This is a genomic window from Putridiphycobacter roseus, assembly GCF_003234935.1.
Classification (GTDB): Bacteria; Bacteroidota; Bacteroidia; order Flavobacteriales_D; family Crocinitomicaceae; genus Putridiphycobacter; species Putridiphycobacter roseus.
The window spans coordinates 115,343-155,930 of sequence record NZ_QKSB01000008.1; the positions used below are offsets into that span (position 1 = coordinate 115,343).

32 protein-coding genes (1 of these 32 only partly in view) are annotated in these 40,588 nt (G+C 34.1%); 13 read left to right on the plus strand and 19 right to left on the minus strand.

Annotation, left to right across the window (positions count from 1 at the left end):
• The 6 genes from DNU06_RS13095 to DNU06_RS13120 form a co-directional block, all read right to left on the minus strand.
• Positions 1 to 324, minus strand: partial view of a lipopolysaccharide biosynthesis protein gene (locus DNU06_RS13095; RefSeq protein WP_111063937.1) — the start only. The gene continues 942 nt to the left of window position 1, outside the view; only the first 324 of its 1,266 coding nucleotides appear in the window; its start codon is at positions 322 to 324; the stop codon falls past the left edge of the window.
• Complete coding sequence (locus DNU06_RS13100) at positions 317 to 1,684, minus strand: hypothetical protein (protein ID WP_146239244.1); 1,368 nt, start codon at positions 1,682 to 1,684, stop codon at positions 317 to 319. Before DNU06_RS13100 ends, DNU06_RS13095 begins: the two co-directional genes overlap by 8 nt.
• On the minus strand, positions 1,671 to 2,789 hold the full coding sequence (locus DNU06_RS13105) for a hypothetical protein (RefSeq protein WP_233503031.1): 1,119 nt from the start codon (positions 2,787 to 2,789) through the stop codon (positions 1,671 to 1,673). Before DNU06_RS13105 ends, DNU06_RS13100 begins: the two co-directional genes overlap by 14 nt.
• Positions 2,790 to 2,915: 126 nt before the next feature.
• Positions 2,916 to 4,457, minus strand: a complete 1,542-nt coding sequence (gene rny / locus DNU06_RS13110; RefSeq protein ID WP_111063972.1) for a ribonuclease Y — start codon at positions 4,455 to 4,457, stop codon at positions 2,916 to 2,918.
• Between the two features lie 61 nt (positions 4,458 to 4,518).
• Entirely contained in the window at positions 4,519 to 4,803 is a 285-nt protein-coding gene (locus DNU06_RS13115) for a cell division protein ZapA (protein ID WP_111063940.1), read from the minus strand.
• Between the two features lie 3 nt (positions 4,804 to 4,806).
• Positions 4,807 to 5,112: a hypothetical protein gene (locus DNU06_RS13120; protein ID WP_111063941.1), complete on the minus strand. Its 306-nt coding sequence runs from the start codon at positions 5,110 to 5,112 to the stop codon at positions 4,807 to 4,809.
• Positions 5,113 to 5,278: 166 nt separating this feature from the next.
• Between DNU06_RS13120 and DNU06_RS13125 the strand changes: the two genes are divergently transcribed.
• The 4 genes from DNU06_RS13125 (at position 5,279) to DNU06_RS13140 (ending at position 10,468) form a co-directional block, all read left to right on the plus strand.
• On the plus strand, positions 5,279 to 7,036 hold the full coding sequence (locus DNU06_RS13125) for a M23 family metallopeptidase (RefSeq protein WP_158526897.1): 1,758 nt from the start codon (positions 5,279 to 5,281) through the stop codon (positions 7,034 to 7,036).
• Positions 7,037 to 7,102: 66 nt separating this feature from the next.
• The gene (locus tag DNU06_RS13130) at positions 7,103 to 8,191 is read left to right on the plus strand and encodes a tetratricopeptide repeat protein (protein ID WP_111063943.1); all 1,089 of its coding nucleotides are present in this window, start codon (positions 7,103 to 7,105) and stop codon (positions 8,189 to 8,191) included.
• A gap of 6 nt (positions 8,192 to 8,197) precedes the next feature.
• Positions 8,198 to 10,267: an OmpA family protein gene (locus DNU06_RS13135; RefSeq protein ID WP_111063944.1), complete on the plus strand. Its 2,070-nt coding sequence runs from the start codon at positions 8,198 to 8,200 to the stop codon at positions 10,265 to 10,267.
• A gap of 15 nt (positions 10,268 to 10,282) precedes the next feature.
• Entirely contained in the window at positions 10,283 to 10,468 is a 186-nt protein-coding gene (locus DNU06_RS13140) for a hypothetical protein (protein WP_111063945.1), read from the plus strand.
• A gap of 156 nt (positions 10,469 to 10,624) precedes the next feature.
• On the opposite strand, the gene DNU06_RS13145 is transcribed toward DNU06_RS13140, so the two are convergent.
• Positions 10,625 to 14,017, minus strand: coding sequence for a PKD domain-containing protein (locus DNU06_RS13145; RefSeq protein ID WP_111063946.1), 3,393 nt, complete (start codon positions 14,015 to 14,017; stop codon positions 10,625 to 10,627).
• Positions 14,014 to 16,140, minus strand: coding sequence for a thioredoxin domain-containing protein (locus DNU06_RS13150; RefSeq protein WP_233503033.1), 2,127 nt, complete (start codon positions 16,138 to 16,140; stop codon positions 14,014 to 14,016). The genes DNU06_RS13145 and DNU06_RS13150 overlap by 4 nt, the downstream gene beginning before the upstream one ends.
• A gap of 61 nt (positions 16,141 to 16,201) precedes the next feature.
• On the opposite strand from DNU06_RS13150, the gene DNU06_RS13155 reads away from it, so the two are divergent.
• Positions 16,202 to 19,183, plus strand: a complete 2,982-nt coding sequence (locus tag DNU06_RS13155) for a M1 family metallopeptidase (protein WP_146239245.1) — start codon at positions 16,202 to 16,204, stop codon at positions 19,181 to 19,183.
• Between the two features lie 9 nt (positions 19,184 to 19,192).
• Here DNU06_RS13155 and DNU06_RS13160 read toward each other — a convergent pair whose 3' ends face one another.
• The 5 genes from DNU06_RS13160 to DNU06_RS13180 form a co-directional block, all read right to left on the minus strand.
• Positions 19,193 to 20,188 carry a DUF547 domain-containing protein gene (locus tag DNU06_RS13160; RefSeq protein WP_111063948.1) on the minus strand — a complete coding sequence of 332 codons (996 nt, stop codon included), beginning with the start codon at positions 20,186 to 20,188 and terminating at the stop codon, positions 19,193 to 19,195.
• A gap of 125 nt (positions 20,189 to 20,313) precedes the next feature.
• Positions 20,314 to 20,991 carry an aspartate/glutamate racemase family protein gene (locus DNU06_RS13165; protein WP_111063949.1) on the minus strand — a complete coding sequence of 226 codons (678 nt, stop codon included), beginning with the start codon at positions 20,989 to 20,991 and terminating at the stop codon, positions 20,314 to 20,316.
• Entirely contained in the window at positions 20,988 to 21,932 is a 945-nt protein-coding gene (locus DNU06_RS13170) for an L-histidine N(alpha)-methyltransferase (RefSeq protein WP_111063950.1), read from the minus strand. The genes DNU06_RS13165 and DNU06_RS13170 overlap by 4 nt, the downstream gene beginning before the upstream one ends.
• Positions 21,933 to 21,936: 4 nt before the next feature.
• Positions 21,937 to 23,079, minus strand: a complete 1,143-nt coding sequence (gene egtB / locus DNU06_RS13175; RefSeq protein WP_111063951.1) for an ergothioneine biosynthesis protein EgtB — start codon at positions 23,077 to 23,079, stop codon at positions 21,937 to 21,939.
• Between the two features lie 69 nt (positions 23,080 to 23,148).
• Positions 23,149 to 23,631, minus strand: coding sequence for a hypothetical protein (locus DNU06_RS13180; RefSeq protein ID WP_111063952.1), 483 nt, complete (start codon positions 23,629 to 23,631; stop codon positions 23,149 to 23,151).
• 216 nt (positions 23,632 to 23,847) lie between these two features.
• Between DNU06_RS13180 and DNU06_RS13185 the strand changes: the two genes are divergently transcribed.
• Both DNU06_RS13185 and DNU06_RS13190 read left to right on the plus strand, forming a co-directional pair.
• On the plus strand, positions 23,848 to 24,801 hold the full coding sequence (locus DNU06_RS13185) for a carboxypeptidase-like regulatory domain-containing protein (protein ID WP_111063953.1): 954 nt from the start codon (positions 23,848 to 23,850) through the stop codon (positions 24,799 to 24,801).
• Between the two features lie 80 nt (positions 24,802 to 24,881).
• Positions 24,882 to 26,594 (plus strand): GldM family protein, encoded by a 1,713-nt coding sequence (locus tag DNU06_RS13190; protein WP_111063954.1) that lies wholly within the window; start codon positions 24,882 to 24,884, stop codon positions 26,592 to 26,594.
• Between the two features lie 27 nt (positions 26,595 to 26,621).
• Here DNU06_RS13190 and DNU06_RS13195 read toward each other — a convergent pair whose 3' ends face one another.
• A complete protein-coding gene (locus DNU06_RS13195) occupies positions 26,622 to 27,890 on the minus strand; it encodes an MFS transporter (RefSeq protein ID WP_111063955.1) in 1,269 nt (422 codons plus the stop codon).
• A 116-nt stretch (positions 27,891 to 28,006) separates the two neighbouring features.
• Between DNU06_RS13195 and DNU06_RS13200 the strand changes: the two genes are divergently transcribed.
• Together DNU06_RS13200 and DNU06_RS13205 are read left to right on the plus strand one after the other, a co-directional pair.
• Positions 28,007 to 29,002 (plus strand): glycoside hydrolase family 113, encoded by a 996-nt coding sequence (locus DNU06_RS13200; RefSeq protein WP_146239246.1) that lies wholly within the window; start codon positions 28,007 to 28,009, stop codon positions 29,000 to 29,002.
• 64 nt (positions 29,003 to 29,066) lie between these two features.
• Positions 29,067 to 30,017: a hypothetical protein gene (locus tag DNU06_RS13205; protein ID WP_146239247.1), complete on the plus strand. Its 951-nt coding sequence runs from the start codon at positions 29,067 to 29,069 to the stop codon at positions 30,015 to 30,017.
• A gap of 54 nt (positions 30,018 to 30,071) precedes the next feature.
• Here DNU06_RS13205 and DNU06_RS13210 read toward each other — a convergent pair whose 3' ends face one another.
• Positions 30,072 to 32,996 (minus strand): TonB-dependent receptor plug domain-containing protein, encoded by a 2,925-nt coding sequence (locus DNU06_RS13210; RefSeq protein ID WP_158526898.1) that lies wholly within the window; start codon positions 32,994 to 32,996, stop codon positions 30,072 to 30,074.
• 166 nt (positions 32,997 to 33,162) lie between these two features.
• On the opposite strand from DNU06_RS13210, the gene DNU06_RS13215 reads away from it, so the two are divergent.
• The gene (locus DNU06_RS13215; protein ID WP_111063959.1) at positions 33,163 to 33,840 is read left to right on the plus strand and encodes a response regulator transcription factor; all 678 of its coding nucleotides are present in this window, start codon (positions 33,163 to 33,165) and stop codon (positions 33,838 to 33,840) included.
• 27 nt (positions 33,841 to 33,867) lie between these two features.
• Positions 33,868 to 34,323: a heme-binding domain-containing protein gene (locus tag DNU06_RS13220; protein ID WP_111063960.1), complete on the plus strand. Its 456-nt coding sequence runs from the start codon at positions 33,868 to 33,870 to the stop codon at positions 34,321 to 34,323.
• Between the two features lie 8 nt (positions 34,324 to 34,331).
• Here the strand turns inward: DNU06_RS13220 and DNU06_RS13225 are convergent, their stop codons facing one another.
• The 4 genes from DNU06_RS13225 to folK all read right to left on the minus strand — a co-directional run bounded on the left by DNU06_RS13225 (position 34,332) and on the right by folK (position 39,105).
• A complete protein-coding gene (locus tag DNU06_RS13225; protein ID WP_111063961.1) occupies positions 34,332 to 36,230 on the minus strand; it encodes an ABC-F family ATP-binding cassette domain-containing protein in 1,899 nt (632 codons plus the stop codon).
• A 1-nt stretch (position 36,231) separates the two neighbouring features.
• Positions 36,232 to 36,723 (minus strand): DUF4293 domain-containing protein, encoded by a 492-nt coding sequence (locus tag DNU06_RS13230; protein ID WP_111063962.1) that lies wholly within the window; start codon positions 36,721 to 36,723, stop codon positions 36,232 to 36,234.
• 65 nt (positions 36,724 to 36,788) lie between these two features.
• On the minus strand, positions 36,789 to 38,486 hold the full coding sequence (locus tag DNU06_RS13235; protein ID WP_111063963.1) for a tetratricopeptide repeat protein: 1,698 nt from the start codon (positions 38,484 to 38,486) through the stop codon (positions 36,789 to 36,791).
• Positions 38,487 to 38,589: 103 nt separating this feature from the next.
• The gene (gene folK, locus DNU06_RS13240) at positions 38,590 to 39,105 is read right to left on the minus strand and encodes a 2-amino-4-hydroxy-6-hydroxymethyldihydropteridine diphosphokinase (RefSeq protein WP_111063964.1); all 516 of its coding nucleotides are present in this window, start codon (positions 39,103 to 39,105) and stop codon (positions 38,590 to 38,592) included.
• Between the two features lie 280 nt (positions 39,106 to 39,385).
• On the opposite strand from folK, the gene DNU06_RS13245 reads away from it, so the two are divergent.
• Both DNU06_RS13245 and DNU06_RS13250 read left to right on the plus strand, forming a co-directional pair.
• On the plus strand, positions 39,386 to 39,730 hold the full coding sequence (locus tag DNU06_RS13245; protein ID WP_111063965.1) for a PadR family transcriptional regulator: 345 nt from the start codon (positions 39,386 to 39,388) through the stop codon (positions 39,728 to 39,730).
• A complete protein-coding gene (locus DNU06_RS13250; RefSeq protein ID WP_111063966.1) occupies positions 39,723 to 40,502 on the plus strand; it encodes a GldL-related protein in 780 nt (259 codons plus the stop codon). The genes DNU06_RS13245 and DNU06_RS13250 overlap by 8 nt, the downstream gene beginning before the upstream one ends.
• Positions 40,503 to 40,588 lie beyond the last annotated feature (86 nt).

Sequence of the window (40,588 nt, forward strand, 5' to 3'; positions counted from 1 at the left end):
GAAATCAGCTAAGAAAAAATACAAAAGACTAACCAGTAAGAAACTGAAAAATATCACTTTCAACCCTGTTTTAAAATACCCATTTACATCAAAGTTTTCATTGACAAAATGACGCGAAAATGCCGCAGCAAAGTTTATCCCGATAAGCGTTACAGTAATGGTAATTAAAGATTCAATATTCGTTAAAATACCATAATCTGTTGGGGATAAATAATTAGTTAAAATAGGCAACATTAAAAAAGGAATTCCTTGATTAATGAGGTTCACCATAGTATAGGAACCAATTGAAAATACTAATTTATTTTTTCTTAACTTCTTAAGCATAATGGTTACTTAAAAAGTTTTTAATATTCTTTTTATACTGTACAGCAATCACATCTTGATTCGATTCTGCAACCACATCAGGGGCGATTAATTCGTGGTCTTTCATTAGCGCTACAAATTGCGACACATCCTTGCAATACATGGAAGCCTTCCCTTCTTTTAAGATTTCGCCAAAAATAGCTTTTGCTTTTCCATCAATATCCACCAATATATTTTGAACTCCAAGCGCAGGTGCTTCTAGTGCGCAAGTAGAGTAAATAGTCATGTGGTAATCGCATTGTTGTATTAATTCATACACATTCAAATCTGTAATAAAAATTACATTGCTTGGTATTGAATACTTTTCCGTATAAAAATCTGGTCGTCTCCTTCTGGTTTTTAAATAAAAAACATAATCAGGACAAAGGGTAGCGCAAGCAATTATAAAATCCATCAGCTTATCGCCTACTGGTAATTCTTGTAAGGAAACCGCAATTTTATACTTTTTATTATTCGCATTTGGCAAGTCAATTTTAGCGACATGGCTGTTCATATAATCTAAATAGAAACTACCAACTGGTATAACATTTTCAAGTGAAATACCTTTATTATCACCACCAAAAACAGCCTTTTCTTTCTGTCCTAGCGTGAGCAGACTATCTACAAAATAATCCCTATCAAACTGTGCATAGACATTATAACCAAAATGTTCTTTTAATATAACTCCATGCTGCACCTCCACCACTTTAACACCTTTTTCTTTCAATGCCTTAATGTAACCATAAGCTGTGTAAGATGGCGCTATAAAAACGACTTTAGGCTTTTTAAACAACAACATTAGTTTCATGACCTTATATTGGGTGATCATTTTTTTTATTGCATAACCAAAATCCATTTCTACATTATATTCCTGTTTTAATTTATTCAAAATATCGAAGTCATTTTTTTTCGATCTAACAAATAAACCAAAGCACTTTTCTAAAATGATAAGCGGAGATTTAGAGACTACGTATTTAGAAAACAGTTTTTTTCTTGGAATAACATGGTCGGTAGACAACTCAATAAACAACGACTTTTTAAATTGGGTAGCGATAAAATCAAAATGACGGTCATAATATTTCCCCTCTATTTCTACCCGATTAATGCTCGAGCCAATAAACCAGGCATCATAATTTTTAAACCAATTCCAGAAACCATAGAAAAAGGTTTTTAATATAAAGCGATAGGTAGCTGACCCAATCTTCAAGGTAGACTCCTCGCCTTCAAAAAGTTTACTGTAAAAACGGTTTCTAATTTCTAGCCAAAGCTGTAAACCTTTATATCGAATATCTTCAACAGCGTTATTGGTTTCGATATGTTTTACCAATTCATGGTTCTTCATTATTCCTTTTGTAAAAAAATACAAGGTAATAAAATATAAAATCGTAAAAGGAAGCGCCCCAGAAAATTAAATATTGTCCCATTGCCAAAAACATAATGGAAAGTACAAAAACGTAATTTTGCTTATTAATGTAAACACAAAATAAGCCGACAAAGAAAACAAATATTAATAAGCCATAAGAAGTCAGGAATTCAATGTATGAATTGTGTGCATGATAAGAATTAATCATGTATTTTTTCCCCATATTCCCAAAGAGTAAATGCTCTTTACTGAAATTTAAAAAAGTATTCCAAATTTCATTCCTACCCGACATATCAATTTTATCAATTCCCATTTCATGGGTAAAATCAAATGTTTCGGCTGGAACGGCATTACTTCTTTCGCTCACTTTACTATCTATTCGCGTATGGGTCACTTGAATATTATTTCTAGTAAATTGATTTTTACTCCAAATTGGGTTAATAGCAAATACAAGGACTAGTACTGTTATTGGAATAAAATGTTTTACTTTAAAGTTCTTTTGGATAAAAACAGCATCAAATAATTTCAATAAATAATAAAAAAGAATTACGATTAATGCTATTCTACCAAAAGTAAAAACAGATCCTACAAGAAAAATTACTTCAAAAATGACCTTTTTCTTAAAAGGCATACTTAATGCACCTAGTAAAATAAGTCCAATCACATATTTTAAGGAAAGTCCAGAAGAGTTTTCACTCAATCCGAATACACGGGTAAAGTAGAGTAAATCGTATCCTTCAAATTCTCGGTATAAGTTTAAGCTGGTAAAAAAGGTAGTAACACCTGCTCCATATTGAAACAGGGACACTAACATTTCGATACTAATAAAGTAAAATATAAAAGTGAAAATTTGCGTTCTTTTATGGATAGTTTTTGCAACAATAAAAGTCAGCGGAAACAAATAGGAAAAGCTGTAAACATCTCGTATAGACAGCCAGTTGGGATAATCTACCAGTCTTAAAACAAAGCTAAGAAAAGCAATAATTATTAAAATAAAAAAAGGCTTACTACTAATTCTTCCTTTTTTTATTTCTTGTATAAAATGCTTTAAAAAGCTTAGGTTTAACTGTAAACAGTAGGCCATTAAGACCAGGTATAATTCAAGAGGGACAAAGGCACATGTTGGCAGATAAATCATTAATGCCAGCACAAAATTATTTAACATACGCTTGTCCAACTTCATTTAACTATCCTCATTTACTATTCAACTTTACTTCGCGTAATGCACAGCACGTCTTTCTCTAATCACTGTTACTTTTACTTGACCTGGATAAGTCATTTCATTCTGAATTTTTTGAGAGATGATAAAAGACAATTCATCTGCTTGTTGATCCGTCACCTTTTCACTTTCCACCAATACACGCAACTCTCTACCTGCTTGAATAGCGAAAGACTTCGTTACACCGTCAAACCCTAAAGCCAATGTCTCCAACTCTTTAATTCTTTTAATATAAGATTCTGCAATTTCTCTCCTTGCACCTGGTCTTGCGCCTGAAACGGCATCACAAACCTGAACAATTGGAGAAATTAAAGTCGTCATTTCAATTTCGTCGTGGTGAGCACCAATTGCATTACAAACATCTGGTTTCTCTCCATATTTTTCAGCCAATTTCATCCCCAATAAAGCATGCGGCAATTCTGGCTCATCTTCAGGAACTTTACCAATATCGTGTAACAAACCAGCTCTTTTTGCCATCTTCACATTCAACCCTAGCTCTGCAGCCATAATTGCACATAAATTAGCTACTTCCCTACTGTGTTGTAATAAATTTTGACCGTAGGAAGACCTGTATTTCATTCTACCTACCATTCGCATCAATTCTGGATGTAAACCATGAATTCCTAAATCAATACAAGTTCTTCTACCAGTTTCTATAATCTCTTCTTCTAATGATTTTCTTGTTTTTGCGACTACATCTTCAATTCTTGCTGGGTGAATTCTACCATCTGAAACCAATTGGTGCAGTGCCAATCTAGCAACCTCTCTTCTTACCGAATCAAAACAAGATAATATAATTGCTTCTGGTGTATCATCTACAATAATTTCAACTCCTGTTGCCGCTTCCAGCGCTCTAATATTTCTACCTTCTCTACCAATAATTCTACCTTTTAATTCGTCAGAATCAATATTAAAGACAGACACAGAATTCTCGATAGCTTGTTCCGTGGCAACTCTCTGAATAGATTGAACTACTATTTTTTTAGCTTCTCTAGTTGCATTAATCTTCGCCTCTTCCACAATATTTTTAATAGAAGCCATGGCATCTGTTCTTGCCTCATCTATTAATGCTTGTTTTACTTCTACTTTAGCTTCTTCTGGAGAAAGACCAGAAATTTTTGACAATTCAGCTACTTGCTTTTGGTGTAACTTCTCTACTTCGTTACGTTTCCCTTTTGCCGCTGCTATTTCGGATTCCACTTGCGCCTTAAGTTTGTCTAAATCTTTTTCTTTTCGATTTACTTCTCCGGCCTTTTGATTGAATGTTTTTTCCTTGTGTCGCATTCTATCTTCAACACTTTGGATTTTTTGTTCTCTAGATCTTACTTCATTTTCATGGTTTGACTTAAGGGCTAAAAACTTTTCTTTGGCTTGTAAGATTTTATCCTTTTTTAAGGCCTCTCCCTCATTTTCTGCTTCTTTTAAAAGTGAAGCTGTTTTATTTTTCAATGCGGTACGCTGAAAAATAAAGGCAATAACGGCGCCTATTAAAATACCTATACTTAATCCTACGATTATACTTGTTGTTTCCATATAATAAATTTTGGTCCAATTGAACATTTGTCAACTGAAGATTTTTAATGCGCAATTACGTTTATAACTGCGTGTTTATTTTTTCCAAAATTCGATTCAGATCTTCTTCAAAAGAAGGATCAATGGAGGCACTAGGGGCTGTTGAACCATTAGCTTGAACTGCAAACTGCAAAGTAGTCATGGCCAAAAGATCTTGCATGTCTTTAACCGCGTAATTACCTTGTAATTTTTTAATATTTGTATTTATCTTTTCAGCAGCTTGCATAATAGCTCCTTCTTCCTCTTTCTTAATAGTAAGAGGATAAGTTCTACCTGCAATGATAACTTTTAAAGATACTTTTTCCATTGTCTATTTATTGAGTAAAGAAATACAACTGTTTATTTCTTTGACCAAATCATTAATCTTTTGATTATATGCTGATTTATCAAATACACTGGGTGCTGAGTTATTCGCCTTCGACTGAATTTCAGCTTTCAAACGAACTTTTTCTGCTTCTAGCCCATTTATTTCAGACCTTAATTTAACATTGTCTGCATTTAATAAATCAATTCTTTCTTCCTGATTTTTAACCAATAGAGATAATGAAGAAATCTTATCTAAAAGTAAATCTACACCTATTTCTATTTTTGCTAAATTGGGATTTGAACTTGACATCAATCTAAATCAAATTTTAAGAGACAAAAATACAATTTGCAAAATCATTATCAAAGTAAACCGTCAGGAATTATTAAAAACATTTTTTTAAAAATTAAATCCTTTTTACACAATTCTCGCCGTTAAAGGCGTTATTTTTGCAATGGCTTTAAAACAAGTATTATTCATGAATAAATTCAACCTTCTTTTCTCCTTCCTTATCTTCAGTTTTATTGGCATGGCACAGGTCAAAAAAAACATAGATTACAACATGGATTTAGGCATACCAATTAAATTAGATATTGCTTTGGCTGGCAACTTTTGCGAGTTAAGACCTAACCACTTTCATACAGGGATTGACATTAAAACCAATAATACGGAAGGCTACAGATTATACGCGATTGAAGATGGATTTATTTCAAGAATTAGAATCTCACCTTGGGGCTATGGAAAAGCCATATATATCCAATACAATAATGGTTTAACGAGTGTATTTGCGCATTGTAGCGACTTCCCTCCTTTACTCGACTCTTTAGTATATACCCTACAACTTAAAAATGAGTCGGCTATTATTGATGAAAACATAATTGGTTTAAAAATTCCAGTAAAAAAAGGAGAAGTAGTAGCATACTCAGGAAACTCTGGCAGCTCTTCGGCACCACATTTACATTTTGAAATTAGAGAAACGGCCACAGAACACGCCATTAACCCCTTACTATTTAAGGTATATAAAAACATAGTTAAAGACAGTAAGTCACCTGAAATTCGTGGTCTTAAAATTTATGCAATCACACCAAAAGGTTACATGATCCCTTTTAAGTCGACCTACTACCCCACACAAAAAAAGGACGGCAATTACGTGATCAATAACGACAAACCAATTGAGATTAATGCTTTACTATTAAAAGACAGCAAAATTGCTTTTGGCATCAACACCATTGATAAATTAGATGCTGCTTATAACATCTGCGGCATACACAGCAGTCGATTATTTAAAGGCAAGCAATTAATTCATCACCAAGAAATAAACTACATGGATTTCAATTTTAACCGCTTTATCAACTCCCACACCGATTACTTTGCCTACAAAAACGAAAAAAAACACATCCACAAACAATTTACAACCGTAATAAACCCTCTCCCTATATACCCATTGAATGGCGGGAAAATTCAAACCGATTCTATAGCGGGAAATTACAAAATCCAAGTCATGGATATCCACCAGAACACAAGCTGGCTAACTTTTAGTATAAAAAAACCCACAGACACCTTAAAAACAAACCCGCTAAATAAAAAAGACTATTACTTTCCAGAATACACCAACTCCATTAGCATGGATGGCTTTGAGGCATTGATAGAAAAAAACAAATTTTATGAACCAGTACAAAAAATAACCCGAAAAACAGAGCGAGATAGTAATAGTTATTTTATCAGCGCTACTTACCAATTATTTGAATTTTTGACCCCAGTACAATCCGATATTAATATTAGAATTAAGATTCCTGAAAAATACCTTTCACTGCCAACAGAAAAGATGGGCATTGTACTATTAGACCATAAAAACAGGGTGTTTTTCAAAGGAGGTGTTATGGAAGACGGCTGGATAAATGCTGGCATTAGAAATTTTGGTAAATTCACTTTAGTTATCGACACGATTGCACCCAAAATAGCGCCAATAGACTTTAAAGAAAACCAAAACATAAGTAAGTATAGTACATTGGAGTTCTACCTTTCCGACAACATTTCAGGAGTAGCAAGCTACAAAGCATACCTCAATAACAAGTGGGTGCTTACTGAATACAATAAAAGAAACGGAAGATACATCATCCCATTAAACAAGAGAAGTAAAATACATTTAGTAAAGGGTAATAATGAATTATTGATCAAGGTAATTGACCGCAGAAAAAATGAAACCCACCAGAAATTCAACCTAATATTAAATTAAAAAACAATCTCCTTTTATTCTTAATAAAATTACATTAACTTCATAGCTTTACTTATAACTAGAAAGATGAAACACCTATTCATGTCACTTTTGCTATGCTTTAGCATGCAAGCTATAGCGCAAGAAACTTTAACAGAAGAAGAGATTAGATACCGAGACTCTATCATCAATATTAACGAATCCAGTCTTGCTACAGCAGTTTCTCAAAAAAACTACAATGAAGGTATAGCTGCTTTTAACGCAAAAAATTATCCTTTGGCCATTTCTAAATACAAGGCTGCAATTGAAGCTGACCAGAATTTTATAGCAGCTTATTTCAATTTAGCCCTTGCTGAAAACGAAGCCGAGAAACCAAAAGATGCGATTCAAACCCTTTCCGTTCTTTTAAAAATAGACCCTACTTATACAAAAGCATATTTCCAACGTGCCATAGCCAATCAAAAAAACAACAATTTTGCTGCAGCCGAAAACGATTATGAGTTGGCATTAAAAGCAGAACCTAACAACCCAAATGTCTATTATAATTATGGTACACTAATGTTTTTACAGAAAAACTATGACGCTGCTATAGTAAAGTTCAGTAAAACCATTCAATTAGAACCTAAAAATGCTTTTGCTTATAACGACAGAGGCTCCTGTAAAAGGATGAAAGGAGATTATTCCGCTGCGGTATCCGATTATGAAATGGCTGCAAAGATGAACGAAAACTTAGCTTTTGTCTTAAACAATATTGGTTCTACAAAAACCAAAATGAAAGATTATGAAGCTGCGTTAAAAGCTTTTAACAGAGCCATTAGTATTGACAATACATTTTACTTATCGTATAACAACCGAGGGGTATGTTTAATGGAAATGGGCAAAACGGTGGAAGCCATTAAAGATTTCGACAAATGTGTGCGCACCAACCCTTCTTATGCACCAGGCTATAGCAATAGAGCTGGAGCACAATTTAAGATGAAAGAATATTCAAAAGCCTTGGCAGATGCAAACTTAGCCATTCAATTAGACAAAGAATTTGCAGACGCCTATGTAAATAGAGGCATGGCCAAAGAAATGTTAAGAAACATGAATGGCGCATGTGAAGACTGGCACAAAGCGACTGAGCTAGGCTCCATCTTAGGAAAACACTACCAATCCACAAATTGTTCAAATTAATTTATTATGAAATTATTTTTCACCGCGTTAATCTGTATCGTTACAAGTTACACTTACGCTCAAAATGTAGCCTTTAAATCCAGTAACTTTAAAGAGCAAAAAGAAGAATTTAAAATCGCTCGCGAACAACTTGAGTTAGGCACCGTTTTATTTGACGAAGGCCAAGCATTGGTTTTTGCTACACAAAGTCCAGCATTAAAATTTGAATATGCCTTGACACATTTTGAAAAAGCATATGCTTTCAACCCTAAGAGCGCTGACCTAAACTATAAAATGGGCGTTTGTTACTTACACAGCACTGACAAAGAGAAAGGTTTAAATTATATCACAACTGCTTTTACATTAAATCGAGAAGTAGATCCATTCATTAATTACTATATGGGCTATGTAAATCACTTAAGAGAAAACTATGGTGAAGCATTAAAATATTACAACACTTTTGAGGCAGAATACAAAAAGGCAGATGATTTTGGAAAGTTTGTCAAAAAAAGAAAAAAGGAATGTGAAAACGCAATGTCCATTACCAAAAACCCGATTCGAGTATGGGTGGACAACGTGGACGAACTGAATACAACAGCAAATGATTTTGCCCCATCTATTACTATGGATGGAGAGGAATTAATCTATACCTCGAACCGAGCAAATGCGCATAAGCCTAATGAATTGGGGTTTTATGACAATGAAATTTATACCACTAGTTTTGAAAACGGAAAATGGACAAAACCTACTATAGCCAAAGGCGGAATCAACTCTGAAAAGGATGAAATATCTAACTGTTTGTCCTATAATGGTACTAAAATGCTAATCAGTAAAGTGAATGATAAAGGGGATTATGATATTTATGAATCTTTTCTTAAAGGCGATTCATGGTCAACTCCTGTCGGCATCTCTAGAAACATTAATTTAAAAAGTAATGACATGTACGCTTCTTATAGCGAGGGAGATGTTTACATCTATTACGCCAAAGCAAACCAAGGCGGGAATACTGGTTTTGACATCTATATTTCAGGTGTAATGAATCGCTCAGAAAGAAGGTATGGTACCCCAAATAAAGTAATGAACTCTAGTTCCCCATTTAATGAAGGCCCTATATATTTGCATCCAGATGGTAAAACCATGTATTTTGCTTCGGAAGGATTTAATTCCATTGGAGGTTATGATATTTTTATGTGTAAATATGAAAGTGGAAAATGGAGTGACCCAATCAATATGGGATTTCCAATAAACACGCCTTATGACGACCTTTTCTTTTCTGCATCTGCCAATGGTAAATATGCATACATCACCTCTAATAGAGCCGGTGGTAAGGGAGGAAACGACATCTATCGCGTCACCTTTTGGGGAGAAGAAAAAATACCCGCTTTTAGTGTAGAAGACTACCTACTAGCCTCTATAACCCAACCAATCAATGATCCGCAACTGGCTAGCGCTGTTAAAGTATCAGAAACCATAAATTTAACCGTTTTTAAAGGGAAAACCATTGATGACTTATCCAAAAAAGCGGTAGAAGCAGAAATTGAAATTACCGATAATTCAACTGGCAAAATCATAGAAACCTTTACGACTAATAGTGCCACAGGAAAATTTTTAATCTCCTTGAATTCTGGTAAAAATTACGGAATAGCAGTAAAAGCTGACGGTTTTATGTTTCATTCTGAAAACTTCGATATCCCTTCTGGTAGCGCCTATAATTTAGTCAACAAAACCATTGAGCTAAAAAATGTAAAAATTGGCAACACCGTAACACTAAGAAACATATTCTTTGATGTTGGTCAGTCCACCTTAAGAGCGGAATCGAACAGTGAGCTTAATCGATTATTAAAGTTAATGAATGATGTGCCAAAATTAAAGATTGAGATCTCTGGTCACACAGACAACACAGGTTCTGCAACGCTCAACAATAAACTTTCACAAGCAAGAGCAGAATCCGTAGTAAAATACTTAGTTAAAAATGGAATTCCACTTTCTAGACTAGAAGCTAAAGGATATGGTTCTTCCAACCCTATTGCTTCCAATAAGAATGAAAATGGCAGACAGGAAAACAGAAGAACAGAGTTTAAAATTATTGGTAACTAGAATAATAAATAAAGTATGAGATCGAGTGCTACCGTTAAAATATTCATAGTTTTCCTCATTTTATTAGTCGGATGGTTCTTCATTCGAGTTGCCCGACTTTTATTCCCTATATTACTTATTGCAATTGTAATAGGATTGATATGGGATTGGGCTTACCCGAAAAAAGGGAGTGATGAATTCGACGATTACGAAGAGCTATAAAAACTCACCTACACCCTAAGAAAGGAATAGCAAACTATTATATACGCATGTAAAAAACTCTTCCTCCTATTTATTGTAGGAGGCAATAAAAGCATTAAACAAAATCCTATCTCTTTTCTTTCCCTCTATAAATAGCTAAAGAAAGAAGGCAATGTTTTACCTCAATACAGTAACATGCCCTTCTGCTATTGTTTTTTTATCCGATACTAATTCTCCGAACTGTACTCTCCACACATAAACACCTTGCTTTACCATTTCGCCTTGGTACCTTCCGTCCCATCCTTGACTCGCATCAAAAGATTCGAAAACTACCTCACCGTACCTATTGAAAAGTAACATATGAAACACATAAGGATTATAGCCTGATACAAAAACAGGTTGGAAATTTGAATTTGCACTACCAATATCCGCTGGTGTAAATGAATTTGGAATATAAAACAATAGCTCATCCCTTACTTCAATAGAAGCAAATGTAGCATTATCACAATATGGATTTGAAGCGGTTAGTGTAACCTGATACAGTTTCGGTGACAAATAGATATGTGTTGGATTTACGTCTACTGCACTAGCACCATCTCCAAACTGCCAAAAATAATTACTCCCACCAGTAGATAAATTCTGAAATTCAACCACCTCATCCTTAAGTGGACTAGTTGGTGAAAACACAAAATCAGCATCTGGTCTAGCTACTACAACGATACTGGTTGTATAAACCTCTTCGCAACCGCCACTATTTTTAACAGTTAAAGTAATAGTATAATTTCCTGGCTCATCATATTGGTGACTAGGCAAATAAAGATTACTATTTGAAAAATCACCAAAATCCCAATTTGACTCACTAATAGATGGTGCTGCAACATTGTGCGTAAAATTAATGGTTGTACCAACACAAATCGTATCATAATTTGGAAAGAGCAAACCTAAACTATTATAATAAGCTACTTCAATGGTATCTGCTATTGGACAGTTCCCTCTCGTTACTTGTACATAATACTTACCAGGTGCAGACACTAAAAAACTAGCATTTGCTGCGCCATTTTGCCATAAATAAGTCGAACTTGAATTTGTAGCTAAAAGCGATAGTGTTGCATTAGGACATAATGTGGTATCATTCCCCAGACTTACAATAGGCAAAGCAGTATAGCTTACAATAATCGCATCCGAAGCTTGACAACCATTAAACGTTACATCTACATCATAAGTTCCTGCAGTGGTCACGTTAAAATCTTGGTTAGTTGAATTATCTTGCCAAGCATAAGTTGCATTTGTCTCAAACACATCTAGCAATAAACTTTGGCCTTCACATAAAGTAGTATCATTCCCTAAATCAGGGGTAGGTAATTGCGTGTACGTTACATTTATAGTATCGTCTGCAGTACAAGCATTCACTGTTACTTCTACAAAATACTGCCCAGCTTGCACCACATTAAAAGTAGGGTTCGTTGAATTATCTTGCCATAAATAGGTGGCATTTGCTGTTGTAGCGTCCAACAATAAAGTTTGATTTTGACAGATATTTGTATCGTTCCCTAAGTCTACACTAACCTGTTGGTAAACGACGTTTATACTATCTCTTGCCACACATCCATTCAAAGTAGTCTCTAACCAATACCCCCCAGCACTCGCAACATTAAAAGTTGTATTTACACTTGCATCCTGCCATAAGTATGTAGCACCAACAACCGCATCACTCAAAACCAAATTGGCATTCTCACAAAGAATCGTGTCCGGACCTAAATTTACAATAGGTAGTGGATTTACAGTAACAACAATAGAGTCACGTTCTACACAAGCGCCTACAGTTAATTCCACCCAATACGTTCCTGTTGTAGTCACCGAAAAAGAAGGGTTTGTGGTATTATCTTGCCATAAATAGGAAGCACCAGGTGCAGTTCCATCTAACAATAACGTTTCCCCCTGACAAATGGTAGTATCATTTCCTAAATCAGTAGCTAAAGCCAAAGTTGACACGATAATGGTATCGCGAACCGTACAAACCCCATTACTAACCTCTACCCAATAAGTCCCTTGACCAGTAACATTAAAAGTTGGACCTGTGGAAGCGTTTTGCCATAAATAAGTAGCACCTGGAGTAGTAACATCCAGTAGTAAAGATTGCCCTTGACACAATAAAGTATCGTTTCCTAAATCTGCAGTTGGAATATTTACAGAACCTAAAGTAATATACCTAGTGCTATTATCCGGTATATGTAAATTCGCAATGCCACTTACGCTTACCATACCATTAGGATTATAATTAAAACCTAAACCACTAGCGGCATCATAAACTGTAGCATTTGAAAAATCACCATCATCATCTACCAGTAGACGCATACAATCAAATTCAAAATTGGCAGGAACAGCACAAGGGTCTAATTGAATATCGACATTAAAGGGTTGTGAGAAATTTGTCTTTGTTATCTTCCATTCTCGTTCTATTCTTGAAAATAAAATTGGCGCAACGGGAACCTCAGCATTAGCTGCAGCAGTTGCACAAGCCACCCCTTGATCACTTCCCATAGTAACAAAAGCATTATCCATATTTACTGCGCCGGTATTCCCAACATTTGTCGTGGCAATATTTGCCACATATAAGCGATAAGCATCATTAAAAGTATGGGACTGTTTTTGCAATAATCCTTGATTATCATCTCTCCCAATCCCTATTACATCATGGTGATAATTTGGGAACACAGAGGCATCCCAAATAATATCTCCAGCCGTAGATTGATAATCTCCTTGCGTTCCACCGCCAGTATTATCTAGTGTAACACCATATTTTACCGCTAAATAAGAATGAACTTTTGCCATTTCCACTGCTGTCAAGTCGGCATTATAAAAAATAAATTCATGCAAAAAGCCGTTATACTGAGGACCAGCACCAACGCCAGTACCAAAATACAGACCCGTTGGACCAGAAGCTTGAGATGCAGCACTGGTAGTAAACAGCAAAGACGACTGATACGCTTCCATAGTGGTTAAACCACTTCTATTTCCTTTATAAGATATTATAGTAGGGGTAAAACTTTCTGTCCAATTTCGGCATGCATTCACAGAATTAGTTGGTGCATTCCCAATGGCTAGTCTACCAGTAGCACCCAAATTTCTGAATTGAATAGCATCTGAAGTTGAACCACTTTCTTTATAAAGTACCATATGGTCATTTGTTGTGGTAGCTGGAAGATAGTATGCCGCAAAAAAAGTACCTTCATCACCTGTTGAGGAATTATCCAACAAGTCTAAATTAGACGTATTTTGCAAGGCTTTAAGTGTTGTCGCAGTATTGGCGTCAAATTCAATGGTAGTATTATAATTTGAAATATTCCCTGCTGGTGTGTTTGTTGCTTGTGGATAAGGAGTGGTTGCATCTGTTACAGATATTGCACCAGCACCAATTGGAAAAGTAGTGGTCCAACTGGTAACATTTCCTATTGCTAAACCATCCGGTTTAAACCAAGCGGTCAAATTTGCCGTTCCTATATTTCCTGGATTTTGAGCTAGCAACTGCACACTCAAAAAAAGGATAGCTGTTATAATTAATTTCTTCATTTAGTAGTCATTTGTTTTAAAGCATCTTCTACCATAGTTACTGGCATCTGACAGGACTTGTTTACACATACAAAAATAGTAGTTTCACCAATAAACTTTCCTTCTAACAGTGGCAAGTCTCCTTTAACCCCACCCATCATCAATTTATTAGGCAAATAGGTATGGTTAAACTGGTTCAATTTCTCTTTCCACCCTTTTCCTGTAACGGCTATTTCGTAATAAGGGAAGCTTATTTTTAAATGCAATCTTCCCCAATTAGAGTAACCAGATGGGTAAGACAACATATCTCCTTGAACATTACTTAACATTTGAATGGCTGTGTTTTTGTAGTTAGTACTATCCAACAATGTCCCCAAATCGAATAAAACATTCGCTATTTCAGAATTAGAAGCTGGAATAACATTATCATTCACTTCCATTTTCCTAGCAATTAAAGATTCACTTACATTAGAAGTAAAATAAAACATACCAGACTTTGGATCTTTAAAATGTTCGATTGTGTAAGCTACGAATTGATTTGCTTTATCCAACCATTTTTCCTCAAAAGTAAGTTCATATAGTTTGATAAATGCACTACTTGTGAAAGCATAATCATCCAAAAAACCTGCTATTTTACTGGTCTTATTTTTATGGGTATGCATTAAGCTGCCATCTGCTGCCACTAAGTTTTTAAGGAGCCAATTAGCATGTTCAATGGCCAAGCTTTCAAATTTAGGTTCATTAAATGCCATTGCCGCATCAGCAAGTCCGCTTATCATCAACCCATTCCAGCTCGTTAAAATTTTATCGTCTATGCCAGGTCTTATGCGATTTGCTCTTTCCTTTAACAACTTTTTATTAATGGCTTCCATTTTTTCGGCTAAAGCAACTTCCGATAAGCCTGTTTTTTTGATGGTATGCGCATCCCCCATTTCTCTTAATAGAATATATTTACCTTCCCATGCTCCTTTGGGATTTATATGGTAATAGGTTTTTACCAACTCATATTCCGTTTCATTTAAAACCGCTTTTAACGCTTCTTTTGACCAGGTATAAAACTTACCTTCTTCCCCTTCTGAATCCGCATCTAAAGCGGACATAAACCCGCCATTTTCAGCAGTCATTTCACGCTCCAACCATGCTATGGTTTGATAAACCACATGTTTGTATAATGGATTTTTTGTTCTTTGATAGGCTACACTATATAAAGAAATTAATTGGGCATTATCGTAAAGCATTTTTTCAAAATGAGGCACTTTCCAAATCGCATCAGTAGCGTATCGCGCAAAGCCACCTCCTACTTGATCATAAATTCCTCCCAAAGCCATTTTTTGCAGGGTTAAATCTACATAATCCAACAAGACCTCATCCTTGGTTAGCTGACCGTAGCTCATTAAAAAATTATAATTATTCGGAATAGGAAATTTTGGAGATCGATTTGGTCCTCCTTCTTTTTTATCGAAAGTCTCGCTCCATTTCTCTACCATTTCATGCAAAACAGCTTTTTCAATTGGACTATCTTCCACTGGTTTCTTAATTAATTCCGACTGTTGAATACCCTCAGTCAGATTAGTAGCATACTCTTCGAAACGACTTTTATCCTTGGTGTAAGTAGTACTTAAATTATTTAACAATTCTACCCAATTATCTTTAGGGTAATAAGTCCCCCCATATACTGGACGACCATCTGCTAAAGCGAAACAATTTAAAGGCCAGCCACCACTACCAGTCATAATTTGAACCGCATTCATGTAAATTTGATCTACATCAGGCCGCTCTTCTCGGTCTACTTTAACACATACAAATCGTTCATTCATCAAGGCTGCGACAGCAGAATCTTCAAAACTTTCATGCTCCATTACATGACACCAGTGACAAGAAGAGTAACCAATGCTGATTAAGACCAATTTATCTTCCTTTTTCGCTTTTTCAAATGCTGCATCCCCCCAAGGGTACCAATTTACAGGATTGTGCGCATGCTGTAAAAGATAAGGACTCGTTTCATTGATTAATAAATTCGTATGCGCAAATTGCTCCTCCATAACATCAGACTGTTGCTGTGTGTTTACACAACCTAAACATAACAATATCAAACTATAAAACGCTAATTGCTTTATCAATTTATTTTTACTTAAACCTTTCATACTTTTCACATCCTATATAATTTCAAATATACTTAACTTCGTATCCAAATCTACGGTTTCCATGCATAAATTATTATTTTTCACATTGCTTTTACTCATGTTTAAAGGCTTCAGTCAGAACTACTTTCAACAAGATGTTAATTTTAAAATAAATATCCGTTTAAATGATGTAAATAAAACACTTTCAGGTTTTGAAGAAGTTGAATATACAAACAACGCGAACGAAACCCTTGACTTTTTATATTTTCACATTTGGCCAAACGCCTATAAAAACAATGAAACAGCCTTAGCTAAACAGCTATACCGAATGAAAAACATGGCATTACAGTATGCCAATGAAAAGGCACGTGGCTATATGGATTCTCTGGATTTTAAAGTCAATAACGAACAAATTAAATGGGAATACGACCCTACACATATCGACATTGTAAAACTATATTTAAAAACACCATTAAAGCCAGGGGAAACAATCAGTATTAGCACCCCTTTTAAGGTCAAAATCCCTTCTGGAGACATATCACGACTTGGCTATGTTGGGGAATCCTTTCAAATTACGCAATGGTATCCAAAACCAGCAGTTTACGATCTAGAAGGATGGCATCAAATACCTTATTTAACACAAGGGGAGTTTTACGCTGAATTCGGAAGTTTTGATGTATCTATCACCTTACCAAAAAACTACGTTGTTGGTGCAACAGGTGACCTACAAACCGCTTCCGAATTAGATTTTTTAAATGATTTAGCTGCAAGAACAACACAAAAATTTGAAACAAATGGTTTTGGTAATCCAAAGAATAAAATTAGGAATTCCCCATTCCCTCCATCTGACTCTACTTATAAAACCATTCGATACACGCAAAACAATGTACATGATTTTGGCTGGTTTGCGGACAAAAGATTTGAAGTTTTAAAAGGAGAAGTGACCTTGCCACATTCCAAAAGAAAAGTGACTACCTGGGCCATGTTTGTGCCACATCATGCTAAACTATGGGAAGACGCCATATCCTACATCAATGATGGTACATTTTATTATTCCAAATGGAATGGCGATTACCAATACAATCAAGTTACTGCAGTAGATGGAACAATAAGTGCAGGTGGAGGTATGGAATACCCTAATGTAACAGTGATTGGAGATGCGAGTTCTAAAGAGCAATTAGAAGTAGTAATCGTACACGAAGTAGGGCACAATTGGTTTTATGGCATGCTAGGCTCCAATGAACGCGTACACCCATGGATGGACGAAGGCATGAACACCTTGAATGAATTGCGCTACATTGAAACAAAATATCCAAACAACACCCAACTATCTGACATGATGGGAGGTTTTGCAGATAAAATTCACTTAGAACATTTAAATCACCACGACATGAGCGACTTGACTTATGCGGCAACAGCAAGTGGTGGGATGGATCAACCCATAGAACTTGCCTCAGATGATTATTCCAGCATGAATTATGGCGGGATTGTATACAGTAAAACAGGTTTAGTTTTCACCTATTTAAAAGAATACCTTGGCGAAGAAGTATTTGACAGCGCCATGCAAGAATACTTTCGACGTTGGGTTTTTAAACACCCACAACCTAAAGACTTAAAAAACGCCCTAGAAGAGGTGTCGGGTAAAAATTTAAGCTGGCTTTTTGATGATATTATCCCTACCACAAAACAAATAGATTACAAAATATCAAAAGTAAAACAAGAAGATGATAAAACCATTGTTACCATTAAAAATGCTGGTCAAATCAACGGTCCAATCAAAGTAGAAGCATACACTTATGGCAAATTAAGAGCGAGCCAATGGCTAGAACCAGGTGACAAAAAAAGAAAAATAACTTTTGACGAAAAAGGCATAGATGCCGTAAAAATTGATGCTAATAAAAGAATACCCGAAGTAAATCGCAAAAATAATTATTGGCAACAAAAAGGACTTTTTGGAAAACTGGAACCCTTTGAATTAGAATTCTTAGCGGGAGACAATGAACCAGACAAAACTAAGATTTGGATCAGTCCAATGGGAGCATATAATATATACGACAACATTATGGTAGGGGTAGTACTGCACAATTACTCTTTGCCAAAAAACAAATTTGAATACATAGTTGCCCCCATGTATTCTTTTGGGAGAACCAATATTGCTGGCTACATGAGTCTACGCTATTCATTTGTACCTGCACAAAATTTTAAGATGATATCCATTGGCATAAGAGGTAAGAATTTTGGTTTTTCTGAAGAAGACAAATCCAGTAATTACATTGCCATTTCACCTTACATTGACTTCATCATAGGAAAACCTAAAAAACGAAGCAATTTGGCACAAAATCTAAAAATACAAGGAGTATATAACTTAGAAGACGGACAAGAATACAACATCATTACTGGTGGCTTCGCTAAATACGAATTAAACTACAAACAAAAGCTGCACCAATTTAAGTTTAAATTAAGAACCGACTACATAGCAGAAATGAAAGAAGACATCTCTGTAATGAATGCCTATGTGAATGGTTTTTATAAATTTAATTATTGGGAAAAGAAGCATAAACACATTAGCATTGGTCTTAATTTTTCGCAAAACATATTTTACAATGGTACAACAAGCGACAGATTCGGACTTGCATTAAGTGGTCAAAATGGTACGCAAGATGTATTTTACGAAAGCTATATGTTTGCCAGAAATGTTACTTCAGGTGTAGGTGTTCAAAGAAGAATAAACAACCAAGGAAGCTTCAACTCTGTAAGTGGTTTAACTACAAAAAATCAATTAATTACCGCTAATATTTATTTAGAAATACCTTACATTCCGCTTATTGGTGTGTTTTCTGATTTTGGAATGATTCCTGCTGCAAATGGAATGGAAACCTTTGCCCAAGCTGGTTTAGGCATTCAATTTTTAGACGGAGACATTGGGGTATTTATTCCATTATATGAAAACGCAGCCCTACTAAATTCCCATGGCATTAGTGTAGACAACGTATGGAAGAAGGTTAGGTTCACTTTAAATTTAACGAATATTACGCCTAATAAAGTAATGAGTAATCTATTTTAAATAAAAAAATTACTGCTCGTTTAGGTCCCAATTATATTCATTAAAGCTAATCTTTGCATTTTTTTGGATACTTATATTGGCGTATACATTAATAAAATCAACAATATTTCCATTTTCAAAATCGCTACCATACCAGTCAAATATTTTAGAAACTTCAATATTATCTACTTCAAGTTTATTCACTGCACTGTTAATAAATGAAGCCGTTTGTTTTTCTAATTGTCTGTTTAAAGATACAGCGGTAAATGCACTATTCATTAATTTAGGGCAGGATATAGCGGCACAATTAACAGCAAAATGAATTCTGGCATCTTTAAATACAGGACGAATTACCTTATTTTCAATATCATTTAATGTATAGGATTTTAAGCCAACTTGCACCACCTTTTGATCCCATGGCTTACCACCACTTAAATCAGTAATAGAAGACAAGGGATAGTTCTCACAAATTAAACGAACAGTTGCTGCATTGTATAAATTAATCCAATATGCCAAACGTTCATTCTTTGTCCACCCATTCTGAGAAGCAAAGCTTTCCAAATATTTCACATAAGCGGTTAAAACCTCGAAGTCCGATTTCATGCCAGTATAATTTACCTTACCAGCCGCAGAAACATGTTGTTGCAACAATGCGTTCCACTTGTCATGATTTGGTTTTAATTTTACAATTTCAGGTTTGGGCGCCACCACTTCTTCTATAGTTTCTTCTTCCGCACCTAAAGGGGCAATGTCTTTGGATGTTTTTTTTACTTGATCCAGTGCTGTTTTTTCATTTTTAGTTGGCTCAATTTCCTCCTCCATTTCATCACTTAATACTTTTACTTCATCCGCTAACGCCTCTGTTTGTACCAAGTCCTCTTCCACTGTTATTTCTTCAAACTCTATTTGCTCATTAACCCTCAACTTCTCTTCGTTCACTTGTTCCACAACGTTTTCCGAAGAATTACTTTCATTGCAACTAATTAAAAATATTGCGATAATTAAAATGAGATTAAATCGATACATAAGTTTATAAAATATAATTTTTGGTCGCAGGGAATATGATTTGCTTACAAATTTGATAAATGATTTCAATGGAACAAGGTAAAAAAGGATTTAAAATAAAATCAAAAAATATTTTAAGCTGCGCACTACGTCATAATTAAGGCATTATTAATTTGCAGGTCTACCATATCTACCACTTTATCAGAATTCATTTGTTTTGGAATCATAGACAATTCTGTACATGCAATTAATACTACTTTATCTTTCGAATATTTTTGAACCAATTGGTTAAACTCTGCAATAACTATAGCCGACATTTTATTTTCATAAACTTTTTTCCGAAGAGCATCCACCCTTTCTTGATCCGCTTTATTCGGCTTTAAAAACTGCACATTTTTACTTTCCAATTTTTTTTGAAAATAACTTGAATTCATAGTAAAGATGGTACCAAACAAAACCACTTCTTGTATGTTTTCATCTTGTAAAAAAGAGAGGGAAATATCAATTGGATGAATTATCTTGCTATAATAAGGCAGCTTCAATACCTCGACAGCTTCATGTAAAGTAATATTTGGCAGCAAAATACGATCCGTCCCTAGATCATTTAATGTATTCAAATAGGCTAACAAAACCGGATTTAATTTTTCAAAATTATTAGGCAGATAAGGATTGATTAAATTGAAATCTGCATTTAACATTAAAAATGGACAAGAACTATACCCTCCATTAATCCTTAAATACTTAGCATTAAGAGACTGAATATAAAATGTTGTAGATAAACTACCCAGTCCGAGTACTCCTAAATTTTTCGAGTCAATTTTCATTTGCGGACTAATAAATAATCTGCGAAATACCCTTTCGTATCCGTTAATTTTTCTTTCAATTTAAAATCTGTTTCTTTGATTATATTATTTAAAATAGCATCATTATATTTTCTAGAAATTTCGGTATGGATTTTTTCGCCAGCTTTAAAAGCAAAAACTTTTCCCATTGACTTAATAGTCACTACTTGGTGGATTTTACTGACCAAGAAACTCTTTGCAATCCCTTCCTCTTCCGTATATTCCGGTTGATGATCAAATTCATCTAAATTAAAATCTGCGCCTAATTCTTCATTAATTCTATCCAATAAATTTAAATTAAAAGCTTTCGTAATCCCTTGCTTGTCGTTATAAGCAGGCAATACTACTTCCTTAGGTTTTACTAAATCTACACCCAGTAACAATTTATCATCTGGCAATACATTTTTACCCAATTGATAAATAAAAGATTTTGCTTTATCATCCAGCATATTCCCAATATTGGAACCTAAAAATAATATAACTTTAGGTTTTTTAGTCTCTTTAATTCCAGCTAAGACTTCGAAATAATCTCCTTGCTTTGTTCTGACATCTAGGGTGGGTAAAACAATATGTAGTTTTTCCTTTAAACCAGCGAGCGCATTTGCAGAAATATCTACAGGTAAATAGCTAAAATTAAAACCTTGTGTTATCAATTCTTTTAATAATTCAATGGTCTTAACCCCATCACCAGCTCCCAATTCAATTAATTCAAAATGGCGCTCTTTATCCAAATTCAAAAGATGAATAAGTTCTTTTGTTTTTTGACTAAAAATCTCAAATTCCGCATTGGTTAAATAATACTCCGGCATACTCATTATTTCTTGAAATAATTTATCGCCTTTTTTGTTATAAAAGTATTTAGATGGTAAGGTTTTCGGTACGTTAGATAAACCTAATTGTATGTCTTTTTTAAATTGCTCCATGGATTTATTTTACAAGGCGAATCCCTGAGAATTGCCATTGATATTTAGGGTGAAAGAAGTTTCTATATGTTTTCCTACTGTGGTTGACCGCTGTTCCTAATGAAGCACCTTTAAGTACCATTTGACTAATCATGAATTTACCATTGTATTCGCCAACGGCACCGGCTGCTATTTTAAAATTTGGATAAGGTAAATAAGCAGAATTTGTCCATTCCCAACGCTGTCCCCAGTCTAAGGAATCGGCTACTACCTCCCATTCAAACTCAGTTGGTAAACGCATACCCTTCCAGGTAGCATATGCATTTGCTTCGTAATAGGACACGTGTGTCAAAACTGCTTTTGGATCCACTTTTTTTAGTCCAGCAAAAGTATAATATTGCCATTCTCCGTCAATTTTATGCCAGTATAAAGGGGCGTCAACTTGTTGTTCATTTACCCATGCCCATCCTTCGTCAAGCCAATAATTAAAATTCTTATATCCTCCAGCTTCGATAAAGTCGATAAAATCAGCATTGGTGACTAAAAAGTTAGCAATTTCAAAATCTTGGAGATACACTTTATGTCTCCCCAACTCATTGTCAAAACAAAAGTCTGGACCTTGGTGTCCAATTTCATATACGCCCTCCTTCGAATGAATCCAATTTGAATTCGCATTATAAACTTCCTCCAATTTAAATGTTTTATCATAAACAGGAAAAACAGGGTTATGACCAAAGGTAAACTTTAAATCGGTGAGTAATAGCTCTTGGTGTTGTTGTTCGTGATTAATGCCAATTTCGATCAATTTAATCAATTCATCCTCTTGGTTAGACCCCAATAAACTTTGGATTTCAGCATCCACATGTTTTCTATAGTTCATGACTTCGGAAACTCCGGGACGGGTAATATTTCCTCTGTTGGCCCTAAATGTTCTTTCGCCTATGGTATTGTAATAACTGTTGAACAAAAAACTGTATTGCGCATGAAAAGGTTTGTAATCACTTACAAACCTTTTCAATATCATTTCTTCAAAAAACCAAGTTGTATGTGCAATATGCCACTTGGGTGGACTTGCAAAATCGACAGGTTGAGGTATATAATCTTCAATGCGCAAAGGCGCACAAAGTGCTTCCGTTTTTTTTCTAGTCAGTATATATTTTTCTATCATGTATGCGAGTTTTATTTAAACAAGCTAAACAGTAGTCTTTTTAAAAGCGTAAATCTTACACTCTAAATGTTAAAATAAATATCTCAAGGCAAAATTAGCACCATATCCTAAACCAGAATAGCCTCCGTTTAATCCCCACATTGGTCTGGTATCAAGACTTAACAACAAAGGAACATCTAGTGAACTGAAATCATATTCAATTCCAATTTGTCCACCTATTCCAATACCCACATAGTTTTCTGTATAAATATTTTTGTAACTGTAAAGTCCGATTTGAGCACCGGGTCCAGCATACCAATTTAATCCGTCTGTGATGTTCCAAACCCAATGGTAAATACCACTGACTCCTAAATGTCTATAACCGCTATTGCCTCTTGAACCTAAATCAAGCTCTAATCGATTAGCTGACCCAAAACCATGTTGAAAAGAGATTTCATAACCATAACCATAACTACCACCACCAGTTCTTAAACCAATAGCATTTGGATTCACTTGTGCGTTTAGGCTAAACGCTAATCCGATAAACGTGCAAATCACTATTATCTTTTTCATAATATCTAATTTAAGTAAAATGTATTTGTTGGCCCAAAATTAATAAATATAACCCGATATTTAAAGTGAAAATCAATATTTTATATCCCACGTAATGCCTTGATTTAAATGAGTAAGTGAAGATAATATTCTAAAAAAAATGTTAAACTATTAAAATAGAATCAACTATTCTTCTAAAAATACGTCCTTTGTAAACTAATCTATAATTACCCAGTTATGTTAAGAGCTTTTATAACCCTCACTATCTTACTATCATCCATCACTTTAACAGCAAACACAATGGAGATGAGTTCTCCTCAAATCAGATTTCTGAACATAACAGGAACCATCAAAGATGAAAATAACAAAGCACTAGATAACGTTACCATCAAAACATTACTGCAAAATGCTGAAAATAATATTACTACAAAAACAGAAATAAAATCCAATGCGGCAGGAAAATATGAAGTACATGCAGACCAACCTGGTAAAATGACCGTGGTTTTTTCAAAAGATGGCTACTTACCATTTAATATTGAAATCAACATTTCTCAAAGTAGCTATTTACAACTACAAATAAAAGGCACACCAATTCAACAAGAAGTTAGATTGAATAAACGTACTGAAAAACTACCTGTTGACATATATAATGGTTGCAAAATAAGCTTTAATCCGACAGAAAGAGCCTTTACAGCTACACCATTGAAAAGATACTTACAAGCCTACCAAATTAAATTTAGTAAGGGTTTAAAAACGCCAGAAAAACTAGTTAAAAAAATCAATAACAGCTTAGAAGACGGAGAATTAAAAATATTTCTAGCCAATATTGCCAGTCATGATGATGTGAAAGCTATTGTAGCCAATACAACCAATACTTTAGATGCCGAAAAATGGACCATATTTTTTGAGCTAAATAAGCCAGAAGAATTCGTAAAAAGATTTGAAAATAACCAAGACGCCTTCTTAAACATTACCAAACTATTAAATGACGAGGAGGTTAAATTTGATATTGTTTCCTTTAAAACAAATGAAAAAAAATCAACAATAATTGATCCAACGCACACCCATTTTATTACCTATACGCTTACTATAAAAAACAATAAAAACGAGATAAAAAAATATGACTTTTATTTCGCAAATACGCTTAATGGATGGAAATTACACCGATTCATCACTGAAAACTATGAATGAAATAAATAGTTTTTCTTAATACTTCCGTTACTTTTTCATTTTCTTGAATTGCCATAGTATAAACCAATAAAACTTAAACTATGGCAGGCGGAAAAGAAACCCCAAGACAAAAAATGATTGGCATGATGTACCTTGTACTCACAGCCCTTCTAGCATTAAATGTATCGAAAGAAGTAATTGCGGCCTTTGTAACAATCAACAACAAAATAGGTTCTAGCAGTCAAATTATTCAACTCAAAAGTCAGGATACCTACCATGGCTTTCAACAAAAAAAAGCAGGTATTATGGCCAGTAATGGCAACTTAACAGCATTCAATCATTGGCACGAGAAAGCTTTGTTATTACAACAAAAAACTGCAGTAATGGTCGATTATATTTTAGGAGAATGCAGTGAAATGATTGAACTGGTTGAAGGAAAAGAATGGATAAAAGAAAGAGATGAAAATGGATTCATTACGGAATTAAATCCTCTAATTGATATCCAGAACATGGACAACTATGACATTCCAACCCATTTTTTCATAGGTTCAAACCCACAACGACCCAATGAAAGAGGCTTAAACCTGCGAGATAACATTCATGCTTTCCGCGATAGTATCTGTACGATAATGGCGAATTACACCTATGATAAAAAAACCTATTCGTTTACACCTCCAAAAACCATTAATGAATTAGAAAATGCCTTAAACACCGTCAGAAAAGAAGACAGAAAGGAAGTTGAGCAAGTTTATAAATTATTATCCATTCCTGAAACACTCAAATCTAATGATGCGGAGCGGGTAGACATGCCTTGGTCTTCAGTTATGTTTGATCATGCACCAGTGGTAGCAGCTGCATCCATTTTAAGCGCATTAAAACTCGACATTGAAAACGGAGAAGCACAAGTGGCAGATTATTTACTGCGAAAAATTGACGGTCCTATTTTTAAATTTAACAAAATAGAGCCCTTGGCTTTTGCACCATCAAACTACTTAAATGAGGGAGATTCGGCGAATATTAAAATTATGGTGGCAGCTTACGACTCCACAAACATTCAAAAAATAAGGTATGGCATTGACCAAGATACCATTGAAGCAAATTGGAAAGAGACCGCTGGCGCAATTAGGATAAAAGGAACAACAGGACAACATAAAATAAAAGGAGCAGTTGGCATATTAGAACGCGGTATTTTAAAATGGCGACCTTGGTCGTATGATTACACGGTTGGGCAACCAATGGGCGTAATTTCACAACCAGACATGCGGGTTTTATACAAAGGTTATGACAACATTGTATCGGGTGTTGCTTCAGGCTACCCAACTGAAAGTATTAGCATCAGCGGAAGTGGCTGTTCGATTAGAAAAACAACAAACGGAAAGTATATTGTCTCCCCAAATTCTGGAAATAGACAAGCCACCCTAAGCATATCTGCAAGAGATAAAAATGGTAAGTCAATCCAATTAGGCAGTTTTGATTATACTATTCGTCCAATGCCTATAGCCAACGCGTTTTTAGGCAGCATTAAAAGTGGAGATTCTCCTAGTCATAGCGCCGTAACAAGTCAAAGAAAAATCAGTTTAAGGTTTGGACCAGAAGTCAATTTAAAGCCTGTTACTATGACAGTGATAAGCGGGACGGTAAGCGTTGAAGGAATCAATAAGAAAGGAAAAGTAAATGCAGGCGGCATGTTAAATTCGGATGCACTTCAAATACTGAGACAGTCAAGAGGTAAAACCGTAACCATTATGCTAAAATACAAAGATTCTTCACAGCAAACTAAACGATCACAGCCAATTATATTTAAATCGAGATAAACAAAGAGGGAGCTGTGAAAACAGCTCCTATTTTTCGACTGAATTTACAGACAGTTCCACGGCTTCCGCTTCCGAAGCTCTAGCCAAGTCAGACTTACCTCTAACAATTGCAATAATCAATCCCACTAAAGGTAGTAACGCCATAAAATAATACATATTATAGCCTATTAAACCATAGATTGTGGCGCCTAAAACAGGAAATAAGGCCAGGGCCAAAGAATTAATTGACTCACTTATTCCCATTACCGCTCCTTGTCTTTCTGGATGCGCATTTTGCGCTATCAAAGCATTAAATGTTGGAAAACACAAGGAAAGCCCTAAATTTAGAATATAGTAGAAAGCCAAATAATACCATAAATTATCTGTTAAGGTAATACTGACTAAGCCAAGCACCGACAAACTAAGTCCAATCAATAAAGTACGATACTCCCCAAATTTATTAATGAAAAACTTAGACATAAAAGCCTGATTAAAGGACAAAAACACACCTACAAACAACATGAAAAATCCTAATTCTTTTTCTTTAAACGAAAATAAATCAATTAAAAATAATGCAATGGTAGACATATAAAAGGCAATCATTGTCGAATAAAAAAACTTAATAATAAAAAGCGTTTTGATAATTGGCTTGGGATTTACCTCTTTAATTCTCCTTAAAACAAAAAAACTGTTCAATAAAGAATTTTTCTTTTTTGCGGCTCTTTTTTCAATCGGGTGGGATTCTTTTAACCAATATACAATCGTTAAAAGAGTGATGGTAGAAATAACAATTGCAGTTACCAAAGTACCTTTATAACCATAAGAAGTAGATGCCGTTAACCCACCTAAACCTGGACCAATTATCATTCCAATACCTGCAATACCACCTAAATAGCCAAAAATATAGGATTTTTCACTCGGTGTTGTTATGTCGGCAACATAAGCATTGGCTACAGAAGCATTCCCTCCGGTTACCCCATCCAATATACGTGACAATCCGATAATTAAAAGCGGTAATGCCATACCAAAAATAGAGATATCTGGAATAAATAAAGCAAATAAAAATACAAACCAACTAAACAAAGTACCAGCCTGACTAATTGCTAAAATTGGTCTTCTTCCGCGTTGGTCAGACAAGGCCCCTAAAAATGGCGCCCCTAGAAATTGTGACCCTGAATATAAGGTCAAAAGCAAACCATAAACCCACTTTGGTGCGCCATAACTTTCGACCACAAATGGCAGAACAGGCATCAAAATACTAAATCCTAACACATTAACAAACGTTAATAAATAGGCCGGAATTAGTCTCTTGTTCATGACGCAAAGTTAATACAACTATTAATTTTTAAAACAAGTTTTATATAATTTGAACAAGTAAATTCATTTATTTGTAATATTTTAAGAATTCAAACGACTCATTAAAAATTGTTATCATGTACAAATATATAAGCTGTCTTGTTTTTATTTGCCATTTGTTTATTGCACAAGCCCAAGGTGATAAAATAAATGGCGTGAGTATTGTATCCATGCGAAACACCCATGAATCGATTCACTTTGAACCGATTAAAAGAATAAATGCCAATTGGGTGACTGTAATGCCTTTTGCTTTTATTCGAAACAACGCACCAAACGTATACTACAACGCAAATTTTCAATGGAAAGGAGAAACGGAATTGGCCATTACAGAAAGCATCAAACACGCACATGCTAACCACTTAAAAGTAATGATTAAACCGCATGTTTGGACCCATGGTGGCTGGATTGGCGATTTAACATTCAACACAGAAGAAGATTGGTTAAAATTTGAAAAATCTTACACCTCCTATATCCTAAGTTTTGCAAAAATTGCCGCCGCTCAAAATGTCGCTATTTTTTGCGTGGGTGTTGAGATTAAAAAATCCGTGGTACAACGTCCTAAGTTTTGGATTAATTTAATAAAAGAAGTCCGGAAAGTATATAAAGGTAAACTTACTTACGCGGCAAATTGGGACAATTACGAAAATGTATCTTTTTGGAAGATGTTAGATTTCATTGGTATTGACGCTTACTTTCCATTAACAGAAGCCAAAACACCAAGTTTTCAGAATTGCTTTATTGGGTGGGAAAAGCATTATAAATTTATAAAGGAAATCAGTAAAAAAGTAAATAAGCCTGTACTATTTACCGAATTTGGCTACCGAAACATTGATTATACGGGAAAAGAACCTTGGGATGAAAAGCAGAACAATACCTTTAATTCCCTAGGTCAAGAAAATGCCTTTCTTGCCGTTTTTGCGAAATTTTGGGGAGAAAGTTGGTTTGCTGGTGGTTTTATTTGGAAGTGGTTTCCCGACCATGCAGAGAGCGGTGGAACGGCAAACAATAGATTTACCCCGCAAAATAAAGCAGTGGAAAAAATTATTGCCAGTTTTTATGGTAAGTTCATGTAATTTATTTTGTTAATAAATTGTTATCCTGACCATAACCTATCAGAACATTTCGGATATTTAGTTGATGCGACTTATCCTTTCCTGTTTATTCATACTTTTAATTTCCTCTCCGGTTCGTGCAGGTTTTATTGCCTATTACCACCTCGTCAACGAAGGTGAATACCACATGTACGAAGGTAATTATGAGCTGGCTATTAATAACTTTGAAATGGCTTTTGAATTGGTCGACCAAGCAAAAGCCAGAGACTACTATTTAACTTCAAAGTGTTATGCACAATTGAATAAAGAAGATTTGATGTACCATTTTTTAGAAGCCGCTTTAAGAAACGGTCTAGATAAAAACTTTGTAATCAGTGATAGCTTATGGTTTACCAGCTTTTCAAACTCCTCCACCTTTAAGGAGGTACTTCAAATAGCACCTTTAACAAGCCCAGTAGAGATCGACAAAACAGGAGAAGAAGCTTTGCTTGCAATCGATAAAATGTTTGAAATAGAAATTATGTTTGCTTACTACAAAGCAGAGCGACAAAAGGATAGTTTGCCTGATGCCTATAAAATTTATTTTAATAATTATACTGCCTACCGAGACTCCATGCAAAAGCATTTAGTATATTATTATTTAAATTACAGTATTCCTACCACCAAACCTTTACAATTAAAACTAAAACGCCTGACCCTATTTTTAATGGACAAATCCGTGCCTGAAATGGATCAAATTAACGATATTTTAATAGAAAGTATTGATCAGGGAGTTCTGTATCCGTATTACGTAGCTTTCCTAATTGATAATTTGGGTCCTAACAGTTTAAAACCATTTAGGTATTCCAACCAGCTTTACGGTACCACTGAAAATTCTGTTCCTAAAACTAATTTTAATGAAATTCTCGACAATCGAAAAGCAGTAGGTTTAAGCACTTATTATTATGATGCACCGAGTTACGTGAAAAATTATAAACCTACGCCAATAATCAATATCATTCGGCCCAATCCGGTAACCATAAATAAAGATGAATAAAAAAAGCACAGACAATAAATGCCTGTGCTCTTCAGCGTTTTATAAAGGGGTTAATTAAAGGGCTTTCTTCTCTTTATTTTTCTTTTTATAATCAAAGGTATAGCCTACTGAAAAACTAGCATCAATACCTTGTTTAATGCTACTCACATTAATATATTCACCCACATTAACTTTATCCTCTTGGATAATATCGATAGAGGGATTGAAAATGTTTTTCACTTTAAAACTTAAGGATAAGTTATTTTCAAAACTCATTTTTGAAACAAAATTCAAAGTGTTCACTGGTCTTGCATAGCTATCTCCAATGCCGTTTGAACCAACAGTAACTAATCTTTTACCAAACACATTATAAGCCATGGCTAATAACAACTTGTTTTTATTCTCAAATCTCTTTTCGTAACGTACATCAATATTTAATAAAAATGGAGAAGAACCTTCTAAAGGACGAACAGAGTTGGTATTAATTGAACTAAAGTCTAAAGTATCAATATTAACCGTAGTAAACATATAGGTTGCATTAAACCCTATTCCAAAATCTCTTAAAAAACTAGTATCTCTTTTTTCTTCATCTTTTATTAAGAAAGAAAGATTTCTTACAAATTCGAATTCTAAACCACCCACTTGGGCAGACAAAGCATTGGAGAAAGACATTAATTGTCCACTAGCAGTTGCCTTCATAGTTTGCTCAATTGGAGAATCTAAATACTTGTAAAAAGCACCCAAAGTAATCATTTCTCCTGGACGAGAATATCTTTCATAACGTACATCTAAGTTATAGTTTTGTCCATTTTTTAAATCTGGATTACCTTCTGCTTTCATCCCTGCAAAAAACAAAGTGTATTGAAAAGGTGCTAATTCATTAAATTTAGGACGTGTTATGGTTTTACTTGCTACAAAACGAACTATATCCTTATCCGTTGCACTATATTTTGCAATAAAACTTGGTAAAATATTAGTGCTTGGATTACTTGTCTTTTCAATTACAGATGGTGTTTGTTGGTCTCTATTAATAACTGTTTGCTCAGAAATTTCTAGTCTAGCCCCAGGGATAATTTCTAATTTATTGAATTTAAACTTTGCATCTGCATAAGTACCAAAGACATCTAAATTAGCACGGTAAGAAGAACCAAAATTAGATACCTCTTGAATATAGAACTCCCCATTATCATGTTGCTCATTATTCAAATAAGCATTCATATTATCGATATTTACATTATCGCCAATTGTGGAAGCTAAGTTATTTAAAATATAATTGTATTGTTTGTAATCAAAATCTCTTACTTTAGATTTATAATCTACACCAGCGTTAATTACCACTAACTCGTCTACTTTTTCCGCATTGTCTTCTAAATCTGTTTTATACTTTGCAACAAATTTCACATTCACTTTACCTGCCACTTCAGTTTCCTCTAATTGGCTATAAAATCTGTGGTTATCATTTTTATCAATGTAGTTAAAGCTATAATTTTCTGTTTCTTCTTTGTCATCATAAAACATCACCACTTGTCTTCTGTCTGGCTCTTTACTACCCGTTAAATTATACGACCCTCTCCAATCTAAAGTTAATCTACTAAAATCATCTTCTTTATTTGGTTTTAGAAATTTATGAGAACCCAATAATTGATTAGTAGAAATATAATTTTGTTTATAGGTTAATCTTGAAGAGTAAATATCTTTTGCATAATCAAAATGTTGTCCCCAAGTATCTCTAGTTTCGTCACTAGAAGTATTTACAAATAAAGTATTAAAAGTAATGTTATGCTCTGGGTTCATTCTTAAATAAACACTAAATAATCCCGTTGAAGCAGTAGATTGGGTATATTTTGAAATATCATAATTTAATCTTTCTTCACTTTGGGCATTGATCAATTTTATTTTACCTGTAGAAGTCTCATAACTATTATCATGATTTAACAAAGCTAAAAAACCAATTCCAGAGGATTTACTTTCTGATTTTGGAAATTCAAAAAAGTTACCGCCCATGATAGAAAAATTAGAATTTGGTGAAGCTTTTGAAATGGCTGTTCCAAAATTATTTAGAAACCCAGTCGTTTTTCCTTCTACTGAATTATAAAATGAATTAGGATATATGGTATTAATAGCTGAATAAGCTGCTGGCGTCGAATTTTGAACCACATAGTTCGGCAAATCTCTAGTACCATCATCTACACCAAAATAATCTGTTTTCCCACCAGTATAAGATTTAAAATCTTGAAAAGTAGTTTGCGAGTTCATTCCTGAACCAATAGAGACTGATAAAGTAGGTTTATCTAAATAGCTTTTAGTAATTATATTAAAAGCACCTCCTGCAAAATCACCATATAATTCTGAAGACATTACTTTACTCACCGAAACAGAACTTACTATATCTGTTGGGAAAATACTCAAAGGTACTACTCTAAAATCAGGATTTGGTGAAGGAATTGGTAAGCCATTCAAATAAGCTACATTATATCTATCTCCCAAACCTCTCACATATAACACCTCTCCTACAGTAGACATTCCAGTCATTTTTTTAGCACCTGACCCAACATCTGAATCACCACCTTCTTCAATTTGTTTTGCCGTTTTATTGGTGGTCACCTTCGTATCTTCCTTGGTTACTTTAGCATTATATATAGCACCAACTTCATTTACTTTAGCTTTGGCAGTAACCACTACTGTCATTAAACTAGAAGAAAACAACTCTTTATTTAACAAGGTTGTTTCGCCAGCCTTAATTTCCACAACTATCGTGTCTTTTTCTAATAAAGAAGGTAAAAAAGCAATAGTGTGTTTACCAGCAGGTAATTCTAATGTATAATCCCCAAATAAATTTCCTTTAGCGCCAACATTTGCCTCCACCGCTCTCACAATTACAAAAGGAACTTCTGTTTGACTACCGCCTTCTAATGTGGTAATCTTTCCACTTAAAGTACCATTTTGTGCAACTAAAATACCTGTGATAAAAAAAGTTGCTATTAATAATAAATGCTTCATCTGTTTAACCATTTTTTTTTTGCAAATGTAGGGCATTGCTAGTCTTGGTGCATGTAAATCCAAATTACCAAAAAGTTAAGGTTTCTTAACATAGAATTAATCTAAACATAAATATTGGTTAACTGCCTTAACATTTTACTGGGACTAACTTTACAAAAAAATAATGATGATCGGACAGAAGATATTAATCGTTGATGACGAACCAGATATTGTAGATTTACTAGCCTACAACTTTAAAAAACAAGAAATGGCAGTATTTTCTGCCAACAACGGTAAAGAAGCCATTGAAATTGCAAAAAAACAGCATCCTGAAGTAATATTATTAGACGTAATGTTGCCTGATATTGATGGCATGGAAGTCTGTGAAGAGTTGCGAAAAGACCGCAACCTAAAAAATAGCTTAATCTTATTTTTATCTGCCAGGGGAGAAGATTATTCTCAAATTGCAGGTTATAAAGTTGGCGCAGATGATTATATAGTAAAGCCTGTTAAATTAAAGGTCTTAACAGAAAAAATAAGAACCTTACTAGAAAGAAGAAACGAAGAACCACTTGGCAATATTACCAGTACAAATATATCTATTGATGCGAACAGGTATACGGTGAGTAAAGATGGCGCCGAAAGTATAATTCCGAAAAAAGAGTTTGAATTATTAACTTTATTAATGAGTAAACCAGAAAAGGTATACCGAAGAGAGGAAATATTGGAACAAATTTGGGGAGTAAAGACCTTTGTTGGAGACAGAACCATAGATGTGCACATTCGTAAATTAAGAGAAAAATTCGGTCAAACAATTATAAAAACGGTAAAGGGAATTGGTTATAAATTCGAAGATAATCCATAAATTAGCGCATTCAAATCGAATTCTATTATGTTAAAAAAATTACTAGCCTTACTCGCCATTGTTTTTATTGTCATGCAATTTATTCAAACAGATGTTTCTATTCCAGAAGATAGCGCTTCAAAAACGGACTTCTTAGCGAAATACGAAGCGCCTGCAGAAATTCAATCTTTAGTAAAGGCTAGTTGTTACGATTGTCACTCGTACGAAACAAAATACAAATGGTATATGCATGTTGCACCAGTATCTTGGTTAACAAAAGGCCATGTTAAAGATGGTCGTAAGCATTTAAACTTCTCAGACTGGGACAGCTATAGCCTAAAAAAGAAAAAGCACAAATTAGAAGAGTGTTATGAAGAGTTAGATGAAAACAAAATGCCTCTTGAAAGTTATCTAAAAATGCATGACGAAGCAAAACTAACCACTAAAGAACGTTTGTTATTAGTGGAATGGTTTAAAGAAATGGAGCACACTATAGTGGATTAACTTTCTGTTTAACCTTCAATTTCAGATAATTCTAACCAGCGGTTTTCTTTTGATTCAATTAACTGGGCAATTTCAGTCATTCTAATACTCAATTGCTTCATCTCTTCTGCATCATCAACACCAGCAGTCATCTTTTCAAGAATGCTGGTGTTTTCATCATTCAAGTCACTTAGTTCCTTTTCTATGGTATTAAATTCTTGCTTCTCTTTATAAGTCAACTTACGCTTAGTATCTGTGTTCGTTGTAGCAGTATTCGCCACTGGCACTTCCGCTATTGCAACCTTTTTATCAGCACTTGCCTTTCCTTTTAATTTATCTGCGGATTCTTGCGCTTTTAAATAAGCACGATAATCCGTATAATTACCTAAAACGTCTTTGATTTTACCATCTCCCTCAAAATAGAAAGTATGTTCCACCATTTTATCCATAAAGTATCTGTCGTGAGACACGACGATCAAACAACCTTTAAAATCTGTTAAGTAAGCTTCTAATACACTTAGGGTAAATATATCCAAGTCATTCGTCGGCTCATCCAAGATTAAAAAATTTGGATTTTTCATTAGAATAGTCATTAAATAAAGACGTTTCTTTTCGCCCCCACTTAATTTGTAAACAAAGTTATAGTGCATGTCCTTTGGAAACATAAACATTTCTAAAAACTGTGCAGCAGAATATCTTCTTCCTTTTGTCAACGGAATAAACTCAGCAATGTCTTTAATAATATCAATCACTTTTTTCTGTTCGTCGAACTTTAAACCATCTTGGTGGTAATACCCCATTACAATGGTCTCCCCAACACTAATTTTTCCAGAAGTAGGCAATTCTTTACCCACTAGCATATTTAAAAAAGTAGATTTTCCGGCACCATTTTTACCTACGATACCCAGTTTTTCTCCTCTTTTAAATACATAATCCATTTGATCGATAATAATTTTATCACCAAAACTTTTTTGCAATTTATGAATTTCCACTACTTTGGATCCCAGTCGACTCATTTCGATTTCAATCTCCAATTGGTCTTCCTGTACTTTTTGTGTTGCGACTTCTTTAATACCTGCAAATGCATCTACCCTAGCTTTTTGCTTAGTCCCTCTAGCTTTTGGTTGTCTTCTGATCCATTCTAATTCTGTAGACATTAAGTTTTTTGCCTTGCCAATAGTAGCAGCCAAAATTTCTTGTCTTTCGGCTTTCTTTTCTAAATAATAAGAAAAGTTACCATTGTATTTATAAATAGTTTGATCTTCTAATTCATAAATGGTATTACAAATCACCTCCAAAAAGTAACGGTCGTGCGTCACCATAATAATCGTTGAATTACTCTGAGATAAAAACGTTTCTAACCACTCAATCATATCCAGGTCTAAGTGATTAGTAGGCTCATCTAAAATCATGATGTCTGGCTCACTAATCAATAGTTTCGCCAGTGCCAATCTCTTTTTCTGTCCACCTGAAAGTGTACCAATTTTCAATGTTTTATCAAACAGTTGTAATTGAGATAAGATTTGATTTGCTTTTACTTCATAATCCCAAGCATTGGCATCATTCATCATTTCTAAAGCAACGTTATACTTATCCATATCTTCAAGGTCCAACATAGCCTTTTCATAGGCTAATATGGCTTGCGATTCTGGGGTGTCAGTAGACAATACTTCGTCAATGATTGTCAAATCCGGATCAAAGTTTTCATCTTGCTGTAAATAATCTACACGAATGTCCTTTCTATAAACGACTTTACCGCTATCCTTATCTTCAAGGTCACACAAGATTTTTAATAAGGTGGATTTTCCTTGACCATTTTTAGCAACAATTGCTACTTTATCGCCTTTATCTATTCCGAAAGTTAAGTCTTCGAACAATACGCGTACACCAAAGGATTTGGTTAAATTTTCTACTGATAAATAATTCATATTATCTTAAACGATCAAGGGATTTTAAAAGTTGTTCATCATTTCTAATACCGCGAATAGCAAGCAATAAGAAAGGGATGCCTAAAAAAAGACAGAAGTAACCAATTCCCATGGAAAAAGTAACCTCACTGGCATCATGTCCTAATTCAATTAATTGCTCTTTCAATAAGGACTTTCCAAAAAATGAAAATAATAAAAATCCTATGGCTATCAGAAATTGCAAAAGCAAATTGATCCTACAAACCAACAATTGTTTTTTTCGATTTTTGTATAAAAAAATTGCTATGATACTCAACATGGTCCATAAAATAAAAAGCAAATACAAAGGTATTTCTGTATTTAAAAGATTATCTGACACCAGGCCATAGGCGCCAAAAGTAGCAGAAACATCCGTATCATTTGCAATGTTTACAAAATAGATGGGTAAAAATAGTAGCGACACAGAACAAGCAGCGGCTAACAATAAATAAATAGTTTGTATTCTTTGGAGCATAGTTTTTATAAAAAAAAACCCGACTATCAAAAAGACAGTCGGGATAATCTAAAGTTTTAAAAAAATTACTTTACAACATTTTGAAAAGAAGCATTTTCATAGAATTTAATAAATTCTCTATCATTTGCTGCTTTATTTTTTAAGCTTGAATCTTTAGCAAATGCACTGGTAAGGTTATTTACAACCATGTCCATGTTATTTTGACGTGCACCGATAATTGCTTTTAAATAGTAACCCATTGGTGAATTTGCTTCTGAAGAAGCATCCACAGTAGATAAAGCCGCACTGTAATCGTTATTTAACACTTGTGCTAACGCTTTATTAAATGTGTTATTAGCTCCCATATTGCTTACTGCATTAGAATAATCTCCATTTTGCACATCAATAATTCCTAAGTTATATTTTACTTCTGGTCCAGCTGAAACAGCTGAGTTAAATAAAGCTTCTGCTTTATCTCTATCTCCGTTTTGACGTGCAATAACACCTAAGCTATTTAAAGTAATAGCATTTTCGTTCAAGCTATTTGCTTTTTCAAAACTAGTTGTAGCTAAAGCCATTTCATTTTGGTTATATTGAACATACCCTAAATTGTTATGTCCTCTCCAATCGTTTGGATATTGACGAACAGCTTCTTTATATAATCTCTTTTTATCTTCTAAGTTATCATACAATGCAGCAGTAAACAATAATTCTTCAATTGTTAATGTATCAGGATTAGTTGTAGACAAACCTTTTAATTCAGCATCTGACCAACCAATTTGATCATAAACAACTCTTACTTGAGTTCTTCTTAAAGGAGGTAAAATATCTTTTTCTAATCTTTTGTAAGTAGCAGACATTTTTTTAATCTCTTCTTCTCTTTTTACTGGATCAGCATACATTTGAAGTACACGTACAATTAAATCTTTGTCTTCAATATCTGAAGCTTGTAATGCAGTTTTAAAACCATCCCAATCTTCACCTTTTGGCATTTTCTTGATTAAAGAAGTAACATCCATTTGCTCTTCTCCTTTTTTTGCTTTTAAAACTTTGATTAAAGCATCCTGTGTAGAGATTGCTCTATCATCCGCTAAAGTATTATTCTTTCCAGTTTCACCTTCTGGTGAAGCGTAAGCAATTAAGTTAATTGCTTTAGGAGCTACTTTAGGATTTGTAGAAGCTGCAATCATCCAATTTCTAAAGTTTTTAATATCTTCTTGTTTTAACTCAGAAGATTTAACGTTAGATTTTGCTTTATCATAATTTACTTCAGTACCACCAAAAACTTGCTCTGTTGTTCTAACAAAATCATCTTTAGCTAAAATAACTTTATCGTCATTTTGTACTAAAAGAGGGGTTACAATTGTACCATCTCCGATTTTCTTTTCTTCCAATGCTTCTTCTTTTTTACCTTTCATTACTTTACCAGTAATTTTAAGATCCGCATTTTCCAAATCTGGAGAATAAGCAATAACATCTGTATAATTTACAGTTGAACCTGGTTTAAACTCAATTGTTTGACCATTTCCTGTTGCTTTTTCACCTTGTATAGTAATTGTTTTAAACGCTTTTGACCCCAACATTGGTGTAATCTCAGCGCTTGCTTTTTTATTCAATCCTTTTTCTGGAACCTTTACAGTAATATTCACACGAACACTGTCCCCATGCATTTCTACTGGATCCTTATCAAGAGTATACTCTATATCTCCTATTAACTTACATCCAGTTAACGTTGTTGTAAGAATCAAGATTCCTGCTAGTCCTTTAAAACCTCTTTTTTTCATTGCTTGTTTAAGTTTAGCTATTTTAATATTTTAAAATAAAATACAATATTAACTATAATTTTTAAAGGAGGACTACTATTTTATGCTAAAATTAGCATTATTGCTATAAATTTATTAATGGTACCATGTTTATAAACTTACCTTTAGAAGCCTTATCAAATTTTAAACTGTCCGATAATTTTTTTTGTGTCGTCGGCAACAAGTAATTTGGATGAATAGCCAAGAGTGGTAAAGCTACAAAATTTCTAGCCGCTAAATGTAAGTGTGGAATGGTTAAATCCTGCATTTGAATTTCTTGACCATGGTAATCAATAATATCTATATCAATCAATCTAGAACTATACCCAATTCCAACCTTTGGGGGTCTGCCCATTTTTAATTCAATTCCTTTTAATTCTACTAACAATTGAAAAGGACCTAATGTGGTTTGAATTTCTAAAACAATATTATAAAAGGAACTGGTAGATTCAAAACCCCAAGCGGGTGATTCAAAAATATTGGAAGTCTGAAGTACTTTCACACCCACCAGTTTTAACTCCTTTATTGCCTGTTGTATATTTTCAAACTTGTTTCCCAAATTTGTGCCTACCCCTACATAAACTGTTTTCATTGCTACCATGAATTAGCAATTTTAATTATTTTTTTATAACCAACCAACCTTTTGTTATTAATATACGTTTATTACATAAGACGAAAGGCATTTATTTGCTTTTTGGTTTTAATTTCCTTGCAAAAGACCTAAAAAGAAATCGCTACCACGACTAACTGCCATTTCTCTTTAGGTCTTTCTTGTTTTACAGTCTTTCATTATCAACAACATAGCTACAACGCCTGAATTTTACCTAAGATTCTTATGTAAAATATTTTGCATACTTAAGATTCTTATGTATATTTGTCCTATGTATTCATCAGGACTAATAAAAGGAACATTAAAAACAATTATACTTAACCTATTAAAAAATGAGAATAGGATGTATGGGTATGAGATTACGCAAAAGGTAAAAGATTTAACGGGGTCTAAAATTAAGATTACGGAAGGAGCTTTATATCCAACTTTACATGCACTTGAAAAACAAGGTGACTTGATTACAGAAAAGGAATATATTGGGAAACGCGTTCGCAAATATTATAAACTTACTGATCAAGGTAAAACTACTGTTCAGGAAAGGGTCAATGAATTTGCTGATTTTATACAAACCATGCGGTTTTTATTAGACCTTGATTCACCGAAGCAAAATGTATAAAATTAGCGACGATCAAATTGATTTCATTTTAAGGGACATCACCAACAGGGGTGTTGTACTTGAAGACATTAAAATGAATATTTTAGATCATGTGTGTTGCATTATTGAAAATGAAATGAAGCCCAATCAAGAATTCAAAAACATTTATCAAGCGACCATTAAACAATTTTATAAGTCTGAGCTAAAAGAAATAGAAGATGAAACACACAATTTATTAACCTTTAAAAACTATTATATTATGAAACGTACCTTAAAAATTACCGGATTTACAACCATATTCTTAATTATGCTTGGCGTTACCTTTAAAGCAATGCACTGGCCAGGCGCAGGCATACTAATTGTTTTAAGCCTTATTTCTTTTAGTCTAATTTTTATCCCATTAAACATCCTGTTAAAGTTTAAAGATGATGAAGAAATAGGTAACCGTGTCATTATGATTTTAGGACTGCTCACCGCAGCAGCATGCACCATTGGTGTATTATTTAAACTGATGCATTGGCCTTACGCTAACATTATCACCTTTTCTAGCTTATTGGTATTTATGCTTATTTTTATCCCTGTTTATTTCATTATTAAGTACCGCAAACCTGAATCGAGATTCAATGCCATTATCCATACCACTTTTATGGTTGGTGCTGCAGGTATGTTGTTTGCTTTAATTAATTTAGGCTATGATAAAAATAACCCGCCTCAAACCAGTAAAAAATTAAGTATTGAAAATCAAAATACCTTATCCCGTGAATCGCCTATTAAGTTAATAACAGAAAAATAAAGGATTGTTTGTCTAGTCCTAAATAATCGATACAGATTATTAAAGGATTAAATTTATTAATTAAAGCTGAACAATGATATCATTGT

Bases quoted from the DNA above. Each gene is read 5' to 3' on its own strand.
- DNU06_RS13100 (WP_146239244.1), bottom strand. From the start codon at position 1,684: ATGAAGAACCATGAATTGGTAAAACATATCGAAACCAATAACGCTGTT.
- DNU06_RS13105 (WP_233503031.1), bottom strand. From the start codon at position 2,789: ATGGCCTACTGTTTACAGTTAAACCTAAGCTTTTTAAAGCATTTTATA.
- rny (WP_111063972.1), bottom strand. From the start codon at position 4,457: ATGGAAACAACAAGTATAATCGTAGGATTAAGTATAGGTATTTTAATA.
- DNU06_RS13115 (WP_111063940.1), bottom strand. From the start codon at position 4,803: ATGGAAAAAGTATCTTTAAAAGTTATCATTGCAGGTAGAACTTATCCT.
- DNU06_RS13120 (WP_111063941.1), bottom strand. From the start codon at position 5,112: ATGTCAAGTTCAAATCCCAATTTAGCAAAAATAGAAATAGGTGTAGAT.
- DNU06_RS13125 (WP_158526897.1), top strand. From the start codon at position 5,279: ATGAATAAATTCAACCTTCTTTTCTCCTTCCTTATCTTCAGTTTTATT.
- DNU06_RS13130 (WP_111063943.1), top strand. From the start codon at position 7,103: ATGAAACACCTATTCATGTCACTTTTGCTATGCTTTAGCATGCAAGCT.
- DNU06_RS13135 (WP_111063944.1), top strand. From the start codon at position 8,198: ATGAAATTATTTTTCACCGCGTTAATCTGTATCGTTACAAGTTACACT.
- DNU06_RS13140 (WP_111063945.1), top strand. From the start codon at position 10,283: ATGAGATCGAGTGCTACCGTTAAAATATTCATAGTTTTCCTCATTTTA.
- DNU06_RS13145 (WP_111063946.1), bottom strand. From the start codon at position 14,017: ATGAAGAAATTAATTATAACAGCTATCCTTTTTTTGAGTGTGCAGTTG.
- DNU06_RS13150 (WP_233503033.1), bottom strand. From the start codon at position 16,140: ATGAAAGGTTTAAGTAAAAATAAATTGATAAAGCAATTAGCGTTTTAT.
- DNU06_RS13155 (WP_146239245.1), top strand. From the start codon at position 16,202: ATGCATAAATTATTATTTTTCACATTGCTTTTACTCATGTTTAAAGGC.
- DNU06_RS13160 (WP_111063948.1), bottom strand. From the start codon at position 20,188: ATGTATCGATTTAATCTCATTTTAATTATCGCAATATTTTTAATTAGT.
- DNU06_RS13165 (WP_111063949.1), bottom strand. From the start codon at position 20,991: ATGAAAATTGACTCGAAAAATTTAGGAGTACTCGGACTGGGTAGTTTA.
- DNU06_RS13170 (WP_111063950.1), bottom strand. From the start codon at position 21,932: ATGGAGCAATTTAAAAAAGACATACAATTAGGTTTATCTAACGTACCG.
- egtB (WP_111063951.1), bottom strand. From the start codon at position 23,079: ATGATAGAAAAATATATACTGACTAGAAAAAAAACGGAAGCACTTTGT.
- DNU06_RS13180 (WP_111063952.1), bottom strand. From the start codon at position 23,631: ATGAAAAAGATAATAGTGATTTGCACGTTTATCGGATTAGCGTTTAGC.
- DNU06_RS13185 (WP_111063953.1), top strand. From the start codon at position 23,848: ATGTTAAGAGCTTTTATAACCCTCACTATCTTACTATCATCCATCACT.
- DNU06_RS13190 (WP_111063954.1), top strand. From the start codon at position 24,882: ATGGCAGGCGGAAAAGAAACCCCAAGACAAAAAATGATTGGCATGATG.
- DNU06_RS13195 (WP_111063955.1), bottom strand. From the start codon at position 27,890: ATGAACAAGAGACTAATTCCGGCCTATTTATTAACGTTTGTTAATGTG.
- DNU06_RS13200 (WP_146239246.1), top strand. From the start codon at position 28,007: ATGTACAAATATATAAGCTGTCTTGTTTTTATTTGCCATTTGTTTATT.
- DNU06_RS13205 (WP_146239247.1), top strand. From the start codon at position 29,067: ATGCGACTTATCCTTTCCTGTTTATTCATACTTTTAATTTCCTCTCCG.
- DNU06_RS13210 (WP_158526898.1), bottom strand. From the start codon at position 32,996: ATGAAGCATTTATTATTAATAGCAACTTTTTTTATCACAGGTATTTTA.
- DNU06_RS13215 (WP_111063959.1), top strand. From the start codon at position 33,163: ATGATCGGACAGAAGATATTAATCGTTGATGACGAACCAGATATTGTA.
- DNU06_RS13220 (WP_111063960.1), top strand. From the start codon at position 33,868: ATGTTAAAAAAATTACTAGCCTTACTCGCCATTGTTTTTATTGTCATG.
- DNU06_RS13225 (WP_111063961.1), bottom strand. From the start codon at position 36,230: ATGAATTATTTATCAGTAGAAAATTTAACCAAATCCTTTGGTGTACGC.
- DNU06_RS13230 (WP_111063962.1), bottom strand. From the start codon at position 36,723: ATGCTCCAAAGAATACAAACTATTTATTTATTGTTAGCCGCTGCTTGT.
- DNU06_RS13235 (WP_111063963.1), bottom strand. From the start codon at position 38,486: ATGAAAAAAAGAGGTTTTAAAGGACTAGCAGGAATCTTGATTCTTACA.
- folK (WP_111063964.1), bottom strand. From the start codon at position 39,105: ATGGTAGCAATGAAAACAGTTTATGTAGGGGTAGGCACAAATTTGGGA.
- DNU06_RS13245 (WP_111063965.1), top strand. From the start codon at position 39,386: ATGTATTCATCAGGACTAATAAAAGGAACATTAAAAACAATTATACTT.
- DNU06_RS13250 (WP_111063966.1), top strand. From the start codon at position 39,723: ATGTATAAAATTAGCGACGATCAAATTGATTTCATTTTAAGGGACATC.